The sequence below is a fragment of the Stutzerimonas sp. R40042 genome, from assembly GCF_026642215.1.
GTDB lineage: Bacteria > Pseudomonadota > Gammaproteobacteria > Pseudomonadales > Pseudomonadaceae > Stutzerimonas > Stutzerimonas frequens.
The window spans coordinates 3,770,344-3,825,815 of record NZ_CP113258.1 but is presented as its reverse complement, the minus strand read 5'-3'; the positions used below and the strand labels follow the sequence as shown (position 1 = coordinate 3,825,815).

At 66.2% G+C, this 55,472-nt stretch carries 55 protein-coding genes (2 of these 55 only partly in view); 35 read left to right on the top strand and 20 right to left on the bottom strand.

Annotated features, from left to right (window positions below; all coding sequences use genetic code 11):
• From nirJ to OUY36_RS18055, 4 genes are all read right to left on the bottom strand, one after another.
• A protein-coding gene (gene nirJ, locus OUY36_RS18070; protein ID WP_267935402.1) for a heme d1 biosynthesis radical SAM protein NirJ crosses the window boundary here: on the bottom strand, nt 1-645 show its 5' portion. 537 nt of this gene lie to the left of the window's left edge; 645 of the gene's 1,182 nt are visible here — the first part of the coding sequence; the start codon lies at nt 643-645; its stop codon lies beyond the left edge, outside the window.
• 157 nt (nt 646-802) lie between these two features.
• Complete coding sequence (locus OUY36_RS18065; protein ID WP_013983984.1) at nt 803-1,051, bottom strand: cytochrome C oxidase subunit IV family protein; 249 nt, start codon at nt 1,049-1,051, stop codon at nt 803-805.
• A gap of 10 nt (nt 1,052-1,061) precedes the next feature.
• A complete protein-coding gene (locus OUY36_RS18060) occupies nt 1,062-1,649 on the bottom strand; it encodes a cytochrome c oxidase subunit 3 (RefSeq protein ID WP_013983983.1) in 588 nt (195 codons plus the stop codon).
• Entirely contained in the window at nt 1,633-2,445 is an 813-nt protein-coding gene (locus tag OUY36_RS18055; protein ID WP_041771999.1) for a CbbQ/NirQ/NorQ/GpvN family protein, read from the bottom strand. The genes OUY36_RS18060 and OUY36_RS18055 overlap by 17 nt, the downstream gene beginning before the upstream one ends.
• Nucleotides 2,446-2,761: 316 nt before the next feature.
• Between OUY36_RS18055 and OUY36_RS18050 the strand changes: the two genes are divergently transcribed.
• The 11 genes from OUY36_RS18050 to OUY36_RS18000 all read left to right on the top strand — a co-directional run bounded on the left by OUY36_RS18050 (nt 2,762) and on the right by OUY36_RS18000 (nt 12,352).
• Nucleotides 2,762-4,474 (top strand): nitrite reductase, encoded by a 1,713-nt coding sequence (locus OUY36_RS18050; RefSeq protein WP_200597704.1) that lies wholly within the window; start codon nt 2,762-2,764, stop codon nt 4,472-4,474.
• Between the two features lie 56 nt (nt 4,475-4,530).
• Nucleotides 4,531-4,845, top strand: a complete 315-nt coding sequence (locus OUY36_RS18045; protein WP_110775956.1) for a c-type cytochrome — start codon at nt 4,531-4,533, stop codon at nt 4,843-4,845.
• A gap of 18 nt (nt 4,846-4,863) precedes the next feature.
• Nucleotides 4,864-5,205 (top strand): c-type cytochrome, encoded by a 342-nt coding sequence (locus tag OUY36_RS18040; protein WP_267935398.1) that lies wholly within the window; start codon nt 4,864-4,866, stop codon nt 5,203-5,205.
• Complete coding sequence (locus OUY36_RS18035) at nt 5,202-6,377, top strand: cytochrome D1 domain-containing protein (RefSeq protein ID WP_267935396.1); 1,176 nt, start codon at nt 5,202-5,204, stop codon at nt 6,375-6,377. The genes OUY36_RS18040 and OUY36_RS18035 overlap by 4 nt, the downstream gene beginning before the upstream one ends.
• 1 nt (nt 6,378) lies before the next feature.
• A complete protein-coding gene (locus tag OUY36_RS18030) occupies nt 6,379-6,837 on the top strand; it encodes an Lrp/AsnC family transcriptional regulator (RefSeq protein WP_267935394.1) in 459 nt (152 codons plus the stop codon).
• Entirely contained in the window at nt 6,834-7,346 is a 513-nt protein-coding gene (gene ahbB, locus OUY36_RS18025; protein ID WP_102838616.1) for a siroheme decarboxylase subunit beta, read from the top strand. Before OUY36_RS18030 ends, ahbB (OUY36_RS18025) begins: the two co-directional genes overlap by 4 nt.
• Entirely contained in the window at nt 7,339-7,782 is a 444-nt protein-coding gene (locus tag OUY36_RS18020; protein WP_267935391.1) for an Lrp/AsnC family transcriptional regulator, read from the top strand. Before ahbB (OUY36_RS18025) ends, OUY36_RS18020 begins: the two co-directional genes overlap by 8 nt.
• Nucleotides 7,757-8,263, top strand: a complete 507-nt coding sequence (ahbB, locus tag OUY36_RS18015) for a siroheme decarboxylase subunit beta (RefSeq protein ID WP_267935389.1) — start codon at nt 7,757-7,759, stop codon at nt 8,261-8,263. The genes OUY36_RS18020 and ahbB (OUY36_RS18015) overlap by 26 nt, the downstream gene beginning before the upstream one ends.
• A 254-nt stretch (nt 8,264-8,517) precedes the next feature.
• Entirely contained in the window at nt 8,518-8,958 is a 441-nt protein-coding gene (locus tag OUY36_RS18010) for a c-type cytochrome (protein WP_024161758.1), read from the top strand.
• Between the two features lie 44 nt (nt 8,959-9,002).
• Nucleotides 9,003-10,427 carry a cbb3-type cytochrome c oxidase subunit I gene (locus OUY36_RS18005; RefSeq protein ID WP_003293321.1) on the top strand — a complete coding sequence of 475 codons (1,425 nt, stop codon included), beginning with the start codon at nt 9,003-9,005 and terminating at the stop codon, nt 10,425-10,427.
• Nucleotides 10,428-10,510: 83 nt separating this feature from the next.
• A complete protein-coding gene (locus OUY36_RS18000) occupies nt 10,511-12,352 on the top strand; it encodes a nitric oxide reductase activation protein NorD (RefSeq protein WP_267935386.1) in 1,842 nt (613 codons plus the stop codon).
• A gap of 404 nt (nt 12,353-12,756) precedes the next feature.
• Here the strand turns inward: OUY36_RS18000 and OUY36_RS17995 are convergent, their stop codons facing one another.
• From OUY36_RS17995 to ytfE, 4 genes are all read right to left on the bottom strand, one after another.
• The gene (locus OUY36_RS17995) at nt 12,757-12,948 is read right to left on the bottom strand and encodes a DnrP protein (protein ID WP_267935384.1); all 192 of its coding nucleotides are present in this window, start codon (nt 12,946-12,948) and stop codon (nt 12,757-12,759) included.
• 67 nt (nt 12,949-13,015) lie between these two features.
• Nucleotides 13,016-13,699 (bottom strand): Crp/Fnr family transcriptional regulator, encoded by a 684-nt coding sequence (locus tag OUY36_RS17990; protein ID WP_045633844.1) that lies wholly within the window; start codon nt 13,697-13,699, stop codon nt 13,016-13,018.
• 135 nt (nt 13,700-13,834) lie between these two features.
• Nucleotides 13,835-14,353, bottom strand: a complete 519-nt coding sequence (locus OUY36_RS17985) for a DnrO protein (protein WP_267935382.1) — start codon at nt 14,351-14,353, stop codon at nt 13,835-13,837.
• Complete coding sequence (gene ytfE / locus OUY36_RS17980) at nt 14,350-15,063, bottom strand: iron-sulfur cluster repair protein YtfE (protein WP_014597671.1); 714 nt, start codon at nt 15,061-15,063, stop codon at nt 14,350-14,352. Before ytfE ends, OUY36_RS17985 begins: the two co-directional genes overlap by 4 nt.
• Nucleotides 15,064-15,218: 155 nt before the next feature.
• Between ytfE and norR the strand changes: the two genes are divergently transcribed.
• From norR to ubiT, 5 genes are all read left to right on the top strand, one after another.
• A complete protein-coding gene (norR, locus tag OUY36_RS17975; RefSeq protein ID WP_102838612.1) occupies nt 15,219-16,745 on the top strand; it encodes a nitric oxide reductase transcriptional regulator NorR in 1,527 nt (508 codons plus the stop codon).
• Between the two features lie 74 nt (nt 16,746-16,819).
• The gene (locus OUY36_RS17970; RefSeq protein ID WP_013983970.1) at nt 16,820-17,029 is read left to right on the top strand and encodes a hypothetical protein; all 210 of its coding nucleotides are present in this window, start codon (nt 16,820-16,822) and stop codon (nt 17,027-17,029) included.
• Nucleotides 17,030-17,233: 204 nt separating this feature from the next.
• The gene (gene ubiU / locus OUY36_RS17965; protein WP_063542104.1) at nt 17,234-18,229 is read left to right on the top strand and encodes a ubiquinone anaerobic biosynthesis protein UbiU; all 996 of its coding nucleotides are present in this window, start codon (nt 17,234-17,236) and stop codon (nt 18,227-18,229) included.
• Nucleotides 18,230-18,243: 14 nt separating this feature from the next.
• Nucleotides 18,244-19,134 (top strand): U32 family peptidase, encoded by an 891-nt coding sequence (locus tag OUY36_RS17960; RefSeq protein WP_267935380.1) that lies wholly within the window; start codon nt 18,244-18,246, stop codon nt 19,132-19,134.
• The gene (gene ubiT / locus OUY36_RS17955) at nt 19,128-19,622 is read left to right on the top strand and encodes a ubiquinone anaerobic biosynthesis accessory factor UbiT (protein ID WP_267935379.1); all 495 of its coding nucleotides are present in this window, start codon (nt 19,128-19,130) and stop codon (nt 19,620-19,622) included. Before OUY36_RS17960 ends, ubiT begins: the two co-directional genes overlap by 7 nt.
• An 83-nt stretch (nt 19,623-19,705) precedes the next feature.
• Here the strand turns inward: ubiT and OUY36_RS17950 are convergent, their stop codons facing one another.
• Both OUY36_RS17950 and OUY36_RS17945 read right to left on the bottom strand, forming a co-directional pair.
• A complete protein-coding gene (locus OUY36_RS17950) occupies nt 19,706-20,092 on the bottom strand; it encodes a putative zinc-binding protein (protein WP_063542111.1) in 387 nt (128 codons plus the stop codon).
• A 99-nt stretch (nt 20,093-20,191) separates the two neighbouring features.
• Nucleotides 20,192-20,869 (bottom strand): Crp/Fnr family transcriptional regulator, encoded by a 678-nt coding sequence (locus OUY36_RS17945; protein WP_102838609.1) that lies wholly within the window; start codon nt 20,867-20,869, stop codon nt 20,192-20,194.
• Nucleotides 20,870-21,095: 226 nt separating this feature from the next.
• Here OUY36_RS17945 and OUY36_RS17940 point away from each other — a divergent pair, with 226 nt between their 5' ends.
• The 3 genes from OUY36_RS17940 (at nt 21,096) to OUY36_RS17930 (ending at nt 24,043) form a co-directional block, all read left to right on the top strand.
• Nucleotides 21,096-23,114, top strand: coding sequence for a ribonucleoside triphosphate reductase (locus OUY36_RS17940; protein WP_267935377.1), 2,019 nt, complete (start codon nt 21,096-21,098; stop codon nt 23,112-23,114).
• 81 nt (nt 23,115-23,195) lie between these two features.
• A complete protein-coding gene (gene nrdD, locus OUY36_RS17935) occupies nt 23,196-23,351 on the top strand; it encodes an anaerobic ribonucleoside-triphosphate reductase (protein WP_011914531.1) in 156 nt (51 codons plus the stop codon).
• A complete protein-coding gene (locus OUY36_RS17930) occupies nt 23,348-24,043 on the top strand; it encodes an anaerobic ribonucleoside-triphosphate reductase activating protein (RefSeq protein WP_267935375.1) in 696 nt (231 codons plus the stop codon). The genes nrdD and OUY36_RS17930 overlap by 4 nt, the downstream gene beginning before the upstream one ends.
• Before the next feature lie 122 nt (nt 24,044-24,165).
• Here OUY36_RS17930 and OUY36_RS17925 read toward each other — a convergent pair whose 3' ends face one another.
• Genes OUY36_RS17925 through OUY36_RS17910 form a run of 4 tightly spaced genes read right to left on the bottom strand, consistent with a single transcriptional unit; the run spans nt 24,166 to nt 27,280 of the window.
• Nucleotides 24,166-25,539 (bottom strand): 4Fe-4S binding protein, encoded by a 1,374-nt coding sequence (locus tag OUY36_RS17925; protein WP_267935373.1) that lies wholly within the window; start codon nt 25,537-25,539, stop codon nt 24,166-24,168.
• Nucleotides 25,536-26,393 carry an FTR1 family iron permease gene (locus tag OUY36_RS17920; RefSeq protein ID WP_267935372.1) on the bottom strand — a complete coding sequence of 286 codons (858 nt, stop codon included), beginning with the start codon at nt 26,391-26,393 and terminating at the stop codon, nt 25,536-25,538. The genes OUY36_RS17925 and OUY36_RS17920 overlap by 4 nt, the downstream gene beginning before the upstream one ends.
• A gap of 15 nt (nt 26,394-26,408) precedes the next feature.
• Nucleotides 26,409-26,747 (bottom strand): cupredoxin domain-containing protein, encoded by a 339-nt coding sequence (locus OUY36_RS17915; protein WP_063542121.1) that lies wholly within the window; start codon nt 26,745-26,747, stop codon nt 26,409-26,411.
• Nucleotides 26,747-27,280 (bottom strand): iron transporter, encoded by a 534-nt coding sequence (locus tag OUY36_RS17910; protein WP_011914526.1) that lies wholly within the window; start codon nt 27,278-27,280, stop codon nt 26,747-26,749. Before OUY36_RS17910 ends, OUY36_RS17915 begins: the two co-directional genes overlap by 1 nt.
• 336 nt (nt 27,281-27,616) lie before the next feature.
• Here OUY36_RS17910 and mdtD point away from each other — a divergent pair, with 336 nt between their 5' ends.
• The 4 genes from mdtD (at nt 27,617) to OUY36_RS17890 (ending at nt 32,407) form a co-directional block, all read left to right on the top strand.
• A complete protein-coding gene (gene mdtD / locus OUY36_RS17905; protein WP_267935371.1) occupies nt 27,617-29,044 on the top strand; it encodes a multidrug transporter subunit MdtD in 1,428 nt (475 codons plus the stop codon).
• A 216-nt stretch (nt 29,045-29,260) separates the two neighbouring features.
• A complete protein-coding gene (locus OUY36_RS17900) occupies nt 29,261-29,521 on the top strand; it encodes a hypothetical protein (RefSeq protein ID WP_267935370.1) in 261 nt (86 codons plus the stop codon).
• Between the two features lie 97 nt (nt 29,522-29,618).
• A complete protein-coding gene (edd, locus tag OUY36_RS17895) occupies nt 29,619-31,445 on the top strand; it encodes a phosphogluconate dehydratase (protein WP_267935368.1) in 1,827 nt (608 codons plus the stop codon).
• The gene (locus OUY36_RS17890) at nt 31,442-32,407 is read left to right on the top strand and encodes a glucokinase (RefSeq protein ID WP_267935366.1); all 966 of its coding nucleotides are present in this window, start codon (nt 31,442-31,444) and stop codon (nt 32,405-32,407) included. Before edd ends, OUY36_RS17890 begins: the two co-directional genes overlap by 4 nt.
• A 67-nt stretch (nt 32,408-32,474) precedes the next feature.
• Here OUY36_RS17890 and OUY36_RS17885 read toward each other — a convergent pair whose 3' ends face one another.
• Entirely contained in the window at nt 32,475-33,344 is an 870-nt protein-coding gene (locus OUY36_RS17885; RefSeq protein ID WP_013983959.1) for a MurR/RpiR family transcriptional regulator, read from the bottom strand.
• Between the two features lie 171 nt (nt 33,345-33,515).
• Here OUY36_RS17885 and zwf point away from each other — a divergent pair, with 171 nt between their 5' ends.
• The 6 genes from zwf to sugE all read left to right on the top strand — a co-directional run bounded on the left by zwf (nt 33,516) and on the right by sugE (nt 39,811).
• Nucleotides 33,516-34,985 carry a glucose-6-phosphate dehydrogenase gene (zwf, locus tag OUY36_RS17880; RefSeq protein ID WP_267935364.1) on the top strand — a complete coding sequence of 490 codons (1,470 nt, stop codon included), beginning with the start codon at nt 33,516-33,518 and terminating at the stop codon, nt 34,983-34,985.
• Nucleotides 34,972-35,685, top strand: coding sequence for a 6-phosphogluconolactonase (gene pgl, locus OUY36_RS17875; protein ID WP_108242294.1), 714 nt, complete (start codon nt 34,972-34,974; stop codon nt 35,683-35,685). Before zwf ends, pgl begins: the two co-directional genes overlap by 14 nt.
• A gap of 18 nt (nt 35,686-35,703) precedes the next feature.
• Nucleotides 35,704-36,441, top strand: a complete 738-nt coding sequence (locus OUY36_RS17870) for a bifunctional 4-hydroxy-2-oxoglutarate aldolase/2-dehydro-3-deoxy-phosphogluconate aldolase (RefSeq protein ID WP_208216702.1) — start codon at nt 35,704-35,706, stop codon at nt 36,439-36,441.
• Nucleotides 36,442-36,510: 69 nt separating this feature from the next.
• Entirely contained in the window at nt 36,511-38,139 is a 1,629-nt protein-coding gene (locus tag OUY36_RS17865) for an NADP-dependent glyceraldehyde-3-phosphate dehydrogenase (protein WP_045159631.1), read from the top strand.
• 12 nt (nt 38,140-38,151) lie between these two features.
• The gene (locus OUY36_RS17860; RefSeq protein WP_267935360.1) at nt 38,152-39,015 is read left to right on the top strand and encodes an aldo/keto reductase; all 864 of its coding nucleotides are present in this window, start codon (nt 38,152-38,154) and stop codon (nt 39,013-39,015) included.
• Between the two features lie 475 nt (nt 39,016-39,490).
• Nucleotides 39,491-39,811, top strand: coding sequence for a quaternary ammonium compound efflux SMR transporter SugE (gene sugE / locus OUY36_RS17855; protein ID WP_045633470.1), 321 nt, complete (start codon nt 39,491-39,493; stop codon nt 39,809-39,811).
• Between the two features lie 231 nt (nt 39,812-40,042).
• Here sugE and malE (OUY36_RS17850) read toward each other — a convergent pair whose 3' ends face one another.
• The 3 genes from malE (OUY36_RS17850) to OUY36_RS17840 all read right to left on the bottom strand — a co-directional run bounded on the left by malE (OUY36_RS17850) (nt 40,043) and on the right by OUY36_RS17840 (nt 43,663).
• Entirely contained in the window at nt 40,043-41,260 is a 1,218-nt protein-coding gene (gene malE, locus OUY36_RS17850) for a maltose/maltodextrin ABC transporter substrate-binding protein MalE (protein WP_267935358.1), read from the bottom strand.
• A 70-nt stretch (nt 41,261-41,330) separates the two neighbouring features.
• Nucleotides 41,331-42,254: a MalM family protein gene (locus tag OUY36_RS17845; protein ID WP_125866944.1), complete on the bottom strand. Its 924-nt coding sequence runs from the start codon at nt 42,252-42,254 to the stop codon at nt 41,331-41,333.
• 116 nt (nt 42,255-42,370) lie between these two features.
• Entirely contained in the window at nt 42,371-43,663 is a 1,293-nt protein-coding gene (locus OUY36_RS17840; RefSeq protein ID WP_267935355.1) for a maltoporin, read from the bottom strand.
• 387 nt (nt 43,664-44,050) lie between these two features.
• On the opposite strand from OUY36_RS17840, the gene mta reads away from it, so the two are divergent.
• Both mta and OUY36_RS17830 read left to right on the top strand, forming a co-directional pair.
• A complete protein-coding gene (mta, locus tag OUY36_RS17835) occupies nt 44,051-45,706 on the top strand; it encodes a glucan 1,4-alpha-maltotetraohydrolase (protein WP_267935353.1) in 1,656 nt (551 codons plus the stop codon).
• 153 nt (nt 45,707-45,859) lie between these two features.
• On the top strand, nt 45,860-47,890 hold the full coding sequence (locus OUY36_RS17830; protein WP_267935350.1) for a methyl-accepting chemotaxis protein: 2,031 nt from the start codon (nt 45,860-45,862) through the stop codon (nt 47,888-47,890).
• A gap of 43 nt (nt 47,891-47,933) precedes the next feature.
• Here OUY36_RS17830 and OUY36_RS17825 read toward each other — a convergent pair whose 3' ends face one another.
• A complete protein-coding gene (locus OUY36_RS17825; protein WP_152481718.1) occupies nt 47,934-49,025 on the bottom strand; it encodes a hypothetical protein in 1,092 nt (363 codons plus the stop codon).
• A gap of 56 nt (nt 49,026-49,081) precedes the next feature.
• On the bottom strand, nt 49,082-51,169 hold the full coding sequence (locus tag OUY36_RS17820; protein WP_267935347.1) for an alpha-amylase: 2,088 nt from the start codon (nt 51,167-51,169) through the stop codon (nt 49,082-49,084).
• 251 nt (nt 51,170-51,420) lie between these two features.
• On the opposite strand from OUY36_RS17820, the gene malE (OUY36_RS17815) reads away from it, so the two are divergent.
• The 4 genes from malE (OUY36_RS17815) to malT all read left to right on the top strand — a co-directional run.
• Complete coding sequence (malE, locus tag OUY36_RS17815) at nt 51,421-52,608, top strand: maltose/maltodextrin ABC transporter substrate-binding protein MalE (protein WP_044315707.1); 1,188 nt, start codon at nt 51,421-51,423, stop codon at nt 52,606-52,608.
• Nucleotides 52,609-52,675: 67 nt separating this feature from the next.
• On the top strand, nt 52,676-54,241 hold the full coding sequence (malF, locus tag OUY36_RS17810) for a maltose ABC transporter permease MalF (RefSeq protein ID WP_267935344.1): 1,566 nt from the start codon (nt 52,676-52,678) through the stop codon (nt 54,239-54,241).
• A gap of 10 nt (nt 54,242-54,251) precedes the next feature.
• Complete coding sequence (gene malG / locus OUY36_RS17805) at nt 54,252-55,142, top strand: maltose ABC transporter permease MalG (protein ID WP_003283570.1); 891 nt, start codon at nt 54,252-54,254, stop codon at nt 55,140-55,142.
• A gap of 99 nt (nt 55,143-55,241) precedes the next feature.
• Nucleotides 55,242-55,472, top strand: partial view of an HTH-type transcriptional regulator MalT gene (gene malT, locus OUY36_RS17800; RefSeq protein WP_267935341.1) — the beginning only. The gene runs 2,517 nt beyond the window's last position; 231 of the gene's 2,748 nt are visible here — the first part of the coding sequence; it begins with the start codon at nt 55,242-55,244; its stop codon lies beyond the right edge, outside the window.

The window sequence follows — 55,472 nt, the reverse complement described above, 5'->3', positions numbered from 1 at the left end:
CTTGCGGCTGCGCTTGCCGCGGCCGCTGTAGTTGAGGTGCGAGAGGTAGAACTTCTGCACGTCGTGTTCGCGCATCAGCTCGAGCAGGGCCGGCAGTTGCGGGTAGTTGTTCTGCGTCAGGGTGGTGCGCAGGCCGACGCGGATGTCGCGCTGGCGGCACAGGTCGATGGCATGCATGGACGCGGCGAAGCTGCCCTTGAGCTGGCGCCACTCGTCGTGCACCGCCTCGAGACCGTCGATGCTGATGCCGACGTAGTCGAACTGCGCGGCGGCGATGCGTTCGATGTTGCTCTCGTCGATGAGCGTGCCGTTGGTCGACAGCGCAACGAAGAAGCCCTTGTCGCGAGCGTAATCGGCGAGCTGGAAGATGTCGGCCCGCAGCAGCGGCTCGCCGCCGGAGAGGATCAGCACGCGCACACCGGCTTCGTGCAGGTCATCGATCACCTTCAGCGCCTCGGCGGTGTCCAGCTCGTCGCGGAACTCGCTGTCGGCGGAGGTGGCGTAGCAGTGCTTGCAGGTCAGGTTGCAGCGGCGCAGCAGGTTCCAGATCACCACGGGTGGGCGCGTGCCGCTGACGCTGCGGGCACCGAGCACCTTGGTGGCCGGCCGGGCCAGGGCGCGCAGGTAATGGCTGATTCTCAACATGGTCGGCTCCGCTTCGGCAGCGTGTGACACCGGGCGCGCCGTCTCGCGCGTCCAACTCTTGAGTGGCAGGATCACCGAGCGAGATAGGGCTGACCTTGATCAGAAACAATAAAAGTTGCAGGGCTATTGGTGCCGGGCGGGCAGGCCGTACCGCTGGTCAGAGCAGCGTCAGCAGCACGCCGATGGCCATCAGCAACGGCCAGCCGAGCAGCAGCAGGCGCCAGGCTGGCGGGGCATGGCGCAGTTCCATGAAGCCATCGGTGATCAGCCAGGCCTTGCCGAAGGCGGCCAGCAGAACGCCTGCCGTCAGTGCCAGGGTGGCGCCGGCACTGCCGAGCACGACGGTGGAGACCGAAAGCGCGGCTAGGCCGAGCCAGCAGGCGACCAGCAACTTGGAAGCGGACATGACGACCTCGTCAGTTCAGCACGTAGACCAGCGGGAACAGCAGCACCCAGACCAGATCCACCATGTGCCAGTAGAGCACCCCGGATTCCAGCCCGCTGTGCGCGTCCGTGCGGTAGGCACCGCGCCGGCAACGCTCGGCCAGCCAGCCGAGAATCACCATGCCCAGCAGCACGTGGAGGAAATGAAAGCCGGTGAGAATCCAGTACAGGGTGAAGAAGGTGTTGTGCTCCATCCCCAGGCCGAGCCCGGCCAGGTGGCCATACTCGTTGAGCTTGAGCACCACATAGACGCACGCCGAGGCCAGCGCCGCGAGCAGCAGCAACGCCGCACGACCCTGCCGCGCCTGACGGACCTGTTCCACTGCCAGCGCGGCGAGCAGGCCGGAGGTCAACAGGCTCAGGGTCAGTGCCAGGCCGATGGAGCTGTCCAGTGCCGCGCGGCTTTCGCCGAACAACTGGGGGTTGAACATCTGCGTGACCGCGAACGCCAGGATCAGGATGGCGAACACCGTCAGCTCGGCGAGGATGAAAAACCACATCGCCAGGTCACCTGGCAGGCGCCGGGACGGCTGGGCGACGCGTTCAGCCGAAGTGGACATCGACCACATCCATCAGCGCGGCAACGGTTTGCGGATCATCCGACAGCGGTTCGGCGAGACAGGCCAGGCAGGCCTGCCGCGGCGTCATGCCGGAGCGGATCATGCGTGCGGTGAAGATCAGCAGGCGGGTCGAGGCGACCTCCTCCAGATCGTGCTGCTCCAGCCGACGCAGTGCCTGGCCAAGCTTGACCACCTGGGCGGCGAGCGCGGCATCGACCTGCGCCTCGTTGGCGACGATGCGCTCTTCCTCGGCGGCTGGCGGATAGTCGAAGCGCATCGCCACGAAGCGCTGGCGGGTGCTCGGCTTCATGCCCTTGAGCAGGTTCTGGTAACCGGGGTTGTAGGACACCACCAGCATGAAGCCCGGCGGCGCCTTCAGCGCCTCGCCGGTGCGCTCGATGAACAGCTCGCGGCGATCGTCGGCCAGCGGATGCAGCACCACGGCGGTGTCCTGGCGCGCCTCGACCACTTCGTCCAGGTAGCAGATGCCGCCTTCGCGCACCGCGCGGGTCAGCGGTCCGTCCTGCCACCAGGTGCCCTGGGCGCCGATCAGATGACGGCCGACCAGGTCGGCGGCGGAGAGGTCGTCATGACAGGCCACGGTGTACAGCGGCAGGTTCAGCCGGTGCGCCATGTGCTGCACGAAGCGCGTCTTGCCGCAGCCGGTCGGGCCCTTGATCAGCACCGGCATGCCGTGCTGCCAGGCCTGCTGGAACAGCTGCTCCTCGTTGCCCAGTGGTTGATAGAACGGGGCATCCGGTGTGCCGGCGGCGGTTGGGATCTCGAGCGCATTCACAGGCAATACCTCACGGCAGCGGTTGGTTATCTCGATCGCCACGCTACCGATGCGGGTCCGGCCGCTCAAGCAGCCTGCCGGCAAAGCTTGATTGCGATCAAGCCCGCTGCGGATGCGTGGCGGAGCGAGACCCAGCGCAAGGTTTGCCCGCGACAAGGCGTCACGCTCAGGGGGTGAGGAGGGATCTCTTGATTGTCGTCAAGCGGACCCGCAAAGCCGCTCTCATAGGATGCCCGTGCATCAACAACAACTGGATCTGCCGTACCGCCGTCACCTGAGCAGGAAGCGCATCCCGCGTTTCCAGAGGAGAAACAGCATGAAAAAACCACTACTGGCTGGATTCGTCGCCGGCTTCTCGTTACTCGCTCTGGGCATTGCTCAGGCACAGAACAATCCGGAAGACAAAGCCGAGGCTGCCTATAAGGGGCAAGCGTCGGCAGTCGATCCGGCCAGTGCACAGGTCGTGCATTCACCGGGCGCACCGGACCTCACCTCCGCCGAGTTCGAGCACGCCAAGGAAATCTATTTTCAGCGCTGCGCCGGCTGCCATGGCGTGCTGCGCAAGGGCGCGACCGGTAAGCCGCTGACCCCGGACATCACCCAGGAGCGTGGCCAGGCCTATCTGGAAGCGCTGATCACCTATGGCTCGCCTGCCGGGATGCCGAACTGGGGTACGTCCAACGCGCTGACCAAGGATCAGATCACGCTGATGGCTAAGTACATTCAGCACACGCCGCCGACGCCGCCGGAGTGGGGCATGGCTGAGATGAAGAACTCCTGGAACGTGCTGGTCAAGCCGGAGGACCGGCCGAAGAAGCAGATGAACAAGCTGAACTTGCCGAACCTGTTCTCCGTCACCCTGCGTGACGACGGCAAGATCGCCCTCGTCGACGGCGACAGCAAGAAGATCGTCAAGACCATCGACACCGGTTACGCGGTGCACATCTCGCGCATGTCCGCTTCCGGTCGTTACCTGCTGGTCATCGGGCGCGACGCCAAGATCGACATGATCGATCTGTGGGGCAAGGAGCCGGTCAAGGTCGCCGAAATCAAGGTCGGCATCGAGGCCCGTTCGGTGGAGACCTCGAAGTTCAAGGGTTACGAGGACAAGTACGTGATCGCCGGCGACTACTGGCCGCCGCAGTACACCATCATGGATGGCGAGACTCTGGAACCGCTGCAGATCGTGTCCACCCGCGGCATGACCGTCGGTACCCAGGAATACCACCCCGAGCCGCGCGTCGCAGCGATCATTGCCTCCCACGAGCATCCTGAGTTCATCGTCAACGTCAAGGAAACCGGCAAGGTCCTGCTGGTCAACTACGAAGACATCAACAACCTGACCACCACCATGATCGGCACCGCACCGTTCCTGCATGACGGCGGCTGGGACGTCAGCCACCGCTACTTCATGACGGCGGCGAACAACTCCAACAAGGTCGCGGTGATCGACTCGAAAGAGCGCAAGATGGCCGCCCTGGTCGATGTCGGCAAGATCCCGCACCCGGGCCGTGGCGCCAACTTCGTGCATCCGAAGTTCGGACCGGTATGGGCCACCAGCCACCTGGGCGACGAGACCATCTCGCTGATCGGCACCGATCCGCAGAAGCATCCCGAAAACGCCTGGAAAGTGGTCGATACCCTGAAAGGGCAGGGTGGCGGCTCGCTGTTCATCAAGACCCATCCGAAGTCCAAGCACCTTTACCTGGACACCACCTTTCACCCGGATGCCAAGATCAGCCAGTCGGCTGCGGTGTTCGACATCAACAACCTGGCGGCCGGCTACAAGGTGCTGCCGATCGGCGAGTGGTCCGGCCTGAAGGAAGGTGCCAAGCGCGTGGTGCAGCCTGAGTACAACGAGGCGGGCGATGAGGTCTGGTTCTCGGTCTGGAATGGCCAGGAGGAGGAGTCGGCGATCGTCGTGGTCGATGACAAGACCCTAGAACTCAAAACAGTGATCAAGGACAAAAGGTTGATTACCCCAACCGGTAAATTTAACGTCCACAACACTCAGTACGACGTTTACTGAGTCCACCTGGGGGCGGGCCTCAAGATCCGCCCCCGATTAGCCTTGAGGAAGTACTCATGAAGAAAGTTCTGCTCCCGTTGCTCGCCATCGGCGGCGCGCTGGCTCTGCAGCCGGCGTTAGCGCAAGACGGTGAGGCGCTGTTCAAGAGCAAGCCGTGCGCGGCCTGCCACAGCATCGACGCCAAGCTGGTAGGCCCGGCGTTCAAGGAAGTCGCCGCCAAGTACGCAGGGCAGGACGGCGCAGCCGATCTGCTGGCCGGCCACATCAAGAACGGCAGCCAGGGCGTCTGGGGTCCGATCCCCATGCCGCCAAACCCTGTTACCGAAGAAGAAGCCAAGATCCTCGCCGAGTGGGTTCTTAGTCAGAAGTAAGCTGCACCGGAGGACGCCATGACAGTTGCCCGACACGCCGTAAAACGTCTGGGGCTGACCCTGGCGTCCTTCCTCCTGATTCCCGTCGCGCTGGCCGCTGCTCCTTCGGCAGAACGCCAGGCCGAGCTCGATAACCTGCTCCTGCAGGATTGCGGCTCCTGCCATGGCCTGCGCATGACCGGTGGGCTCGGCCCTTCACTGACGCGCGCGGCATTGGCCGACAAACCCCGTGAAAGCCTGATCGCCACCGTCACCCACGGGCGGCCCGGCACCGCCATGCCCGGCTGGAAGGCGCTGCTCGACGAGCAGGACATCGCCTGGCTGGTCGACCAACTCCTGCAAGGATATCCAAAGCCATGATTCGCCCGATCCTGCTGTTCGCGGCTGCCGCCATGCTCAGTGCCTGTGCGCAACAACCCCTGCGCGGTACCGGTGACCTCGGCGTGGTGGTCGAGCGCGCCACCGGCAGCCTGCAGATCATCGAGAGCAACAACCAGAGCCAGCTGGCGCGCGTCGAAGGGCTGGGCGATCTGTCCCATGCCTCGGTGGTCTTCTCCCGCGATCAGCGTTACGCCTATGTGTTCGGACGCGACGGTGGGCTGACCAAGGTCGACCTGCTGCGCCAGCGCATCGACCGCCGTGTGGTTCAGGGAGGCAACAGCATCGGCGGGGCGATCAGCCAGGATGGCCGACTGATCGCGGTGGGCAACTATGAGCCGGGCGGCGTCAAGGTATTCGATGCCGAGACCCTTGAGCTGGTCGCCGACATTCCGGCCACGCCGCTGGCCGATGGCAGCCGCAATTCGCGGGTGGTCGGCGTGCTCGACGCACCGGGTCGGCGCTTCATCTACAGCCTGTTCGACACCAACGAGACCTGGCTGCTGGATTTCAGCCAGGGCGATACACCGACCGTCACGCGTTTCGAGAACGTCGGCAAGCAGCCCTACGATGCGCTGCTGACCCCTGACGGCCGCTACTACATCGCCGGCCTGTTCGGCGAGGACGGCATGGCCAAGATCGACCTCTGGCACACCGTCCGCGGTGTCGAGCGGATCATCGACGGTTACGGCCGCGGTCAGGAGAAACTGCCGGTCTACAAGATGCCGCATCTGGAGGGCTGGACGGTGGCCGGCGACCAGACCTTCGTTCCCGCCATCGGCCAGCATCGGGTGCTGGTGATGGATTCGAAGAGCTGGAAGCAGACCGACGCCATCGACGTCGCCGGCCAGCCGGTGTTCGTCATGGCGCGGCCGGATGCGCGGCAGATCTGGGTCAACTTCGCGCACCCGGACAACGGCAAGGTGCAGGTCATCGACAGCGAAACCCACGAGATCATCGCCACCCTCGAGCCCGGTCCAGCCGTGCTGCATATGGAATTCACCGCCCGTGGCGACCAGCTCTGGCTGTCGGTGCGCGACGGCAACGAGGTCCAGGTCTGGGACCCCTACAGCCTGAAGCTGATCAAGCGCCTGCCGGCACAGAGCCCGAGCGGCATCTTCTTCAGCAGCCGCGCTCACGAGACGGGGTTGTGACATGCACATCGACGCTCTCAGTCGCCGCCTGATCGACCGCTTTCAGCACGGCATGCCGCTGTGTGCCGAACCCTACCGCGCCATGGCCGAGGAACTCGGCTGCAGCGAGGACGAGGTGCTGGCCTGCCTCGAACAGCTGCAGGCCTCCGGCGGGCTTTCGCGCGTCGGCCCGGTGTTCGAACACAGCCGAGCCGGCGCCAGCACCCTGGTGGCACTGGCCGTGCCCGAAGCGCGGCTGGAGCAGGTGGCGGCACGCATCAGTGCCTTCCCCGAGGTCAATCACAACTATCTGCGCGAGCATCGCTACAACCTCTGGTTCGTGCTGACCGGACCGGACCGTGCGCACATCGACCGAGTGCTCGCCGAGATCGAAGCCGACACCGGGCTGGTGCCCCTGGACCTGCCGATGCTCAACGCGTTTCGCATCGACCTGGGCTTTCCCTTGGGAGAACCGTCATGAACGACTGCCTCAACGATTTGCAGGCGATGCAGCTGCGCCGCCTGCTCGAGGCCGGCCTGCCACTGGCGGCGAGGCCCTACCAGCGCCTTGCCGAGCAGATCGGCTGCAGCGAGCGCCAGGTGCTCGAACAGGTCGAACAGTGGCAGGAGGCCGGGCTGTTCCGCCGCGTCGGGCTGGTGCTCAAACACCGGGCACTGGGTTTTCGCGCCAATGCCATGCTGGTGATGGATATTCCCGACGAGCAGGTCGACGCGATCGGCCGCCGCCTGGGCCAGGCCGCCGGGGTCAATCTCTGTTACCAGCGGCCACGACGCCTGCCACAGTGGCCCTACAACCTGTTCTGCATGGTTCACGGTCGCGAGCGTGAACAGGTCTGCGGACTGATCGAGCGGCTGCTGGCCGAGCACGGTCTGAGCGATGTGCCGCACCAGTTGCTGTTCAGCACGCGGGCCTTCAAGCAGTGTGGCGGACGTTTCGCGCCGCCATTGCCGGACGTCGCCAATGGATGACTTCGATCGACTGCTGATCAATCGCCTGCAACACGGCTTGCCGCTGGTCCGCCAGCCTTGGGAAGCGCTGGCCACGGAGTTGGGCAGCAACTCCGAGGCGCTGCGGCTGCGGGTCCAGGCCCTGCTCGCGGATGGCACGCTGACCCGCTTCGGCCCGATGTTCGATGTCGAGCGCCTCGGCGGCGCCTTCACCCTGGCCGCGCTGGCGGTACCGGAGGCGCGCTTCGACGAGGTTGCCGCGCAGCTCGAGGCGATGCCCGAGGTCGCCCACAACTACCGCCGTGAGCACCAGTGGAACATGTGGTTCGTGCTCGGTTGCGAGACGCCCGCGGGCATCGCCGAAGCCATCGCCCGCATCGAGGCGCAGACCGGCCTGACGGTGCTCAACCTGCCGAAGGAGAAAACCTATCATGTCGGTTTGCACTTCCCCGTCTGACGAAGCGCTGGTGCGTCGGTTGGTCGACCTCACCGAGGCCGGTCTGCCGCTGGTGGCAGACCCCTGGGCCTGGCTCGCCGCCGAGCTGGGGCTCGAGGTGGACGACACCCTGGCGCTGCTGCAGCGCCTGCAGGCCGAGGGGGCGATTCGCCGGATCGCTGCGGTGCCCAACCACTACCGCCTGGGTTACCGGCACAACGGCATGACCGTATGGGATGTCGACGATGCCGAGATCGACCGCCTGGGTGCGCTGATCGGCGCGCAGCCCTTCGTCAGCCACTGCTACCAGCGGCCGCGCCGCGAGGGCTGGCCTTACAACCTGTTCGCCATGGTGCACGGGCGCGATGCCAGTGACATCGAAGCCTACCGCAACCAGATCCGCGCCTTGCTCGGCAGCGCCTGCCGGGCGAACGAGATGCTGGTGTCCAGTCGCATCCTGAAGAAGACCGGCCTGCGCCTGGCCGCCCAGCGGCGCGCCTGAGCCTGCGCCGGTACTGCCGTTCGCCCTCGCCGGCGGCCCCGGCTACCGGGTTCGCACGCCCGTAGCGCAGCGGCCCGATGCCCGGCCGGTGCGCGTGAAAACCGCTGGAGCCCTTGCCTCGCAAGGGTTTGCGGCCTGCCTTCGATCCCCCTTGAAAGCCTGACTGTTGCGTTCGGGTTTTTCTTGATTGCCATCAAGCAGGTTTCGATAGCCCCCTTCTTAAACTGGCCACGCCAAGCCATGAGGAGGCGACCATGTCCGAGACCTTCACCAAAGGAATGGCCAGGAATATCTACTTCGGAGGAAGCGTGTTCTTCTTCCTTGTGTTCCTCGGCCTTACCTACCACACAGAGCAGACTTTCCCCGAACGTTCGAACGCATCGGAAATGACCGAAGCGGTCGTGCGCGGCAAGGCAGTCTGGGAAAACAACAACTGCATCGGCTGCCACAGCCTGCTGGGTGAAGGTGCCTACTTCGCACCGGAGCTAGGCAACGTGTTCGTCCGTCGAGGCGGTGACGAGGCCTTCAAGCCGTTCCTGCACGCCTGGATGAAAGCCCAGCCACTCGGCGCCCCCGGTCGCCGCGCGATGCCGCAATTCAATCTGACCGAGCAGCAAGTTGACGATATGGCGGAGTTCCTCAAGTGGACTTCGAAGATCGACACCAACAACTGGCCGCCAAACAAGGAAGGTTGAGTGATGAACGTCTTTGTTTCCGAATTCACTGGAGGGGCCACGAGATGAGCATTCTCAACCCGCATCTCAAATTCCAATCGCAGGCCGTCGCCAAACCCTACTTCGTGTTTGCGCTGATGCTGTTCGTCGGTCAGATCCTCTTCGGTCTGATCATGGGGCTGCAGTACGTGGTCGGTGACTTCCTGTTCCCGCTGCTGCCGTTCAACGTGGCGCGGATGGTTCACACCAACCTGCTGATCGTCTGGCTGCTGTTCGGCTTCATGGGCGCGGCCTACTACCTCATTCCCGAGGAAGCGGACCGCGAACTGCACAGTCCGAAACTGGCCATCATCCTGTTCTGGGTGTTCGCCGCGGCCGGCGTGCTGACCATTCTCGGTTACCTGTTCGTGCCCTATGCGGGCCTGGCGGAAATGACCAAGAACGAGCTGCTGCCGACCATGGGCCGTGAGTTCCTCGAGCAGCCGACGATCACCAAGATCGGCATCGTGGTGGTCGCCCTGGGCTTCCTCTACAACATCGGCATGACCATGCTCAAGGGTCGCAAGACCGTGGTCAGCACGGTGATGATGACCGGTCTGATCGGCCTCGCGGTGTTCTTCCTGTTCTCCTTCTACAACCCCGAGAACCTGGCGCGCGACAAGTACTACTGGTGGTTCGTCGTGCACCTGTGGGTGGAAGGCGTGTGGGAACTGATTATGGGTTCGATGCTGGCCTTCGTCCTGATCAAGATCACCGGCGTTGACCGCGAAGTGGTCGAGAAGTGGCTCTACGTGATCATCGCCATGGCCCTGATCACCGGCATCATCGGCACCGGCCACCACTTCTTCTGGATCGGCGCACCGACCGTGTGGCTGTGGCTGGGCTCGATCTTCTCCGCCCTGGAACCGCTGCCGTTCTTCGCCATGGTGCTGTTCGCCCTGAACATGGTGAACCGTCGCCGCCGCGAGCATCCGAACAAGGCCGCCTCGCTGTGGGCCATCGGCACCACCGTGACTGCCTTCCTCGGCGCAGGTGTATGGGGATTCCTGCACACCCTGGCTCCGGTGAACTACTACACCCACGGCTCGCAGATCACGGCCGCGCACGGTCACCTGGCCTTCTACGGCGCCTACGCGATGATCGTCATGACCATGATCAGCTACGCCATGCCGCGTCTGCGTGGCCTGGGTGAAGCGCCAGATGCACGGGCGCAGCGCATCGAGGTCTGGGGCTTCTGGCTGATGACCCTGTCGATGGTCGCCATCACCCTGTTCCTCACCGCCGCCGGCGTGGTGCAGGTCTGGCTGCAGCGGATCCCTGCCGATGGTGCCGCCATGTCCTTCATGGCGACCGCCGACCAGCTGGCCATCTTCTTCTGGCTGCGTCTGGTGGCCGGGGTGATCTTCCTGATCGGTCTGGTCTGCTACCTGTACAGCTTCCGCCAGCGCGGTCGGGTACCGGTCGCAGCAGCGGCTGCCGCCGCGGCCTGAGACGGTTCGCAATGAGCATCGACGGCCCGGCTGGTATTAGCGGGCCGTTTTGCGTTTCAACTGCCAGCACGGAGTAACCCGCCATGGCCTTTACCATCGAAGTGGAAGAGTGGGTCGGCAGTGTCTGGCACCGCTTCATCACCCGTCGCGCCAGCCCGGATTTCCCGGAAGCACGGGTCGATCTCGAGAGCATGCAGCGTCCGCTGTCGCTGCTGTTCCGCGCCATGGGTGGCGCCAGCGGGGTCGGCGTCGAAGCGGCCAGCGCGCGTGATCTGCTGCTCCGGCGCAACCTGCTGCAACAGGTCGCCGGGACCTGCAAGCAACTGCCGGTGGCCTGGTGCGACGCCAGCAATCTGCGGCTGCCGCAGAGCCTGGCGGTCTACCCGGAAGTCTCGCTGAATCAGGACCTGTATCGCTGGCTGGCGCTGCTCGCCGCGCAGGCTGGGCAGATGCGCCACTGGGCGCGCGACAACCAGCGCTGGACGCAGGCCATCCTCGAGCAGTTTCCGGCCATGCGCGCGCGTTACCGGCGCCTGGTCGAGGCTCATCTGCAGTTGCGCCCGGACCCGAGCCAGCTGCCCAAGGCCGAGGCCGCGCTGGAAAGCGCGCTGTGCCAGGCACTGCGTGAACCGGGCAGCGTCAGCCAGTTCCCGCGCAGCGAGCGCGCGCCCTGGCCGCTGCCGCTGTGGCTGTATCCGGCGGACAACCTTGGCGAACCCCAGGCCGCCCAGCGCGCCGAGGAAGGCGACGGCAATCTGGAAACCCCGCCCGGCGGCGAGTCGCGCCAGCGCAAGCGCGCCCGGCGGGTCGAGGAAAGCTCGAGCAAGGGCGGCCTGCTGCTGTTCCGTCTGGAAAACCTGTTCAGTTGGTCCGAACACATCGAACTGGACCGCTGCGGCGACGACACCGAGGACCTGGACGCGGCCCGTGTCGCCGAGGATCTCGACGAGCTGGCCCTGTCGCGTCAGCGCATGCGTCAGGGCGGCGGGCTCAAGCTGGACCTGGATCTGCCAGCCGCGGACTTCGACGATGTGCCGCTGGGCGAGGGCATCAAGCTGCCCGAGTGGGATTATCGCAAGCAGCGTCTGCAGAAGGATTTCGTCAACCTGCAGCTGATGCTGCCGCGCGGCTCGGAAGCCAAGCCGTTGCCGCTGCACCTGTCGCCGTTGGCGCGGCGCCTGCGCCGGCAGTTCGAGCACCTGCGCAACGACCGCCAGTGGCTGCGCCAGCAACCGCAGGGTTCGGAGCTGGACATGCAGGCCTGGCTCGACTTCCACGTCGAGCGGCAGAACGGTCAGTGCGCCGAGCGCGGCCTGTTCATGGAGCAGCGGCAGAACCGCCGCGACCTGGCCTGCCTGCTGCTGGCCGACCTGTCGATGTCCACCGATGCGCATCTGGACAACGAGCACCGGGTGATCGATGTGGTCACCGACAGCCTGTTGCTGTTCGGCGAGGCGCTGTCGGCGGTGGGCGACCCGTTCGCGCTGTACGGCTTCTCCTCGCTGCGACGCCAGCAGGTGCGCATGCAGGAGCTGAAGAGCTTCCGCCAGCCCTACGGCGACGAGACCCGCGGCCGCATCCAGGCGCTCAAGCCCGGCTATTACACCCGCATGGGCGCGGCCATCCGCCAGGCCACCGAACTGCTCGGTGCCTGCAAGCAGCGGCGCAAGCTGTTGCTGCTGGTGACCGACGGCAAGCCGAACGATCTGGATCTGTACGAAGGCCGCTACGGTGTCGAGGACACCCGCCAGGCGGTGATGGAGGCGCGCAAGCAGGGCCTGCTGCCGTTCTGCATCACCATCGACCGCGAGGCCGGCGATTACCTGCCGTACATGTTCGGCGCCAACGGCTACACCCTGATCAAGGAGCCGCAGCAGCTGCCGTTCCGCCTGCCGCAGCTGTACAAGCAGCTGACCCAGTCGTAGGCGGGAAATGCAGACGAGGGCGGTTCGCTACAACCGCCGCGGTGCTGCACTGCTCGATCGTAGGGTGGATGCCGCTTTTCACATCCACCGTGCTCAGCGTGCGGCGGATGGCCATCCCGTGGATCGCTGAAGTGCGATCCAGCCCACGGGGATTCGTTGGGCGAGAGGTCAGCGTGGCATGTCGGGTACGGGGGCGCTTTCACATCCACCGTGCTCAGCGCGCGGCGGATGGCCATCCAGTGGATCGCTGAAGCGAGATCCACCCCACGACAGGGGATTGTTTGGGCGAGGTCAGCGCGGCATGTACGGCGGATGCCGCTTTTCACATCCACCATGCACAACGCTCGTGGATCGCCAGCCCATGGACGGTGAAGCGAAATTCACCCCAGGCTGCTGGCAGGCAATCAGAACAGATAACGCGGCAGCCAGAGGATCATCACCGCGCAGAAGACGCTGAGGGCGATGCAGAACCAGAGGAAGCGCCGCTGGCGGCGTTCCGGGGCGCTGTCGGCGTGTTCCGGCAGGGGCATGCCGCAGTTGCTGCATTCGGCTTCCCCCGGCGGATTGTCTTGCTGGCAGTACAGGCACTTGGGCATATGGTGCTCCTCCTCGCCAGCAAAGCCTGACACGCTGCCCGCGCCGCCGACTTTGATGGCGATCAACTCACTCGAACTGCTCGAGCCGCTGGCGATCGAGGATGGCAATCTGCCGACCTTCCTGGGTGATGATGCCCTCGTCGATCAGTCGGCGGATGATTCGCGAAAAGGTCTCCGGCTGGATCGACAGGTGCCCGGCCACCAGCTGCTTGGCCATCGGCAGTTCGAAGCTGTTGCTGTCGTCCTTGACCCGTGCCAGTTGCGTCAGCAGATAGCGCACCACGCGGTGAGTGGCGTTCTTCAGCGACAGGGTCTCGATCTCGTTGATGCGCTGGTGCAGGCGCACACAGAGCTTGCCGAGCAGGGCGAAGGTCAGCCGCTGGTTGGCCTCCAGCAGACGCATGTAGGCCGCGTTGGAGAAGCGGTAGACCTGCGACGGGCAGACCGCCTGGGCCGAGGCCACGTAGTTGGGGGTGTCCATCAGCATCATGGCTTCGGCGAAGGTCTGGCGGTTGCCGATGACCTCGAAGACCTTCTCCTGGCCGTCCGGCGTCAGGCGGTAGACCTTCACTGCGCCGGAGATGACGAAATAGAAGTTGTGCGCCGGCTCGCCCTGGTGGAACAGGTTGTCGCCCTTGTCCAGGTTGAGCAGCTGGCTGGAGTTGAGCAGTTCTTCCATCTGCTCTTCGTTGAGCGGTTCGAACAGGTGATGGCTGCGGAGAATCTGGTGGTGTACGCGGTGAAGCACCATGCAAGGCGTCCTGTTTCAGTGGAACGATTACTACAACGTCGGCCTCAGCCTAGCGCATGTGGTGTCGGTGACGCATGTCGGACGTTGACCAACGTCAAGGTTCGGTGTGCGAGTGAAGGCCGCCGCCCGGTGCGATCAATACAGGCGGGCGACGAAACCGTCACGCCAGAGCGGCGCGGCGAACAGTTGCGGGTAGCGCTCCAGTGCGTCGACCAGGTGCTGCAGGCCCTGCTCGCGCTGGTCGGCTTCGGACAGCGCCTCGGCGCCGCGGAGCAGGTCGATCAGCAAACCGTGCAGCGCGGCATCGGCGGCTTCCGGCAGTTTGCAGTTGGCAATGAGGTAGCTGGTCGCTGCCTCGATGTTGCGCTGCAGCTCGGCGGCCGCCTGGTCACCGATCGATTCGCCCGGGGCATCCGGCAGGCTGCGCTGGACCGCTTGGTGAATGCGCGTCATACCCTCGCGCAGGGCCTCGTCAGTGCTCCAGCGGACACCCGGCCGGGGCTCGATCACTGCTGCTTGGTCATGCTGGCCATGATCGTGGGCCATTGCCGCCTGGGCGGTGCCGGCCACCATGCTGAGGGCGAAGCCGCTGGCCATGGCGACCATGGAGGCCATGGCCACACCCCAGGCGAGCGGTTGCAGGTACTGTTTCATGGCTGTGTCACCCCGATGCGTTGAGCCTCGTCCGCGCTGGCGGCGAGCGGCGCTTCGGCGTTGCGGAACAGCACGTTGTTTTCGAGGTGGATGTGCTGCATCAGATCGTCACGCAGCTCCTCCAGCCCACGATAAAGCGCTCGCCAGGTGTTGCAGGCGTTGGCCGGTGGGGTGATGTCGTTGGTCAGCAGCGCCAGTCGTTGCAACGCGTTGCCGTGTTCCTGATGCTCGTAGCGCATCACCGAAATCGGCCCCTGGGCCTGTGGAAAGCCCATGCCGCGCTGCAGCATCGGGAAGAGGATCTGTTCTTCCTTGAGCATGTGGCTTTCCAGTTCCTGCTGCATGTTCCACAGGTGCTCGGCCAGGCCGTTGGGGCAGCCCGGCTTGCTGCCGTGGACCTGCTCGACGCGGCTGGCCAGGCGGATCAGCTCCGGTAGCTGATCGCGGTGGCGCTCGTGGAAGCGCGCGAGAATGTATTCGATCAGCTGCCCGGCGGGCATGCTGCGCCAGTCCCTGTCTTCGGCGTCGGGTTCCAGGGCGAGCAACGCATCGGCGATATGTTGCGGATCGGCTTCGATGCGCCGCGCAGCCTCGCGCAGCGACAGATCACCGCCGCAGCAGAAATCCAGGCGGTACTGGCGGAACACGCGGGTGGCGCCCGGCACTGAACAGGCGAGATTGCCGAGGGTCTGGTCGAGTAGGTCGGTCATGGCAGCGATCCTGATGCGTCCTGATAAACATGCACGGGCCATCGCAACAGGCGTGCCAGATGCCGGGCCGGCGCCAGCGGGCGTTTTGGCGCGGCCGCTGGTGAAATCTACCCGGAGTGGTTATGGTGTTCAAAACCCGGAGGGTAATTGGAACCATGATGGCTGACGCACTGCTTGCCGACCTGACCACCGAGCTGCCCAACGCCGTGCGCTTGCAGCGCCTCGTGCATACCTTGCAGCAGCATTTCAATTGCGGCGCGGTGGTGCTGTTGCGCCTGGACGAGGACAGCCTGCGTCCGCTGGCCGCGGTCGGGCTGGTGCAGGAAGCGCTCGGCCGGCGCTTCGTCGTCGCCCAGCATCCGCGGTTGGCCGCGATCCTCTCGCAACGCGAGCCGACCTGGTTCGAGCCGGACAGCCGCCTGCCCGATCCTTACGACGGGTTGCTCGACGCGCACGTCGGCGAGCCCTTGCCGGTGCACGACTGCATGGGCGTCAGCCTTTACGTCGAAGGCAAGCTCTGGGGCGCGCTGACCCTCGATGCCCTGCACGCCGGCACCTTCGGCGACGACGCCCGCTGCGACCTGCAGCGCTATACGCTGATCATCGAGGCCGCCGTGCGGGTCACCCGACTGGAGCACGAGAACCGCGGCCTGCGTCTGGCCCGCAGTGATGTGCTGGAGTCGTCGCAGGATCACGGCGAAGGCGAAATTCTCGGTCAGAGCGACGCGATTCGCGAGCTGTTGCGCGAGTTGCAGGTAGTGGCCGATTCCGAGCTGCCGGTGCTGCTGCTGGGCGAAACCGGGGTCGGCAAGGAGCTGTTCGCGCGCTGGCTGCATCGCCATTCGCGGCGGCGCAACAAGCCGCTGGTGCATGTGAATTGCGCGGCGCTGCCGGAATCACTGGCTGAAAGCGAGTTGTTCGGCCACGTCAAAGGCGCCTTCTCGGGCGCCACTACCGATCGTCCGGGTCGTTTCGATGCAGCCAACGGCGGCACGCTGCTGCTCGACGAGGTCGGCGAGCTGCCGCTGACGGTGCAGGCCAAGCTGCTGCGTACCCTGCAGAACGGCGAGATCCAGCGCCTCGGTGCAGACAAGCCGCGGCAGGTGGACGTGCGCATCATCGCCGCGACCAACCGCAACCTGCGCGACAGCGTGCGTGACGGGCATTTTCGCGCCGATCTCTATCACCGGCTGTCGGTCTATCCGGCGCCAATCCCGCCCTTACGCGAGCGTGGCAACGACGTGCTGATCCTCGCCGGGCACTTCCTCGAACTCAACCGCGCGCGCCTGGGGCTACGCAGCATGCGTCTGTCGCCAGCGGCCGAGCGGGCGCTGCTGGCTTATTCCTGGCCGGGCAACGTGCGCGAACTGGAACATGTGGTCAGTCGCGCCGCCCTGCGCCTGCTCAGCCGCGGCGCCTCGCGCAGCGAAATCCTCACCCTGGAGCCCGATTTGCTGGATCTGGACAGCCACGCCGCGGGCACGGAAGCGCCGGCGTTGGCCGAGCAGCCGGTGGCGGTCGACGAGATACTGTCGCTGCGCCAGACGGTGGATGCAGCGCAGCGGAGGGCCATCGTCTACGCCCTGGAAGCCTCCGCCGAAAACTGGGCGCAGGCGGCGCGACTGCTGGATGTCGACCCGAGCAACCTGCACAAACTGGCGCGGCGGCTGAAGCTCAAGTAGCGCCTGTCGGGCAGCCAGAGTCGTCGCCGGCGCGCCATGGTCTAACCTCACAGCACAACCTCGAGGAGATGCCAATGGCCCTGGACCAGAACGAATTCGAAGCGCTGCTGAACGAGGCGCAAGCCTTTGCCGAGCGCGCCGCCAGCGAGAACAATCCGTTGCATTACCGCGACGCGTTCGCTGCCAGTCTCAAGGCCATGCGCCTGCTCGGCGAGGAATCCGGCGCCTGGCGGCAGATGGTGGCGCGGGCGACCGAGGAATTCGAGGGTGACGAGGGCATCTGACAGCGACTGCCTGCGCTTGGCACCCACCGCGATGCAGGTCGATCCGCTGCATTTCGTCGCATTGGCCACGTCCGAGCAATCTTGACCCCTATCAATGCTGGCCACTGGTCAGCTGCCTAGACTGCCGGCTGTTTTCCGTTCAGCCGAACGACCGCCGCGCCGCCTGTGCGTGGCGCGCATGTACCCGAATGTCTAGGAGTTGTCATGCACCTGGTCTGCCCGGCAGGAAGCCTGCCCGCGCTCAAGGCCGCCGTCCAGCAGGGCGCCGATGCCATTTATGTCGGTTTTCGCGACGACACCAACGCCCGCCATTTCGCCGGCCTCAATCTCGATGAAAAGCAGCTCGACAAGGGCCTGCAGCTGATCCGTGAAAAGGGCCGGCAGCTATACATTGCCGTCAACACCTATGCCCAGCCGGACGGCTGGAATCGCTGGCAGCGCGCCGTCGACCAGGCCGCCGACATGGGCGTCGATGCGCTGATCGCCGCCGACCCCGGCGTGCTCGGCTATGCCAGCAAGCGCCATCCCAAGCTCAAGCTGCACCTGTCGGTGCAGGGCTCGGCGACCAATGCCGCGGCGCTGGGCTTCTATCAGCAGCGCTACGGCATTAGCCGTGCGGTGTTGCCGCGGGTGCTTTCGCTCAAGCAGGTCAAGCAGGTCGCGGCGAGCAGCCCGGTGCCGATCGAGGTATTCGCCTTCGGCAGCCTGTGCATCATGGCCGAGGGGCGTTGCCACCTGTCTTCTTATCTCACCGGCGAATCGCCGAACCTCTGTGGCGTCTGCTCGCCGGCCAAGGCGGTGCGCTGGAGCGAGGAGCCGGAAGGGCTGACCTCGCGCCTGAACAACGTGCTCATCGACCGCTACGCCGAAGGCGAATCGGCCGGTTACCCGACGCTGTGCAAGGGCCGCTTCATGGTCAACGGTCAGCGCTTCCACGCGCTGGAGGAGCCGACCAGCCTGAACACCCTGGACCTGATCCCGGAACTCTCCGCCATCGGCGTCACCGCGATGAAGATTGAGGGTCGTCAGCGCAGCCCGGCCTATGTCGAGCAGGTCACCCGGGTCTGGCGCGCCGCGCTGGACAGCTACCTCAAGGCGCCGCAGCGCTATGCGGTCGAACCCGGCTGGCGGCAGGTGCTGGATGGCCTTTCCGAAGGCTCGCAGACCACCCTGGGTGCCTACCACCGCGCCTGGCAATGAACGAGGAGCCACGCATGAAACTCTCTCTCGGCCCGGTGCTGTTCTACTGGGATCGCCAGCAAACGCTGGATTTCTACGCAAACATGGCGGAGCAGCCGCTGGACGTGATCTATCTCGGCGAAACGGTCTGCTCCAAGCGCCGCGCCATGATGCTCGACGACTGGCTGGGGCTGGCCCGCGACCTGGCCGAGGCCTCCTCGGCGCAATTGGTCCTGTCCGGCCTGACACTGGTCGAGGCGGCTTCAGAACTGTCCAGCCTGCGTCGCCTGTGCGACAACGGCGAGCTGCTGGTCGAAGCCAACGACATGGGCGCTGTGCAGCTGATGTCCGAGCGCAAGCTGCCCTTCGTCGGCGGTCCGGCACTCAACCTCTACAACGGCCATGCCCTGGCCGAGCTGGTGGCCAGCGGCATGAGCCGTTGGGTGCCGCCGGTGGAAGCCTCCGGCAAGCTGATCAAGAGCGCCCGCGCGCAACTGCAGGAACTGGGCGTGGCGCTGCCGGAAATCGAAATCTTCGCCTACGGGCACTTGCCGCTGGCCTATTCGGCGCGCTGCTTCACCGCGCGTGCCGAGAACCGGCCCAAGGACGACTGCCAGTTCTGCTGCCAGAACTACCCCGAGGGCATCCCGCTGCTCAGCCAGGAAGGCGAGGCGCTGTTCACCATCAACGGTATACAGACCATGTCTGCTTCGGTCAGCAACCTGCTTGCCGACTACCAGGGGCTGGTCGACAGCGGCGCCGACCTGCTGCGCCTGAGCCCGCGTGCCGCCGGCATGGAAGAGGTGATTGGCGCCTTCGATACGGTGCGCAAGGGTGGGCTGCCGCCGCTGGCGGTGGATGGTTGCAATGGTTATTGGCATGGCCAGCCGGGCATGCTGCGTGCCGAGGAGGCCGGTTTATGCTGAAGCCGCGTGCCCATCTGGTGAGTCTCGGTGGCCGCCTGCTGCCGCTGGCGGCGAAGACGCCATTCCCGCTCCAGCGCCTGGCGCTGGAGCGCAGTCTCAATCAGGTATTCGCCGAAGCCCTGGATGATGGTGCGTTCGACGTGCTCGATGGCCACTGGATGAAGCTCGAGGTCGCCGACCTCGGACTCGCCTGGTGCCTGACCTGCGAGCGCGGCAAGCTGCGCATCGCCGCACAGGCGCCGGTAGAGGTGACCATCCGCGGCAACTGGCGCGAGTTCCTCTTGCTGGCCAGCCGTCAGGAAGACCCGGACACCCTGTTCTTCCGCCGCCGGTTGGTCATCGAGGGGGACACCGAACTGGGCCTGGCGATCAAGAACCTGATCGACAGCCTCGACCCGGACACCCTGCCGAGCTGGCTGTGGAAGCTGCTGCAGGGCGCGGGAGAGGAGGTGGCCGCGGCCAATCGGGCGCAGGCGGCAAACGCCTGAGCGAGGGAGCGCTGAGCGCGCCGGTGACTATCCCGGTGCGCTATTGGCGTCGCTCCGCGTAGCAGGCCAACCCCTGCGGAATCTCACCCCGCGCGCAGCTGCATGCGGTCGCTGGCGATGATGTCCTTCATGTCTTCCAACAGCGCCGTGATCTCTTCCTCGCTGCAGTCTTCCCGGTAGCGCTTGCGCAGGCCGTAGCTGCTAAGGGTGATGTGCACGTCGGGCGTCACGCCGTGCTGCGCCAGGCAGGCACGCGCGCAATGCATCGGACAGCCGTCGATGGCCAGGATCGGCCGGCCGGAATTGGCCTTTTTCACCAGCGCCGCGACACGACCACCGACGCCGGCTATGCAGGACATCTCCGCGAGTCCGGCGCGATCGAGTCGCACCGCCAGGGTGTTGGCCAGCTGGGCGACGTTCGAGCATCCCGAGCAGGAGTAGACCAGCGGCAGGGGCGTGGTGACAGTCATGGCATGTTCCCGGCAGCGTCTTGACGCTGGCCATTTTCCAAGCCGAATGCCTGGCTGGCTTTGACAGCAATCAAGAACGCTGAGGCGCTCTGTCGCAGGTCATTCGTCATAGGCCGCCAGCTTGCGGTGGTCGAGGATCTCGATGCGTCGGCGCTGGACGGAGATGGTCCCGGCGTCGATCAGGCGATGCAGAATGCGCGAAAAGGTTTCGGGCTGGATGCCCAGCTTCGAAGCTATCAACCGCTTCGGCACATCGAGCATCACCACGCCGCTGTCGTCCTGCTGCGACTGGGCGAGAAAGCGCACCACCCGATGACTGGCGTTGGCCAGGGTGAGGGTGTCGATCTCGGTCATGCGCTGGTGCAGGCGGATGCTCAGGGTGGCGAGGATGTCGAGGCAGATATCCGGCTGCTGCTCGAGAATGCGCCGGTAGTGCGGCCCGTTCAGGCTTGCCACCAGGCTGGCCTTGAGCGCCGTGGCGCTGACCGGATAGCTGGGCGTGCCCTTGAACAGCAGCGCTTCGGCGAAGGACTCACCGGCGCGCATCACTTCCACCAGCTTCTCCTGGCCGTCGCAGACCACTCGATGCAGCTTGATCTGGCCGCTGAAGAGGAAATAGAAGCGGTCAGCCTTGTCGCCCTGATGAAACAGCGAGGCACCGGTCGGCAGGCGCTTCAGGTTGGCCGAGGCGCAGACTTCCTGCAGCGCGGCATCCGGCAGCCGGCTGAACAGATGATGGCGGCGCAATTCGGCGATCAGCGAATGTTCGGTGAGCATGTGTCCTCCCCCGGACGAACCGGGTTTACCAGGCTGCATCCTAGGAGGCGGCACGCGGAGAGTTCCTTGACGCTGGACAAGTCTGCCGGCCATGGCGATGCGACCGCTCGGCAATCGCTTGAGCTGGCTTGACGATGGTCAATTCGGTAACAGGGTTCCGCCTCTAAAGTCGCACCATATTGTGTTTTAAGTCAGAAACAACACTACATATGGTATGGAGGCGTGGATGCCCAGGCAGGCAGAAGTGACAAAACTGGTTTCATTGCGCAAGCGCGACGGCCGCCTGGCGGCGTTCGACATGGCGAAGATCGACCGTGCGATCGCCGCCGCCGGCGCGGCCACGGGGGAGTTCGGTGCGTCGGACGCTCATGCCCTGGCCGAGGCGGTCTGCCTGCAGCTGGCCCATCGCACGGCGGTGGAGGTGGAGCAGGTACAGGATGGTGTCGAGCGCACGCTGATGGCTGCCGGTCACTTCGACACAGCGCGCGCCTACATCGTCTACCGCGAGCGCCACGCGCGCCTGCGCCGCGATCGCAAGGCGGTGGTGGATGTCGCGGCCTCGATGAACGAATACCTCTCGCGCGAAGACTGGCGCGTACGGGCCAACGCCAACCAGGGCTATTCACTGGGTGGGCTGATCCTCAACGTGTCGGGCAAGGTCACCGCCAACTACTGGCTGGACGAGGTCTACAGCCCGGAGATCGGCACGGCGCACCGCGAAGGCGATCTGCATATCCACGACCTGGACATGCTCGCCGGCTACTGCGCCGGCTGGTCGCTGCGCACGCTGCTTACCGAGGGCTTCAACGGCATTCCCGGGCGAGTCGAGGCGGGCCCGCCGAAGCACCTGTCCAGCGCCCTGGGGCAGATGGTCAACTTCCTCGGGACGCTGCAGAACGAGTGGGCCGGCGCCCAGGCGTTCAGCAGCTTCGATACCTACCTCGCGCCCTTCGTGCGCAAGGACCGGCTCGGTTACGACGAGGTGCGACAGGCGATCCAGGAGTTCATCTACAACCTCAACGTGCCGTCGCGCTGGGGCACGCAAACGCCGTTCACCAACCTGACGTTCGACTGGGTCTGCCCGGAGGACCTGCGCGAGCAGATCCCCTACATCGGCGGCGAGGAAATGCCCTTCGCCTACGGCGAGCTGCAGGCGGAAATGGAGTTGATCAACCGCGCCTATATAGAAGTGATGCAGGCCGGCGACGGCCTCGGCCGCGTGTTCACCTTCCCGATTCCGACCTACAACATCACCCACGACTTCCCCTGGGACAGCGACAACGCCGAGCGCCTGTTCGAGATGACCGCGCGCTACGGGCTGCCGTACTTCCAGAACTTCCTCAACTCGGACATGCAGCCCAATCAGGTGCGTTCCATGTGCTGCCGCCTGCAGCTGGACGTGCGCGAGCTGCTCAAGCGTGGCGGCGGATTGTTCGGCTCGGCCGAGCAGACCGGTTCGCTGGGCGTGGTGACGATCAACTGCGCGCGGCTGGGTTACCTCTACCGCGGCGACAAGTTGGCCCTGCTCCAGCGGCTGGATCGCCTGCTGGAGATGGCGCGGCAGAGCCTAGAGGTCAAGCGCAAGGTCATCCAGCAGCATATGGATGCCGGGCTCTACCCGTACACCAAGCGTTACCTCGGCACCCTGCGCAATCACTTCTCCACCATCGGCGTGAACGGCCTGCACGAGATGCTGCGCAACTTCACCGATGACGCCGAGGGGCTGCACAGCGAAGCCGGTCGCGCGTTGGCGATCGAGGTGCTCGACCACGTGCGGGCGCGGCTGGTGCAGTTTCAGGAAGACACCGGGCATCTCTACAACCTCGAGGCAACGCCGGCCGAGGGCACCACCTATCGCTTCGCCAAGGAAGACCGCAAGCGTTTCCCGGACATCCTCCAGGCGGGCACGGCCGAGGCGCCGTACTACACCAACTCGTCGCAGCTGCCGGTGGGTTTCACCGACGACCCGTTCGAGGCCCTGGCGCTGCAGGACGAACTGCAGTGCAAGTACACCGGCGGCACGGTGCTGCACCTCTATATGGCCGAGCAGATTTCCTCCGCCGAGGCCTGCAAGAAGCTGGTGCGCAACGCCCTGTCGCGCTTCCGCCTGCCTTACCTGACGGTGACGCCGACCTTCTCGATCTGTCCGGTGCACGGCTATCTCGCCGGCGAGCACGAGTTCTGCCCGAAATGCGACGAGGCGCTGCTGCACAAGCAGCAGGCCGAAGCGGCCCTGGCGGTCTGATCTGCGATCCCATGTCACGCCGCGCCATGAGGTGCGGCGCCGCATACTCACCCCCCCCCCCCCCCGCAAAGGAGCATCAGCATGACCCAAGCCAACCAACTGCCCCAGGACCAGCGCCAGCGTTGCGAAGTCTGGACCCGCGTGATGGGCTATCACCGCCCGGTCGCCGCATTCAATCCGGGCAAGCAGTCCGAGCATCGCGAGCGCCTACACTTCACTGAAGCGGCGGCGCGGTGACCGCAGCACTTCGCGTCGGGGGGCTGGTCCCCCTGACCACGCTGGATTTTCCCGACCATCTGGCCTGCGTGCTGTTTTGCCAGGGCTGCGGCTGGCGCTGTCGCTACTGCCACAACCCGCAGCTGATTCCCGCCTGTGGCAACGAAGAAAGGCCGTGGTCGGAGATTCTGGCGTTCCTCGAGCAACGCGTCGGCCTGCTCGAGGCGGTGGTGTTCAGCGGCGGCGAGCCAACCCTGCAGACCGCGCTGCCCGAGGCCATCGCCCAGGTGCGGGCGCTGGGCTACAAGGTCGGCCTGCACAGCGCCGGCATCAAGCCGAAGCTGTTCGCCGGTATCCTGCCGCTGGTGGACTGGGTCGGTTTCGACGTCAAGGCGCTGCCCGAGCAGAGCACGGCGATCACCGGCGTGTCCGGCAGCGGCAAGGCCAACTGGAGGAGCCTCGAGCACCTGCTGGAAAGCGGTGTCGAGCACGAATGCCGGACCACCGTGCACTGGCAGCTGTTCGATGCCGACAGCCTGTGGGACATGGCCCAGCGCCTGCGCCGGCTGGGTGTCGAACGCTTCGCCGTGCAATGCGTGCGCACCGCGCGAATGCTCGACGACGGCCTCGCCGATAGCCGCGCACCCTACGACCAGCAGCGGCTGTGGGAACGCCTGGATCGACTGTTTCCGTCCTTCGTGTTGCGCGGTTAGTCGCAGGCGTACCCTGCACCCCCTGGTCGTGCATGCGGTGCGGGGAAGGGGAGCGCAGGCCTCTACCGTGATGGCCCTCCACGCTCTGTAGGGTGGGCTTCAGCCCACCTAGAACAGGCGACTCACCAACCCCAGAACTGCAACCACCAGCCATAGCCCACCAGCGCGCAGCCGGCGTTGACGCAGGCAAACGCCAGCAACCGGCGCAGGCCGTTGCCGCCGTGGCGACTGATCACGTTCCAGGCCAGATACAGGCTCCATGCGATGGCGCCGATCAGCAGCGCGGCGCGAGCCGGTTGTGCCCAGGCCAGCAGGAAACCCTCGTAGCGCAGCAGCTTGACCGTGGTCGCCGAGAGGCCGAGAAACAGCCCGGCGCCGCCCAGCGGCACCAGCGCCAGCGCCAGGTGCTGGAACACATTGTCGCCGCGGCGCATGACGCGCACGGCTGTACGTAGCAATAGCCAGAGTGCGCCGCCAATCAACAGCGAGGCGCCGAAGATATAGGTGAGGATCGCCGCGCCATCGAGCCAGGTGAAGGCATCGTTGGCCTGCGGATAGTGGGTCAGCAGCCACCAGGGCGCGTTGGCTTCCAGCGGCCAGAAGATATCGCGATCCACCAGCCATTCCGCCGCGGCCTGCTTGAGGGCGATGAACCAGGGGCTGACCGTCCACTGGAACGCGCCCATGGCCAGGCCGATCATGCCGAACAGCAGCAGGGTGCTGTCCCAGTGCTCGCCTTGCCGCTGGCCGCCGACGATGAGGATTTCCGCGTTCGGCGAGCGGGTGCTCAGCTGTACTGCGCCGCGCTGTCCGCTGCAGCGGCCGCAGGCATGGCAGTCAGCGTTGCCCTGCATGCGGCGAATGTCGATCAACGGCGCACAGTTGGGTGTTGGCAGGTGCGGTTCGCGGTTTTCCAGCCAGCGCTGCTCATCGACCTTGTAGTGCACCGGCGCCAGCCGGGCGAGCAGGGCGAACACGCCGCTGACCGGGCACAGATGGCGGCACCAGACGCGCTTGCCGCGGCCGTAGAGAAAGCCCACCAGCATCGCCGCGACGGTGGAGCCGCCGAGAATCAGCAGCGCCGCCTGAGCGTAGTCGTAGACGCTGATCAGCTGGCCATAGACGGTGGTGAGGATGAAGGCAATGGTCGGCCAGCCGCTCCAGCGCACCCAGCGCGGCGTGCGCTTGTTCAGCCCACGCCAGCTGATCCACTCGCTGAGTGAGCCCTCGGGGCAGAGTACGCCGCACCACAGACGGCCGAAGAAGATCATCGATAGCAGCACGAAGGGCCACCACAGGCCCCAGAAGATGAACTGCGCCAGTACCGTCAGGTTGTCGAGCATGCCGGCCTGGGCCGGCGGCAGATCGAGAAAGGCGGGAATCACCAGCAGCGTCAGGTAGAACCCCACCACCAGCCACTGCAGCGTGCGAATGGCCTTGGCATGCTGGCGCAGCAGGTCACCGAGTCGCGCCAGCCATGGCGCCTGGCTGATCATGCCGGCCTCGCAGCGAGCTGCACCTGCGCCCGCGGTTTGAGCCAGGCCCATGCGGCGAGCCAGTACAAGGCGAGTGTCACCACCGCGGCCAGTGACGGCATGGCGCGGTACCCGGTGAGGCCGGCCAGGGTGCCACCGAGGGCGCTGCCGTCATCCAGCAGGGCGGAGGTGTCCCAGAGCGGATCGCCGAACACGGTGTAGAGCACTTCCGGCACGTCCATGCCCATCAGCTGGCCGCTGAAACGGTCCAGTGCGGCCATCAGCAGGGCGCCACCGAGCAGCAGCAACATCACCTCGCTGACCTGGAAGAAACGCCGCCAGCTGAAGTAGCGGCTGCCGGCCTGCAATGCGGCATAACTGAGCAGGGCGAGGACGAAGCCCAGGACCCCGCCGATGACGAAGCCGGTGAGGTCCTGGCCCTGCTGCTGGTTGCCGATGCCGTAGAGGAACACCACCGTCTCGCTGCCTTCACGCCCGACGGCGAGCATGGCCAGCACCAGCAGGCCGAAGCCGCTGCCCTGGCTGAGCTTGTCCGCCGCGCTGTTCTGCAGGCTGTTCTTCAGCGTGCGACCGTGCTGATGCATCCAGCCGACCATGTGCAGGATCAGCAGACTGGCTACCAGCAGCATCGCGCACTGGAACCATTCGCCGCCGCTGCCGGCCAGCCAGTCGCCGGCGCGCAGCACGCCCCAGCCCAGCGCGACGGCCAGGCCGAGCCCGGCAGCAACGCCGGCCCAGAGCATGCGCAGCGCATTGCCCGCGCCCGGTTGCTGGCGTAGCCAGGCATGCAGGATGCCGATGACCAGCAGGGCCTCGACGCTTTCGCGCCAGACGATGAACATGGATTGGCCCATGGATGTGCTCCTTAACTACTTGGCGACGATCTCGCCCTCGGGAAGATCCATATGGAATTCGTCGAAGAACGGATAGCGGCCCGGCTTCAACGGGTGGATCACGACGAAGGAGGTCACGCCCGGTGACAGCACCTTCTCGACGCGCAGCGGCGTGCTCTCGAACTCGGTCGGCCCGCTGCCGGCGTTGTGCACGATGATCTTGAAACGCTGACGAGCCGGCACCTCCAGGGTCGCCGGCTCGAAGTGGCCGTCACGTATGGTCAGCTCGTAGGTCGGCAGCGCGGCCTGCACCGGGCCCGCGAGCCCGGCCAGCAGGGGCAGCGCGCCGAGCAGTGAGCGCCCGGCGCGGTCCATCAGTAGCCCCCTTTCTTGCCGATGCCGGCGTAGGTGAACTCGTAGTTCAGCTCGCAGCCTTCGAACCAGGGCGCGACGCCGGTTTCCTTGTCGGTGTGGCGGCCGAACATGGCGTGCCCCGAGCCTGGCGGCAGGATCTTGTAGGTCAGCTGGTACTTGCCGGGGCCGAGCAGCTTGACGTTGTCTCCATAATGCGGCCCGTCGTTGGCGACCATCGGGTGGAAGTCGCCTTCGACCACTTCGTCGGAACCCTTCTTGCGCAGCGTATAGTGGATGCTCAGGTAGGGCACGAAGCTGCCTTCCTGCCAGCCGTTGCGGTTGTCTTCGGTGGCGCTGATGTCGGCCTCGAGATGCACGTCGGACTCGGCGGCGGCGCGCATCATGCCCGGCGGGTCCATTTCGACCGGCTGCAGGTACACCGCGCCGACCTCCATGCCACCGCACTGCTGCGGTTCGCCGATGGGATATTCCTTCGCCTGGGCGAGCGGGGTGAGCAGCAGGGACGTGATGGCGAGCGTGGCGGGGATGCGCATTGGGGAGCCTCCGGAAAGCTGTAAAGGACGGGGCGAAGATTGCACTTGCGCTTCCGAATGATAATGATTCGCGTCAATTTCCCAAGAAATATTTTGTTACCGGTGCCCGTATGCAAAGCCGTATGCCGCTGCAGACCGCTGTTGGCGGGCGTCGGTGGCTGACTGCGACCGGTCGTCACAGCGCCGTCGTGGCACTGACTCCGATCGTGCCGAAGCCTCGCTGCAGCACGTCGCCGTTCCGGTGGACCGAACGGCTGCGCTGACGAAGCCGCGGCGGCGCGAACCGTCGCCGGGGGAATCCTCTAAGATGGTGCACCTTTCGTTTCCGGGGACTTCATGCAACCGCCCGTAGCTCTCGATGCCCGCACCGCGCGAATCCTGCCGTGGCTGGTGGCCATCGCCTTCTTCATGCAGACGCTGGACGGCACCATTCTCAATACCGCGCTGCCGGCCATGGCGCGCGACCTGGCCGAGAACCCGCTGCGCATGCAGGGTGTGGTGATCGCCTACATGCTTACGGTCGCCTTGTTGATTCCGGCATCGGGCTGGATTGCCGATCGCTTCGGCAGTCGGCGGATCTTTGTCGCAGCCATCGTGCTGTTCTCCGTGGGTTCGCTGCTCTGCGCGCTGTCCACCAGCTTCAACCAGCTCGTCGCATCCCGCGTGCTACAGGCGCTGGGCGGGGCGCTGATGTTGCCGGTGGGGCGGCTGGTTGTGCTGCGGGCCTTTCCGCGCAGCGACTTCGTACGGATCATGGCCTTTATCGCGCTGCCTGGGCTGGTCGGGCCCTTGCTCGGTCCGACCCTGGGCGGCTGGCTGGTGGAGTACGCCTCCTGGCACTGGATCTTCCTGATCAATCTTCCGGTGGGTGTGATCGGTTGTATTGCCGCGTTGCGCTTCATGCCGGACCTCAAGGGGCCGGAGCGGGTGCGTTTCGATACCCTGGGTTTCGTGCTGTTCGGTGTCGCTATGGTGCTGATCACCATTGCCCTGGAAGGGCTCGGCGAGATGCACATGCCGCATGCGCGGGTGACGTTGCTGCTGTTCGGCGGTGCCGCCTGCATGGCCGCCTACTGGCTGCGCGCCGGTCGCATCGATGCGCCACTGTTCAGCCCCAAGCTGTTCCATACCCGCAGCTTCGCGGTCGGCATCTTCGGCAACCTGTTCGCGCGCCTGGGCGGCGGCGCTCTGCCATTCCTGGTACCGCTGCTGCTACAGGTGGCGTTGGGCTATTCGCCGGCGCAGGCGGGCATGAGCATGATCCCGCTGGCGCTCGGCGCGATGGCGGTGAAATCCCTGGCCAAGCCGATCATCGACCGCCTCGGCTATCGCCGCCTGCTGATCGGCAACACATTGCTGCTCGGCTGCCTGATCGCCAGCCTGGCAACCATCGGCACGCAGACGCCGACCTGGCTGCTGCTGGTGCATCTCGGGCTGATCGGCATGGTCAACTCCATGCAGTTCACCGCAATGAACACCGTCACCCTGATCGGCCTCAGCCATGCCGATGCCAGCAGCGGCAACAGCTTGCTGTCGGTGGTGGTGCAGCTGTCGATGAGCCTTGGCGTCGCCACCGCCGGCGCGCTGCTCGGCGGCTTCACCGTGGAGGGTGCGGCGGGCAGCGAGGTGCTGCACGCCTTCCAGCTGACCTTCCTCTGCGTGGGCGCCATGGCCATGCTCGCTGCCGCGTTGTTTCTGCAGCTGGACCATCGCGACCCCGGCCACGACGATGACTCGCGGCGCGCGGTTGACGTGGGCGAATAGGTCCGCCCGTTTGCGCTGATATGTAAGGTTTCAGGTCATGTCGTTCAGCTTTCTCATCACGCGTCCAGCGCGGGCTTGATCGCGATGGCCATTGCGCCACCGCGAACCCGCTGCATTTGTTTACCTGTTCAAGTAAACATTATCGACCTGTCTTGTAAGGCTACATATCGTTGCAGCTCTGGAATGGCATTCTGCCGTTATGGAAGGAGCGGAGGAATGAACGGGATGAGCCTGGCCTGGCTGCTGATCGGAGGATCGCTGTGCAGCGTGATGGTACTGCTGGTTCTGCTATGGCTGCTGTGGCTGGAACGCAGGAGCCAACGCTGCGAGTTGACGGTGTTGCGTGAACTGCTCGGCGGCCTAGGGCAGGTGATCGTGCGGCTGGAGAAGGACAAGGCCGAGCTGACCTCGGGGTTGCGCGCGGAAAAAGCCCATGTCGCCCAGTTGCGTCGGCAAATCGAGCTGCTGTGGCGCTGAAATTTGTTGTTTGTACAAACATATTGCTTCGAAAGCTCGATGTGTGCGGCTATTATGCGCTCCTATTTGTTATAAAAACTACAATCTTGGAGGTTTCATGCATCCCCGGGTCGTCGAAGTCACCGAGCGCCTGATCGAGCGCAGCCGTCCGACGCGCGAGGCCTATCTCGCCATGATTCGTGCCGCCGCGAGCGCCGGGCCGGCCCGCAACGCGGCGCAGTGCGCCAACTTCGCCCATGGTGTCGCCGGTTGCGGCGCGAAGGACAAGCAGCGCCTGCGCCTGCCTGATGCGGCCAACGTGGCCATCGTCACCGCCTACAACGACATGCTCTCGGCGCATCAGCCCTACGAGGATTATCCCGAGCGCCTGCGCCAGGCACTGCGCGAGATCGGCTCGGTGGGGCAGGTGGCGGGCGGTGTGCCGGCGATGTGTGACGGCGTGACCCAGGGCGAGCCGGGCATGGAGCTGGCCATCGCCAGCCGCGAGGTAATCGCCATGAGCACCGCGGTGGCGCTGTCGCACAACCTGTTCGACGCCGCGCTGCTGCTCGGCATCTGCGACAAGATCGTTCCTGGCCTGCTGATCGGTGCGCTGCGCTTCGGTCATCTGCCGGCGCTGTTCGTGCCGGCAGGGCCGATGCCCTCCGGCCTGGCCAACAAGGACAAGGCCGCGGTGCGCCAGCGTTACGCCGAAGGCAAGGCTGGCCGCGACGAGCTGCTCGCCGCCGAGATGCAGGCCTATCACAGTCCCGGCACCTGCACGTTCTACGGCACCGCCAACACCAATCAGATGCTGATGGAAGTGATGGGGCTGCACCTGCCGGGCTCGTCCTTCGTCAATCCGGGGGCGCCGCTGCGCGATGCGCTGACCATCGAGGCGGCGCGCCAGGTCACGCGGCTCACGCCTCAGGGGGGCTGCCATACGCCCCTCGGCGAGCTGGTCGACGAGCGCGTGCTGGTCAACGCCGTGGTTGCGCTGCATGCCACCGGCGGCTCGACCAACCACACCCTGCACATGCCGGCCATCGCCCAGGCGGCGGGCATTCAGCTTACCTGGCAGGACATGGCCGACCTCTCCGAGGTGGTGCCGACGCTGGCCCGCGTCTATCCCAACGGCTCGGCGGACATCAATCACTTCCATGCCGCTGGCGGTGTCGCGTTGCTGGTGCGCGAGCTGCTCGACGCCGGCCTGCTGCACGCCGATGTGCATACCGTGATGGGGCGAGGCCTCACTCGCTATACCCAGGAGCCCTTCCTCGAAGATGGCCGGCTGACCTGGCGTGAAGGGGCTGCGCAAAGCCTTGACGACAGCATCCTGCGCCCCGTGGCGCGGCCGTTCTCTGCCGAGGGCGGGTTGCGGCTGATGAGCGGCAACCTCGGGCGCGGGGTGATGAAGGTCTCCGCCGTCGCGCCGGAGCATCGCGTGGTCGAGGCGCCGGCGCGGATCTTCTCCGATCAGCTGGAGCTGGTGGAGGCGTTCAAGGCAGGCGAGCTGGAGCGTGATTTCGTCGCCGTGGTGCGTTTCCAGGGGCCGCGCGCCAATGGCATGCCCGAGCTGCACAAGCTGACGCCCTATCTCGGCGTGCTGCAGGATCGCGGCTTCAAGGTCGCGCTGGTCACCGACGGGCGCATGTCCGGTGCGTCGGGCAAGGTGCCGGCGGCGATCCATGTCTGCCCGGAGGCAATCGACGGTGGACCGCTGGCGCGGCTGCGCGACGGCGATCTGCTGCGCGTGGATGGGCAGACAGGCGTGCTCGAGGTGCTGGTCGATGCCGTCGAGCTGGCTGACCGCTCGCCTGTTGCTGCGCCGGCGGCCGGCGTGCAGGGCTGCGGGCGCGAGCTGTTCGGCTTTATGCGGGCGGCGTTCAGCTCCGCCGAGCAGGGCGCCAGCGTGTTCACTGCCGGGCTGGAGGTGCTGCGATGAGGCTGGCGCTGGTCGGTGACATCGGTGGCACCAACGCGCGCTTCGCGCTGTGGCGCGACTCGCGGCTGGAGTCGGTGCGGGTACTGGCGACGGCGGATTTCGCCACGCCCGAGCTGGCGGTCGAGTACTACCTGGCGTCGCTCGGTCTTGCGCCGGGCCGCGTCGGTGCCGCCTGCCTGGCCTGTGCCGGGCCGGTCAAGGGCGAGCAGTTCACCTTCACCAACAATCACTGGCGGTTGACGCGAAGCGACTTCTGCGGCGCTCTGCAGCTGGATGAGCTGCTGCTGATCAACGACTTCGCCGCGATGGCGCTAGGCATGACGCGAGTAGGTGAAGCGGGGCGGCGCGCGATCTGTGCGGGCGAGGCAGAGCCGGATGCGCCGGCGCCGGCGCTGGTGATCGGGCCGGGCACCGGGCTTGGCGTCGCCGCGTTGATGCCCTTGGGCAGTGGCAACTGGCGTGCATTGCCGGGGGAGGGCGGGCATGTCGACCTGCCCGTGGCGGATGCGCACGAGGTGGCGCTGTGGCAGATGCTGTTTGCGCAGCTTGGCCATGTGCGTGCCGAGGATGTGCTCAGCGGCGGTGGCCTGTTGCTGCTCTACCGTGCGGTCTGCGCCCTGGCCGGTTTGACGCCGCGACTGGCGTCGCCGGCCGAGGTCACCGCGGCGGCGCTCGCGGGCGATCATGTGGCGGTGGCGACCTTGGAGCAGTTCTGCGTGTGGCTCGGGCGGGTTGCCGGCAATAACGTGCTCACGCTCGGTGCTCGCGGTGGGGTGTATATCGTCGGTGGTGTGGTGCCGCGTTTCGCTGATTTCTTCGCGGCCAGTGGTTTCGCCCGCGGCTTTACCAGCAAGGGCTGCATGAGCGGCTATCTCGGCGATGTGCCGGTGTGGCTGGTTACCGCGGACTATCCGGGGCTGGAGGGTGCCGGTGTGGCGTTGGAGCAGGCGCTGGTGCGCTGATCTGGTGGTTCGGGTGTGTGATGGCGGGATGTTGTTATAGCAACATCCTGCGTTCGTGCTGGTTTCGTCAGCTCGGCTCTTCATCCGCCGGGTAGCGGCTGGCGTTCAGGCTTTCCTTCACCTTGCGCAGGTGCGGCTGGAAATCCACGCCGCGGCGCAGGGTCATGCCGGTGGCGAGCACGTCGAGCACGGTGAGCTGGATGATGCGCGAGGTCATCGGCATGTAGATGTCGGTGTCCTCGGGCAGCGGGATGTTCAGGCTCAGCGTGCTGGCCTGCGCCAGCGGCGAGCCGGCGGCGGTCAGGCCGAGTACCGAGGCGCCGTTCTGGCGGGCAATCCGCGCCACTTCCACCAGTTCGCGGGTGCGTCCGGTGTAGGAAATGATCACGAACAGCTCGCCGGTGTGCGCCACCGAGGCCAGCATGCGCTGCATCAGTACGTCCGAATGCGCGGTCACCGCCAGGTTGAAGCGGAAGAACTTGTGCTGCGCATCCAGCGCCACCGAGGCCGAGGCGCCAAGGCCGAAGAAGTGGATCTGGCGGGCCTGGATCATCAGGTCCACGGCGCGGCTGACCAGCTGCGGGTCGAGGCTCTGGCAGGCGCTGTCCAGCGAGGCGATGGCCGAGCCGAAGATCTTGCGCGTGTACTCCGCCGGGCCGTCGTCGGGTTCCACCGCCTGGCTGACGTAGGCGGCGCCGCTGGCCAGGCTCTGCGCCAGCTGCATCTTCAGTTCCGGATAGCCGCTGACGCCGAACGAGCGGCAGAAGCGATTCACTGTCGGCTCGCTGACCTGTGCGGTCTGCGCCAACGCGGCGATGCTGAAACGGGTGGCCTGCTGAGGGTTGCGCAGGATGACTTCGGCCACCTTGCGCTCGGCCTTGTTGAGGTCTTCGATGCGACGCTGGATCTGCTCGAGCAGGTTGTGTACGCGGTCCATGTCGGTCCTGATGCGGCTTGCCAAAGGGGTGGCCTATGCTACTGAGGGCGGTGCGGAGCGGCCACAGGTATCTAGATTTACGGTAAATGTTGTTTTTATTACTACATTAAACTTGAATAGCAGGGCATCGCCGTGTATTCATAGTGCAGTTTTAGTAGAAGAACAAACATCATGACGCCACTATCTGTCGAACCCTGCACCCTGGCGCTGTTCGGCGCCCTCGGTGATCTGGCCCTGCGCAAGCTGTTTCCCGCGCTCTATCAGCTCGATCGCGCCGGCCTGCTGCCAACCGAAACGCGCCTGCTTGCACTGGCTCGCGAGAGCGGCGAGGCGGCGAGTCACCTGGCGATGATCGAAGAACATCTGCGCCGCCACGTCAGCGAACGCGACCTCGACGAAGCCGTTCTACAGCGCTTCCTGGCCCGCCTGGACTACCTGAGTATGGATTTCCGACGCGCCGGGGATTTCGCTGCGCTGGCGGACAAGGCCGGGCAGGCCGAACGCATCGTCGCCTTCTTTGCCACGCCGGCGTCCGTCTATGGCGCGATCTGCGCCGGGCTGGCCGAGGCGGGGCTGGCCGAGCGCACCCGCGTGGTGCTGGAAAAGCCCATCGGCCATGACCTGGAGTCTTCCCGTGAGGTGAATGACGCGGTGGCGCGCTTCTTCCCGGAAGACCGGACCTATCGCATCGATCATTACCTGGGCAAGGACACGGTGCAGAACCTCATCGCCCTGCGCTTTGCCAACAGCCTGTTCGAGACGCAGTGGAACCAGAACCACATTTCCCATGTGGAGATCACCGTCGCCGAAACCGTCGGCATCGAGGGCCGCTGGGGCTACTTCGATCAGGCCGGCCAGCTGCGCGACATGATCCAGAACCACCTGCTGCAGCTGCTCTGCCTGATCGCCATGGACCCGCCCAGCGACCTGTCGGCCGACAGTATCCGCGACGAGAAGGTCAAGGTGCTCAAAGCGCTGGCGCCGATTGCGCCGGAGCACCTCGGTCAGCAGCTGGTGCGCGGGCAGTACGTGGCCGGCAGCATCCTCGGCCGTCACGTACCAGGCTATCTGGAGGAAGAAAACTCCAACACCCAGAGCGACACCGAGACCTTCGTTGCCCTGCGCGCGGAGATCTGCAACTGGCGCTGGGCTGGCGTGCCGTTCTACCTGCGTACCGGCAAGCGCATGCCGCAGAAGCTGTCGCAGATCGTCATCCACTTCAAGGCGCCGCCGCATTACATCTTCGCCCCGGAGCAGCGCCAGCTGATCGGCAACAAGCTGATCATCCGCCTGCAGCCGCAGGAGGGCATCTCGCTGCTGGTGATGACCAAGGACCAGGGCCTGGACAAGGGCATGCAGCTGCGCAGCGGCCCGCTGCAGCTGAACTTCTCGGAAACCTACAAGAGCCCGCGCATCCCCGACGCCTACGAGCGTCTGCTGCTGGAGGTGATGAAGGGCAACCAGAACCTCTTCGTGCGCAAGGACGAAATCGAATACGCCTGGAAGTGGTGCGACCAGCTGATCGACGGCTGGCAACGCGTCGGCGCGCCTCCCAAACCCTACGCAGCAGGCAGCTGGGGACCGGCTGCCTCGATTGCCCTGATCAGCCGTGACGGCAGGAGTTGGTATGACGATCTCTAATCTCGATCTGCCTGTGCAGACCCTCGGTTTCAGCCTCGGCAACGCCGACCAGCTGGCCGGCGAACTGGCGCTGACGGTGAGCAACGCCCTGCGCGGTGCGATCGCCGAGCGCGGTGCGGCGACGCTGGTGGTGTCCGGCGGTCGCAGCCCGATCGCCTTCTTCGAGCGCCTCGCACAGCAGGAGCTGGACTGGGCCAAGGTCACCATCAGCCTCGCCGACGAGCGCTGGGTGCCGGTCAGCCATCCCGACAGCAACGAAGGCCTGTTGCGCCGCCATCTGCTGCAGGGGCCGGCCGCTGCGGCGCGCCTGGTCGGCCTGTACCAGAGCGCGGCAAGCCTGGAGCAGGCCGCCGAACGCGCCGACGCCGTATTGGCCGAACTGCCGCCGATCGACGTGCTGGTGCTGGGCATGGGCGAGGACGGCCACACCGCCTCGCTGTTTCCCGACAGCCCGAACCTGGAAGCGGCGCTCGACCCGCGTGGTGCGCGGCGCTGCCTGCCGATGCAGGCGCCGAGCGTACCGCGCCAGCGCCTGAGCATGTCCCTGGCGCTGCTGGCCAGCGCGCGGCTGACCCTGCTCGCCCTGCACGGTCCGGGCAAGCTGGCCACGCTCAACCAGGCCCTGGCCGGCGAATCCTATGAAGCGATGCCGATCCGCGCCTTCCTCGCCCGTCCCCTCGAAATCTACTGGTGCCCCTGAGGCCGCAAGGAATCTTCCATGACATCTACCCAAACCCGCGCCGTCAGCATGACCGACAAGATCGCCCTGATCGACCAGTGGTGCAGTGCCGCGCGCATCCTGCCGGTGATCACCATCGAGCGCGAGGCGGACATCCTGCCGCTGGCCGACGCCTTGGCCGCCGGTGGCCTGAATGTGCTGGAAATCACCCTGCGCTCGGCTCTGGGTCTGAGTGCCATCCGCCTGCTGCGCGAGCAGCGCCCCGAACTGATCGTCGGTGCCGGTACCGTGCTGGATGCCGCCATGCTGGCCCAGGCCGAGGCGGCCGGTGCGCAATTCATCGTCTCTCCGGGCAGCACTGGCGAGCTGCTGGATGCGGCGCTGCACAGCCCGTTGCCGCTGCTGCCGGGCGTGGCCAGCGCCTCGGAAATCATGCTCGGTTACGCCCTGGGTTACCGCCGCTTCAAGCTGTTCCCGGCCGAAGTCTGTGGCGGCGTCGCCGCACTCAAGGCGCTGGGCGGGCCGTTCGGCAATATCCGTTTCTGCCCGACCGGTGGCGTCAACGCGCGCAACGCCAGGGACTACCTGGCGCAGTCCAATGTGATGTGCGTTGGTGGCACCTGGATGGTCGACGCCAAGGCCGTGCGTGCCGGCGACTGGGCCGCCATCGAAAGCGCCACGCGCCAGGCCCTGCAGGCGCTGGACAGCGCAGCGCCAGCCGAACTGCCGCGCGACTTCGACCTGCGCGCCGAGCGTGCCGAACAGCGCGAGCTGTAATCCGTCCGACCCATCGCGGTGGGCGTGGGGCCTGCCGTGATCGCCCCGATTCGCTACCTTGGAGGTTCCATGACTACTGCGCGCCCGCTTGCCGACCTGTTTCCCCGTCTCGATGAGATTCCCGCTGCCTATCAGCCGGATGCTCCGGTCGAGCAGCGCGACTATCTGGTCGATGGCGAGTTGATGCACTGGGACGGCCCGCTGGCGGAAGTTCGCAGCCCGGTATTCCTGCGCGAGGCTGATGGCAGCGAGCGTCAGGTGGTGCTGGGCAGCACGCCGCTGCTCGATGCCGACGCCGCGCTGCGTGCGCTGGACGCCGCCGTTGCCGCCTATGACTACGGCCGCGGAGCCTGGCCGACCATGCGCGTGGCTGAGCGTATCGCCCATGTCGAAGCCTTCCTGGCGCGTATGCGCGAGCAGCGCGAGGCGGTGGTCAAATTGCTGATGTGGGAGATCGGCAAGAACCTCAAGGATTCAGAGAAGGAATTCGACCGCACCTGCGACTACATCGTCGACACCATCCATGCGCTGAAGGAACTGGACCGCAGCTCCAGCCGCTTCGAGCTGGAGCAGGGCACCCTCGGGCAGATCCGCCGCGTGCCCATGGGCGTGGCGCTGTGCATGGGGCCGTACAACTATCCGCTGAACGAAACCTTCACCACGCTGATCCCGGCGCTGATCATGGGCAACACCGTGGTGTTCAAACCGGCCAAGTTCGGCGTACTGCTGATCCGCCCGCTGCTCGAAGCCTTCCGCGACAGCTTCCCGGCGGGGGTCATCAACGTCATCTACGGCCGCGGTCGCGAGACGGTCAGCGCGCTGATGGCCAGCGGCAAGGTCGACGTGTTCGCCTTTATCGGCACGCACAAGGGCGCGGCCGACCTGAAGAAACTGCACCCGCGTCCGCACCGCCTGCGCGCCGCGCTGGGGCTGGATGCAAAGAACCCGGGCATCGTCCTGCCGCAGGTCGATCTCGACAACGCCGTGGAGGAGGCGGTGACCGGCGCGCTGTCGTTCAACGGCCAGCGCTGCACCGCGCTGAAGATCCTTTTCGTGCATGAGGCGGTGCTCGATGGCTTCCTCGAACGCTTCGCTGCGCGGGTCAACGCGCTCAAGGCGGGCATGCCCTGGGAGCCGGGCGTGGCGCTGACGCCGCTACCCGAGCCGGGCAAGACCGATTATCTGCATGCGGTGCTGGAAGACGCCGTGGCCAAGGGCGCGCGGGTGATCAATGCCGGCGGCGGCGAGTCGCACCAGACCTTTTTCCAGCCGGCGGTGCTGAGCCCGGTGGATTCGTCCATGCGTGTCTATCACGAAGAGCAGTTCGGCCCGCTGGTGCCGGTAGTGCCGTACCGCGACCTGCAGGAGGTGATCGACTACGTCACCGCCTCCGACTACGGCCAGCAGCTGTCGATTTTCGGCAACGACCCGGCGCAGGTAGGCCGGCTGGTGGATGCCTTCGTCAACCAGGTCGGGCGCATCAACATCAACGCCCAGTGCCAGCGTGGACCGGACAGCTATCCGTTCAATGGTCGCAAGAATTCCGCCGAGGGCACGCTGTCGGTACATGACGCCCTGCGCGTGTTCTCCATCCGTACCCTGGTGGCGACGCGCTTCAACGAGGCCAACAAGGAGCTGGTCGACCGGATCATTCGTGACCGCCAGTCGAGCTTCCTGACCACCGACTACATCTTCTGACGGAGCGCCACGATGGCCGCACCCGTGCTCGCCCAGCCGCTGTTGCTGGGCATGATGCGCCTGCTGGAATACCCCGAGCTGGGTGAGCCCCAGGCGTTGCTGGGCTTTATCGAGCGCTGTGTCGAGCACGGGCTGAACGGCTTCGACCATGCCGACATCTACGCCGGCGGGCAATGCGAGGCGCACTTCGGCGCGGCCCTGCGCCAGGCACCCGGGTTGCGCCAGCGCCTGCAGATCATCGGCAAGGCCGATATCGTGCCGGCGGGGCAGGACTGCTCGCGTTGGCGGGTCAAGCACTACGACTCCAGTGCCCGCTACCTGCGCCAGGCGGTTGAAGGCAGCCTGGCGCGACTGGGCGTGGAACGACTCGATGGTTTTCTGCTGCATCGCCCGGACCCGCTGCTGCAGGTCGACGAGGTGGCCGAGACGCTGAACGCACTGGTCGCCAGCGGCAAGGTCGGCTGGGTCGGGCTGTCCAACGCCGGCATCCTGCATTGCCAGGCACTGGCCCAGTGCGTGCCGCTGCGCTGCAACCAGATCGAGCTGTCACTGCAGGCCCAGCACTGGGTATGGGATGGCAGCCTGCATGCGTTGCAGGCTGCCGGCCTGCAGGTGCTGGCCTGGTCGCCCATGGGGGGAGGACGCTTCGGTGAGCGCTTGTGCAGCGCACTCAATGAGGTCGCCGCCGACCGGGGCGCCACGGCCAACCAGGTGGCACTGGCATGGCTGCGGCAGCTGCCCGGCCGGCCGTTACCGATCCTCGGCAGCCTGCGCTGGGAGCGGATCGAGGAGGCGCTGCTGGGCGCCGAGCTGGAGCTGGACCGTCCCACCTGGTTCTACCTGAGCGAAGCGGCTCGCGGGTATGAGGTGGCCTGAGGCAGGGCATCTGTCCGTTATCCAAGGTGGAAAATGCTTCGCAGTTTTCCACCCTACGGGGACTCGTAGGGTGGATGACGCTTCATCCATCCACCGCGTGGCCTTCCCGATGAGATCACGGTCCTTTCAAGGTGGAAAATGCTTCGCAGTTTTCCACCCTACGGGGACTCGTAGGGTGGATGACGCTTCATCCATCCACCGCGTGGCCTTCCCGATGGGATCACGGCCCTTTCAAGGTGGAAAATGCTTTGCAGTTTTCCACCCTACGGGGCTCGTAGGGGGATGACGCTTCACCCATCCACCGCTGGCATCTGCGATGGTTCGGCATATCCCCGGTTAGGAACGCCATCGATCAACGGACGCTGCGAGTGGTCCAAAACGGTGCGCGGCTGTGCTAGGGTCGCATCCGCCGCGGGACGACCCGGGGCGTGTCGAATCATGCGGGGACGGCCCTGCCGTTGCTGGAGTCATCGTCATGCATTCGGCCTGGATCATGCTGATCATCGCCGGCCTGCTCGAAGTGGGCTGGGCCATTGGCCTCAAGGCTTCCGAAGGTTTCACCCGCCCGCTGCCGAGCGTGCTCACCCTGGTGGCCATGGCCGCCAGCTTCTTCCTCCTCGCCCGCGCCATGCAGGTTCTGCCGGTGGGTACCGCCTATGCGATATGGGTCGGTATCGGTGCACTGGGCACCGTGGCGCTGGGCATCGTCATCTTTGGCGAAAGCGCCTCGCCGGCACGGTTGCTGAGCGTCGTGCTGCTGCTGGCCGGGCTGGTGGGGTTGAAGCTGACCGCCTGAGGCGGTGCGCTTTGGTCCGCTGTGCCCAGGAGCCGGTTCGGCCACCGGGCCCCGCATCCGGTGGACTGAAGCGCCACCCGACGCTTACAGCAGCGATCGTGGGGTGGGTGACGCTCCACCCATCCACCGCAGTGTCCAGGCGTGCAAGTCGCCTCGTTCGCGTCTTTTTGCATCGGGTGGGCTGAAGCCCAGCCGATGCGCTTGGCCCTCTCCTCAGCACTGTGACTGCGGTTATCGCTGCTCGGCCAGATTGGGGCTCAGCGGATAATGCCGGCGGCGCCAGGATTGCATCTGCGAGCCCTTGGCCAAGCGCTCGGCGATGTAGTCGAGGGTATCCGCGATGGGCTTGCGGCCGCTCAGCATGGGTTCCATGCGGGGCGTGATCAGCGCCCAGAGACGCTTCATTTCCGGAATGTCCGGCATGATTTCGCCCGCCTGTGCCGAAGCATAGGTGTGGGCGATCAACGGATCGTGCCGCAGGCGTTCCATCAAGGCCAGGTTGGCCACTGCGCCGAGGGGTTTCTCTGCATTGATCCGTGCCAGGCCGTCGGCGTTGGTCAGGTAATCCTCGATGAAGCGATGGGCTGCGGCCTTGTTCGGGCTGTTGCTGTTGATCGCGGCGGCGAGCACGCCAACGAAAGGCTTGCCTTGGCGCGCCGGGTCGGCGGTGGGAATGTCGCCGACCGCGAAGCGGATACCGGCCTGGCGTACCTCGTTCCAGGCCCAGGGCCCATTGATGATCATGGCCGTGCGCCCGTCCTTGAAGCCTTCCATCATGCTCTGATAGGTCGCGGCGGGATCGAGTAGCCCGTCGTCGAGCAGGCGCTTGATCGACTCCATGCCTTCGATGGCGCCCGGCGTATTGAGGCCGATGTCCGTGAGGTCATAGATGCCGTTGTTCTTCCTCAGGCTATAGCCGCCGCTGCCGGCAATGATCGGCCAGGAGAAATAGAGGTTGCGGTAGTCCCATTCGATGGCGCGCTTGCCCTCGGCACGCAGGCGGCGATCCAGCGTCGCCACTTCCGCCAGGCTGCGTGGCGGCACGGGTACCAGGTCCAGGTTATAGATCAGGCTGACCGCCTCGGTGGCCAGCGGATAACCGTAGTAGCGCGCGCCGATGGTCACCGCCTCCCAGGCGAACGCCGGCGCACGCGCCAGGGCTTGCGCGCTGGGTTCCACCGGTTCGAGCAGCCCGTTGTTGATCCAGGAACCGAAGCGATCGTGGGCGAAGATGACGATGTCAGGGCCCCGGCTGGTCGTGGCGAGGCGGTCGAACTGGACCGCCAGGTCGTCAGGGGTGTTGACGGTTACCGGCATGCCGGTGGCCCTGGTGAAATCCTTGCCGATTTCGCCCAGGGCCTTGTAGCCCTTGTCCTGGTTGATCCAGATCGTCAGGGCATCACGCTCGAGCGCCAGTACCGGCGTGCTGAGCAGAAGCAGAAGGGTCAAGGCAGATCTTGTTATTTTCATGGCTGCATCCTGCGTATGAAATCGGGGCGTTCACGGCGCCCCGTACGGGTCATTTGATCTGGATACGCTCCAGCAAATGGCGTTTGGCCGTGGTATCGCCCACCCGCGCCGCCTCGTCGGCCAGGCGCAGCGCGCGTTCCAGGTCCTTCTCGGCCAGCGCGGCATCGATCGCCTGGCGGTAGTAGGCCGAGGTTTCCGGCAGCACTGCCGGGGCCGGCGCGACGGGCAGTTCGTTGCCCATCTCCTGGCCGATGCTGTAGCCCGGCACGTAGCCCTTGGCGGTCGAGCCGGCGGCACTGTCGGGGATCATCACCAGCTTGATCACACCCACCGGGGAGTGCTGCGCCACCGGATCGGGAATGCTCGGCGGCTCGTTGCCCAGCGCCTTGGCGTAGGCCTTGGCCGGGTGCTGCAGAACGGTCTGGCCGGCCATCTGCGCCTCGCTGGTGTAGAGGATCAGATAGCGCTCGTTGCCCGGGTGCTCCGGCTGCGAGCGGTCGATGCGCAGGCGCGCGTCCAGGCTGTCACCCTTGAGCCCGGTCGGCGGAACGTAGACGAAATCGTCGGCATCCAGCAGGCGGGTCGGGCGCATGCGGCTGTCCAGCAGCATGGCGTTGGGCGCGAGCACGCTGCTGCCGGCCTGGCTGTACAGGCGCAGCTCGAACGACGGGCCGCCGGCCGGCAGCTTGAAGGCGCGCAAGAAGCTCTTGCCGGTTTCGAAGGCATAGGCCGGGGCCTGGCTGTCGATCACGACATTGCCGCTGAAGCCCGCCTCCAGCGGCTGGTACGGCAGCTGGTCGAGACCGCTGCAGCAGGACGGCGCGGCGGCCAGCGCGGCACGGGCCTGTTCGACCGAGCCTTGCAGCGGCGCCGGGCTGGCGGCAAGGGCGTCGACCCGACGCAGCGGTTCGCTACTGCAGCCGGCCAGCGCCAGGGCGATCAGCCCGGCGGCGAGAAGGGATAGAGGATGCATGGCGGTTCTCCGGATAAAAAATGCCCCGACCTGCCAGAGTCGGGGCAAAAGGCACCGTCTGGACGGTGGGAGCGGAAAGGCTGCCGTTGCGTGCAACGGCGTTCAGCCGGCGCGGTTTACCACCAGGCCTCGGCCTGGATACCGAAGGTGAGGCCGTCGTCGTCACCGGCGTCGATGGATTCGCTGGCCGCCTGGTAGCGGCCGCCGTCCCACTGGGCGTAGGTGGCGAACACGCGGATCTGCGGGCGCGCCCAGAAGCTGTTGCCGGCCGACCACTGCTGGGCCAGGGTGAGCTTCTTCAGGTCGCGGGTGCGTTCGCCGTCGGCCTGTGGATCGACGCGGTCGTAGCCGAACTCCAGCGCGGTGCTCATCACGTCGCTCCACTTGTACACCGGGCGCACGCCGAAGCTGGCCCAGGTCTGCCCGGAGTCGTTGTCGAAGTCGCGGTCCTCGTAGATCTGCACGTACATCATCTCGATGTTGTCGCTCAGACCCACCACGCCCTGGTTGACCAGGCGGAACATCTTGCCGTCGCTGTTGCCGGTGCTGTTGCGCCCGCTGCTACCGATGATGCCGTCGGTGCCGTACTGCAGGGCGAGCTTGTTGTAACCGCCGAACCAGTTGCTCTGGGTGTGCTCGAGGGTGACCAGATGGCCTTTCTGGTCCTCGTAGCCGGGATCGCGTTCCTGTTCATCGGTGAGGTTGGCCTTGCCGTAGTCGTAGCCCAGCTCCAGCTTGCCGTTCGGGTTGACGTCGATCTCGGCCAGGCGGAAATCGAGGGTGTCGTTGGCCAGGTTGGTGCCGGTGCCCGAGCCCTGGTAGACCCAGTCGCCGTCGGTGTTGCGGATCCACGCCACGCTGGCCTTGGCAAAGCCCAGATCGATGTCCTCGATCCCGGCGCCGGGGCCGGAGACGTCCCAGTAGTAGTAGTCGTTGATGTGCACGTCGTGGCGCTTGTAGTAGCGCTTGCCGGCCCAGATCGCCGCGCCCGGCAGGCTTGGAATCAGGTTCTTGCCGATCACGTGGAACTGGCGGATGGAGGTGGTGCCGGCCTCGTCGAAGGGGTTGTTCTCGCCGCCATTGGTGTCGGTGCCGGTGGCTTCCCAGTCGTTACCCTGGTCGGAGCGGTAGGCGATCATGCTGTCGACGTAGAAGCTGCGGTTGCCTTCGCTCCACACCTCCTGGCCGAGGCCGATCTCGGCGTAGGTTTCGCATTCGTTGCCCAGACGATATTTCGCCGGTGCGCCAGCAGCCTGGAAGCAGGCCTGGTCGCCGCCGCCGGCTGTGGCGCCGACGCCCGAACGCAGATAGCCGTGGAAATCGACCGCCAGGGCCGGGCCGCCGACCAGCAGGGCGGCGAGCAGGCAGGCGGGTTTGAGGACGAACAGGGGGTGCGCGGTGTGCTTCATGACGAGGTCCTTGTTTTTCTTGTTAATGCCGAACGATCACGCCGGCGCTGCCTGCTGCGGCAACGCCGATCGGTGGCGCAAAGCGTCGGGGATGGGGCCCGGAGCGCCATCCTCCCGGCCAGAGATTTCGCTGGCGCAGCTCGAGGGCGTAATCGGTATGAGTGCGGCGTAATCCCAGGGGCGGGGTCGCTACGGGTGGGGCGCAGATGATTGCCACGGGCCTTCCGCCTGGCCACTACGCCGCCTCGAACGCGCGCAGGGAGGTTGGTCGCGAGCGGGCCCAGGGGCAGCCTGCCCAGGTCGGTCGAAGGTGCGGCCGGCGTTCATCCTCATTCGGCAGTCCGTTGCCGGATACCCGCGAACAAGCACAAGAACCGGAGTATTGCGATGAGCCAGACCCTACGTGCCGCCGTATTGGCGGCGGTCCTGCTGCCGTTCCCCGCCCTCGCTGACCAGGCCGGCAAGAGCCCGGCCGGCGTGCGCTACCACGGCGGCGACGAAATCATCCTCCAGGGCTTCCACTGGAACGTCGTCCGCGAAGCGCCCAACGACTGGTACAACATCCTTCGCCAGCAGGCCTCGACGATCGCCGCCGACGGCTTCTCGGCAATCTGGATGCCGGTGCCCTGGCGTGACTTCTCCAGCTGGACCGACGGCGGCAAGTCCGGCGGCGGCGAAGGCTACTTCTGGCACGACTTCAACAAGAACGGCCGCTACGGCAGCGACGCCCAGCTGCGCCAGGCCGCCGGCGCACTCGGTGGCGCCGGGGTGAAGGTGCTCTACGATGTGGTGCCCAATCACATGAACCGCGGCTACCCGGACAAGGAGATCAACCTGCCGGCCGGCCAGGGCTTCTGGCGCAACGACTGCGCCGACCCGGGCAACTACCCCAACGACTGCGACGACGGTGACCGCTTTATCGGCGGCGAGTCGGACCTGAACACCGGCCATCCGCAGATTTACGGCATGTTTCGCGACGAGTTCGCCAACCTGCGCAGCGGCTACGGCGCCGGCGGCTTCCGCTTCGACTTCGTTCGCGGCTATGCGCCCGAGCGGGTCGACAGCTGGATGAGCGACAGCGCCGACAGCAGCTTCTGCGTTGGCGAGCTGTGGAAAGGCCCTTCTGAATATCCGAGCTGGGACTGGCGCAACACGGCGAGCTGGCAGCAGATCATCAAGGACTGGTCCGACCGGGCCAAGTGCCCGGTGTTCGACTTCGCTCTCAAGGAGCGCATGCAGAACGGCTCGGTCGCCGACTGGAAGCATGGCCTCAATGGCAACCCCGACCCGCGCTGGCGCGAGGTGGCGGTGACCTTCGTCGACAACCATGACACCGGCTATTCGCCCGGGCAGAACGGCGGCCAGCACCACTGGGCGCTGCAGGACGGGCTGATCCGCCAGGCCTACGCCTACATCCTCACCAGCCCGGGCACGCCGGTGGTGTACTGGTCGCACATGTACGACTGGGGCTACGGCGACTTCATTCGCCAGCTGATCCAGGTGCGGCGCACCGCCGGCGTGCGCGCCGATTCGGCGATCAGCTTCCATAGCGGCTACAGCGGCCTGGTCGCTACCGTCAGCGGCAGCCAGCAGACCCTGGTGGTGGCGCTCAACTCCGATCTGGCCAACCCCGGCCAGGTTGCCAGCGGCAGCTTCAGCGAGGCGGTCAACGCCAGCAACGGCCAGGTGCGCGTCTGGCGCAGCGGTAGCGGCGATGGCGGCGGCAATGACGGCGGCGAGGGTGGCTTGGTCAATGTGAACTTTCGCTGCGACAACGGCGTGACGCAGATGGGCGACAGCGTCTACGCGGTGGGCAACGTCAGCCAGCTCGGCAACTGGAGCCCGGCCTCCGCGGTACGGCTGACCGACACCAGCAGCTATCCGACCTGGAAGGGCAGCATCGCCCTGCCTGACGGTCAGAACGTGGAATGGAAGTGCCTGATCCGCAACGAGGCGGACGCGACGCTGGTGCGTCAGTGGCAATCGGGCGGCAACAACCAGGTCCAGGCCGCCGCCGGCGCGAGCACCAGCGGCTCGTTCTGACGACATGCCCGCCCGGCCTCGGCTACGCCTACGCCGGGCGGCTCCTCCCGACCCAGGGTGGGCAGGGAGGAGGCCGGCGACGGGCCGGGCCGCCGATGCTGGCACGACAACCATAAAAGCCTTCGCGCTGCGCTGTCGTATCAGGAGCTGTTCATGTTGGCCCAGACCCGCTCGACCCCTTTCCGGCTTGGCTTCCTGGCCCGGCTGTACCTGCTGATCGCCGCGCTGGTGGCCTTGCTGATGCTGGTAGCCGGCACCAGCCTGGTTGCCATCGGCCGCCTGCAAGGCAATGCCGAGCAAATCTCGTCGACCGCGTCGCGTCTGCTGGTCAGCGAGAGCTTCTTCGGTACGTTGCAGAGCCTGACGCAGAACCTGTCCGACGCCCTGGCCGAGGACCGGCCTGACCAGCTCGACGGCTATGTCGGCCGGCATCGCACGCTGCAGGACCAGGCCCTCGAGCTGTTCGCCCAGCTGGAGCGGGTGACGCCGGCACATGCCGAGACCAAGCAACGCCTGGCGGCGCTGTTGCCGGAGCTCGACCGCCGCAGCCTGGCGCTGATCGATGCGCAGCGCGACCTGCTCGCGCGCGTGGGGCGCAACGCCGTCGCGCTGCGCGACTTGCAGCTGCAGTTCTCGCGGCTCAAGCAGGACCTGCTGCAGGCGCAGTTCGTGACTGGCGACGAGCTGGTCGCCTATTCCATCAAGCAGTTCATCATCCCGCTCGAGCAGGTCGAGGCGCTGCTGTTCGATGCCATCGGCGTGTCTTCGATCAAGGCACTCGATGAAGCCGGTGCGCAGATCGCGCAGCGGCTGCCGGCCCTGCAGAAGAAGCTGGACAACGTTCTCCTCGATCTGGAACCGCACCAGGACAGCCGTACCGACTACGCGCACAGCTTCCAGGCGCCGTTCGCCGCCATCGAGCAGCAACTGGCTGTGCCCGGCAATGGCGCGGTGGCGCAGTACTACGCCTGGCTGTCCGACCAGCAGGCCAACCGCGAGCAGAAACTGCAGCTCGGTCGCCTGCAGCGCCAGGCACGCGCGGACATCGGCACGCTCATCGCCAGCGCCCAGCAGGCCAGCGACAGGCAACTGGGCCTGGCCGCGCAGACCTATCGTCAGGGTGTGGCCGGCCTCTTGGCGATGGCCGGGCTGTCGATCGCGGTGGCGCTGGCCATGGGCCTGTGGCTGGGGCGCACCATGCGCATGGCCCTGGCCGCCGTCAGCGGCAGCCTGCGGCACCTGGCCGACGGTGATCTGCGCGGCGGCTGCGAGTACCAGCGCGCGGACGAGTTCGGACGTGTCGGTGAATGGGTCAACCGGGTCGGCGGTAGTCTGCGCGACGCACTGGCCCAGCTCGGGCGCAACGCCGACGAACAGGACCAGATCGCCCGCCGCAATGCCCAGGCCTGCAGCCAGGCGCGTGCCGGGCTGGAGAAGCAACGCAGCAGCATCGGGGCGCTCGCCGTCAGCCTGGCCGAGCTGGAGACCAGTTTTGGCGAGGTGGCGCAGCATGCCGGCGAGACGGCCACGCGGGTCGGCAGTGTCGAGGCATTGACCCTGCAGGGCAGCCAGCGGATGGCCGCGACCCGCATCGGCACGCAAGCCCTGGCTGAGCAGCTGGAAACCAGCGTGGCCGAGATCGCCAACGTGGAGGCGGTGAGCGAGCAGATCGGGCAGATTCTCGATGTGATCCGTGCGATTGCCGAGCAGACCAACCTGCTGGCGCTCAATGCAGCGATCGAAGCGGCGCGCGCCGGTGATCAGGGACGTGGCTTCGCGGTGGTCGCCGACGAGGTGCGCGGCCTGGCCCGGCGCACGGCGCAGTCGACCGGCGAGATCCAGCAGCGCATCGAACGCCTGGCCCAGGGCATCGGCGCGGCGGTGCGTTCGGTGGAGGCCAGTCGCGCGCAGATGCAGGGCACCCTCGATCAGGTCGGGCAGGCCGACCGGTTGATGCAGGAAATCCGCAGCCAGGTCGAGCACATCGCCGCCATGTCGCGGGAAATCGATTCGGCCACGGGCCAGCAACGGCTCGCCGCCGAAGAGGTGTCGCGCGGCATGCATGCGATCGATGCCGCGGCCGAGCTGCACATGGACAGCGTCGTGGCGATCAGCGACAGCAGCGAACGCCAGGCGCGCATGTCCGCCGAGCAGCAGGCGCTCTGCGCGCGCTACCGCACCTGAATGCGACCGGGCGGCGGCGACGGTCCGGCTGTCCCCGTCTGGCCTAGGCCCGCGGCACCTGCCAGCCGATGGCCTGCGCTTCGGCGCGGCGCAGCTCGTCGAGCAGGGCGGCGCGTTGCGGGGCCCGCTCATGGGCCAGGGCGTCGGCGGCGAGCAGGTCGGCGTGGCGTGCGCCAACCGTTTCCCTGAGCCAGGCCAGGCGCTGCAGGGTTTGCGGCGTGCAGGTCTGGCCGTCGAGATCGTCGGCCAGGTCGAGACGATGCGAGCGCCACGCTTCGCGCAGGTAGAGCGCCTCGGCCGAGCCGGCAAGGGCCGTGCGCCAGCTGTCGATCAGCCGGTCCAGCCGTTCGAGTACGGCCGGGCTGGCGCCGCGGCCGGCCAGTTCGGCCCGCCAGCGCCGGTAGCGGTCCAGGGCGATCGCTTTCTCCAGGCGGAACGCCGCCAGCGCACGGGCGCTGCCGAGTGCCTCCTGTCCGAGCAGCCAGGCGAAGAACTGCCGCGTTTCGAAACGCTCGACCGGATGGAAGCCCGGGCAGGCGAGGCCATCGCTGTTGAACTCGCGCAGCGGATCGAAGCGGTACAGGTAGCCGAAGTCGAACAGCCGGATGCGGCCGTCGTCGAGCACGTTGCCTGGGCACAGGTCCCACTCGAACAGGCCGGCCGAGGCGAGCGTGATGATGCAGTCGAACAGGTCTGCCAGGCGCGTTTCATCCCAGTCGCCGACGACCTCGCCGTCGATCCAGGGCGACAGCAGCACGCCGTGACGAAAACTCGCATAGCAGGTGTCGACGATCCCGGCGAGCGGCTCGGCCAGCTCGGGCCGGGCCTTCAGCGCACGCAGGTCGGCACGCCGCTGGACCTCGTTGAGAAACGAGGTCTGGCCATCGGCGTTCTGCACCAGGCAGCGCTCGCGGGCGCGCTTGAGCGTCCAGCTACGGCCTGCCGCTTCGATCCGGTAGACGTGAGCGGTGAGCCCGCCGGACAGCGTGCGACTGACATAGGGTTCGCTGCCGTCGGTGGCGACCAGCGTGGCCAGCGGCAACGGGCAGTCCTGCGGCTGGCCGACTTGCAGTTCCGCTCCGCTGGCGACAAAGGCCAGCTGCGCCTGCTGGCGCGGGTTCAGGGTTGCGTTCATTGCGGGCTCCAGGCAGGGGGCGGCTGCGTCCCGGGCTGCGGCCCGGGACGGGCGATTCAGGGGGTGAGCGATGCACCGGCCTGCACGACGACGATGCGGTCGTCGCCCAGCGTGCGGGCGAAGGCATAGGGCTGGCCGGACGACAGCAGTCGATGCGTACCCGCGCCGATCGCCGGGTGGCGCGCGCGGAACTGGCCGATTCGCTGCCAGTAATCGATCAGACCGGCGATCTCCGGGCGCTCGTGTTCGTCCCAGTTCATCGGGCTGCGCGTGCCCTGGAAGGGGTCCGAACCTGTGGGCCCGAAGGCGCGGGCGCTTTCGTCGCCGTAGTAAACCTGCACCGCGCCGGGCGCCAGCAGCAGGGCGGTGGCGAGCCCGCGCTGACGCGCCAGGTCGCCCTTGGCCAGCTGGTTGAACAGCGCGGTGTCATGCGACGAGGCATAGCTCAGCAGGTTGTGCTCGGGCGTTTCGGCCAGGCGCCGGGCATAGTCGGCGTAACTGGGCTCGGCGGCAGCCAGGCAGTCGCTGGCGGCCAGCGCCTGATCCTGAAAGGCGAAGTTGATCAGCGCGTCGAAACCCTGGTCCAGATAGTCGCTGGCCTCGGGGCCGTGACCGAACACTTCGCCGACCATCCAGAACGGCTCGCCGGCCATGGGGTCGTCCGGGTTGGCGCGGGCCCAGTCGGCGCGGGCGCGCTCGGCCGCCACGCGCAGTTCGGCCCAGGTCGAGGGTTCGACATGCTTGACGGTGTCGGCACGGAAGCCGTCGACGCCGAACTCGCGCACCCAGCCGGTCAGCCATTCGATCAGGTAGTCGCGCACCCGGTAGCCTTCGCGTGGCTCGGCGCGGGTCTGCGCCTTGCGCGCGAGAAACTCCGGCAGCGCGACGACCGCCTCGGACTCGGTGCGGAAATCCGGCAGGAAGGCCAGCGAGCCCTTGAGCGGATCGACCGTGCTGCTGGGTGGCGTGTCGTAGTCGGCGATGCCCGCCCGTACCCAGTCGCGACCCCACCAGGCGGCCCAGCTCGGGTGCTCGTAGTCCACCAGGTTGTGATAGGCGTGCAGATTCTCGTGGGCTTCCGGCTGCCAGGTTGTCCACTGCTCGGGCAGGTACTCGGCCATGCCGTCGCGCAGAGCACCGAAGCCGAGCTGCTGCATGTCCTGCAGGGTCGAGTAGCCGGGATGGTTGAGCACCACATCGAACAGCACGCGGATGCCGCGGGCATGGGCCGCGCTGATGAGCGCGCGCAGGTCGTCTTCGCTGCCCATGCTGGCGTCGAGCTGGGTGAAGTCCAGCGCGTAGTAGCCGTGGTAACCGTAGTGGCGGAAGTCGCCGCGATCGCCGCCGCCGACCCAGCCGTGGATCTGCTCGTAGGGCGCGCTGATCCACAGCGCATCGACGCCGAGGCTGGCGATATGGTCGAGGCGTTCGGTCAGTCCCTTGAGGTCGCCGCCGTGGAAGGTGCCGATCTCCTCGGCGCCATCCGGTGCGCGGCCATAGCTGCGGTCGTTGCCTGGATCACCGTTGGCGAAGCGGTCGGTGAGCACGAAGTAGACGATCGCGTTGCGCCAGTCGCGTGCGACCGGCTGCTCGGGCGCTTCGGCGCGTTCGAGCAGCAGCAGACCGTCACTGCCGGCGGCGGGCTGCAGCCTGACCCGGCCGTCGCGGACCACCGCCGTGGCGCCGGACAGCGCGTCGCGCAGGGTTTCGCCCTCGCCGAAGACCTCGCCAACCGCCAGTTCCACCGCGCCACCCTCCCACGGCTTGCAGACCGCGGTGGCTGCCTCCGGCTCGGCGGCCTTGATCGGCAGCAGGCGCAGGGCCGGCGCGGCGCCGGTCTCGACGATCAGCCGATAGCGTCCGGCTTCAGGCACTTCGTAGCGGTAAATGCTGTCTGTGCCAAGCGGCTGACGGCGAAAGGGCGCAAGCGCCACGGCCTCGCCGCTGGCCTGAGGCATGCGCAACTGCAGCTGGCCGGGCGCGAGACTGAGCTCGATGTCGTAGCGGTCGCTGGCCAGGGCATTCCAGTTCAGCGGCAGCGGCTGGCCATCCAGCCGGGCAGCCAGCTCGGGATCGGCCAGTACGGGCAGCGCTAGGGTGAGTCCGAGCAGCAGCGACAGGGCGGGTAGGCGGTGGGCACGCATCGAAGTGGCTCCATTATGCTTTTTCGCCACATTTGACTGCGCGTTGGCTGCCAGGTATAGGCGTAAGCGCTAGGCTGATGGCGTATTTTGTGCGCTTGCGGGCCACTGCCTACGCCCCACATCTACGCCCTCCGCCTCCTGAAAGGGGAGGATGTAGATGGCACGGGACGCGCCGAGGATGGAACGACTGTCAGAGCCTCAGGCCGGCAGCAGGTGGAACAACTAATAAGAAGCCACGAGGAAAGCGAAGCATGAACAAGAAATTCTGGTGTATCGCCACTGTCGGCCTGGCGGCCACCTTCAGCCTGCCGCTGCCGGCGCTGGCAGCGATCGAAGAAGGCAAGCTGGTCGTCTGGATCAACGGCGACAAGGGCTACAAGGGCCTGGCAGAGGTTGGCAAGCGGTTCACCGCCGAGACCGGTATTCCGGTGGAAGTGGCCCACCCGGACAGTGCCACCGACAAGTTCCAGCAGGCGGCGGCCACCGGCAACGGCCCGGACATCTTCATCTGGGCCCATGACCGCATCGGCGAATGGGCCAAGAGCGGCCTGCTCACCCCCGTTACCCCCAGCGCCGAGACCAAGTCCGGCATCGCCGACTTCTCTTGGCAGGCGGTGACCTACGACAACAAGCTGTGGGGCTATCCGATCTCGGTGGAAACCATCGGCCTGATCTACAACAAGGCCCTGGTCGACACCCCGCCGAAGAGCTTCGACGACGTCCTGGCGCTGAACGAGAAGCTCGCCCCGCAGGGCAAGCGCGCCATTCTCTGGGACTACAACAACACCTACTTCACCTGGCCGCTGCTGTCGGCCAAGGGCGGCTATGTGTTCGAGCAGACCGACGGCGGTTACGACGTCAAGTCCACCGGGGTCAACAATGCCGGCGCCAAGGCCGGTGCCAAGGTGCTGCGCGAGCTGATCGACAAGGACGTGATGCCCAAGGGCGCCGACTACAGCGTGGCCGAGGCGGCTTTCAACAAGGGTGACTCAGCGATGATGATCAGCGGTCCCTGGGCCTGGTCGAACATCGAGAAGAGCGGCATCGATTTCGGCGTGGCACCGATTCCCGCCATCGACGGCGAACCGGGCAAGCCTTTCGTCGGCGTCGCCGCCGCGCTGCTCAACGCCGCCAGCCCGAACAAGGACCTGGCCGTGGAGTTTCTCGAGAACTACCTGCTCGAGGTCGACGGCCTGAAGACTGTGAACGCCGACGTGCCGCTGGGTGCGGTGGCCAACACCGCCTACATGGAAGAGCTGTCCAGCAATCCGCACATCAAGGCGACCTTCGAGAACGCACAGATGGGCGAGCCGATGCCCAACGTGCCGGAGATGGGCGCGTTCTGGTCATCCATGGCCGCCGCGCTGACCAACATCACCTCCGGCCGACAGGACGTCGACGCCGCCCTGGACGATGCCGCCAAGCGCATCACCCGTTGAACCCGTCGCCGGCCGCCGCCTCGGGCGCGCCGGCGGACTATGCTCCGTTCTCAAAGGTTCCGCTCCCGTGAATGCCCGTGCCGAGTTGCCCAGCCCAGCCATGACCCGTACGACCTCCCGGGGCCTGCCCCGCTCCCTGACCAACGGCCTGCGCTGGCTGGCGTGGCTGACCTTCAATGCCTTTGCGCTGTACCTGGTGGTCGCGCTCTACGTGCAGGGGCAGATGGCCTTCGCCCTGCTCGGGCTGGTGGTGACCGGAATCGCCAGCTACCTGTTCATCAACCGGCGGATGTACGCGCAGCGCTACATCTTTCCATCGGTGGCGGGAATGCTGGTGTTCGTCATCTTCCCGCTGCTGTACACGGTGGGCATCGGCTTTACCAACTACAGCGGCAGCAACCTGCTGAGCCTGGCCCAGGTGGAGCAGTACCACCTGAGCCAGACCTACTTGGCCGGCGAGCGTTTTCGCTTCACCCTGCACCCGAGCCCCGATGGCGAGCGGCTGCGGGTGGACAAGGGCGAGCAGGGCGTGTTCGTCAGCTCGCCGCTGACCGGCGAACCGGATGCGGAAGCACCGCTGACGCTGCAGCCGGCCGAGGACGTCGATGGGCTGGGCGAGGCGCTGCCGCTGCGCGAGGTGATTCAGCGGCGCAAGGCGCTGGAACAATGGGTCATGCAGGGGCCGGACGGCAGCCTGCTGCGGCTGTACGGATTGCGTGAAGTCGCCGCCGTCGAACCCGTCTATCGTCAGGATGGCCCCGGCGTGCTGGTCGATACCCGCAGCGGTGCACGCCTGACCGCCGACATGGAGCGCGGCTTCTATGTCGACGAGACGGGCAAGGCGGTGCCGCCGGGCTTCACCGTGTTCGCCGGCTTCGCCAACTTCACCCGGGTACTGAGCGAGCCGAGCATCCGTGAACCCTTCGTGCAGATCTTCGCCTGGACGTTCGCCTTCGCCGGGCTCACCGTGGTCTTCACCCTCGCCGTGGGGCTGGTGCTGGCCAGCCTGCTGCAATGGGAGCTGGTGCGCGGCAAGGCCTTTTACCGGCTGATGCTGATCCTGCCGTACGCGGTGCCGGGGTTCATTTCCATCCTGGTGTTCCGCGGCCTGTTCAACCAGAACTTCGGCGAGATCAACCTGCTGCTCGAGGGGCTGTTCGGCATCCGTCCGGACTGGTTCAGCGACCCGACCCTGGCACGCACGATGATCCTCATCGTCAACACCTGGCTCGGCTACCCCTACATGCTGCTGCTGTGCATGGGCCTGCTGCAGGCCATCCCGCGGGACCAGTACGAGGCCTCGGCGATCGATGGCGCCAGTCCGCTGGACAACCTGCTGCGCATTACCCTGCCGCAGCTGATCAAGCCGCTGATGCCGCTGTTGATCGCCTGCTTCGCCTTCAACTTCAACAACTTCGTGCTGATCACCCTGCTGACCCGTGGCGGCCCGGACATCATCGGCGCGACCACGCCGGCCGGCACCACGGATCTCTTGGTCAGCTACACCTACCGCATTGCCTTCCAGGATTCCGGGCAGGACTTCGCCCTGGCCGCGGCCATCGCCACGATGATCTTCATCCTCGTCGGTGCCATGGCGCTGCTGAATCTCAAACTCTCGAAAGTGAAGGTATAAGGAGACGGTCATGGCCATGGTGCAACCGAAATCTGCGCGTTACCGGCTCTGGGCGACCCACGCGGCGCTGCTGGCCTTCGTCGCGGCAATCCTCTTCCCGCTGCTGATGGTGGTGTCGATCTCCTTTCGCGAAGGCAACTTCGCCACCGGCAGCCTGTTTCCCGAGAACCCGACGCTGGAACACTGGTCGCTGGCCCTCGGCATTCCCTACACCCACGAGGACGGCAGCGTGACCAACCCGCCGTTCCCGGTGCTGCTATGGCTGTGGAACTCGGTGAAGATCGCCCTGGTCAGTTCGGCGCTGATCCTGCTCCTCTCGACCACCAGTGCCTACGCCTTCGCGCGCATGCGCTTCGGCGGCAAGGCGCCGATCCTCAAAGGCATGCTGATCTTCCAGATGTTCCCGCCGGTGCTCTCGCTGGTGGCCATCTACGCGCTGTTCGACCAGCTCGGCCAGCACGTCAGCTGGCTCGGGGTGAACAGCCACGGCGCGGTGATCGTTGCCTCGCTGGGCGGTATGGCGCTGCACATCTGGACCATCAAGGGCTACTTCGAGAGCATCGACGCCTCGCTGGAGGAGGCTGCTATCGTCGATGGGGCGACCACCTGGCAGGCGTTCTTCCATATTCTGCTGCCGATGAGCGTGCCGATCCTGGCGGTGGTGTTCATCCTCGCCTTCATCACCAGCGTCACCGAATACCCCATCGCCTCGGTGCTGCTGATGGACGTCGACAAGCTCACCCTCTCAGTCGGCGCGCAGCAGTACCTCTATCCGCAGAACTACCTGTGGGGAGACTTCGCCGCCGCCGCGGTACTCTCCGGGCTGCCCATCACCGCCGTGTTCCTCTACTGCCAGAAGTGGATCGTCGGTGGCCTCACCGCCGGCGGGGTGAAGGGCTGACCACCTGAGTTGAACGAGGCGCGGAACCGGGGAGCGGGAGCGGTGCGAACCGGTGCGCCAGGCCACGACAAGAACAAGAACAAGAACAGGGAACCGTCCATGAATGCCGCGATGCCACCTCTACTGCCATTGATCCCCACCAAGCTGGCGATCCCCATGCTGCCGCCGGGCCTGCTCGAACGGCCGCGCCTGGACGAGTGGCAGCAGCGCCTGCCGCAGGTGCGCCTGGCGGTGCTGCACGCCGCCAGCGGTTTCGGCAAGACCACCCTGGCGGCGCAGTGGGCGCGGGCCTTCGATGGGCGTATCGCCTGGTTCCAGCTGCATGCCAGC

Coding starts and splice junctions, on each gene's coding strand:
- OUY36_RS18065 (WP_013983984.1), bottom strand. CDS start 1,051: ATGTCCGCTTCCAAGTTGCTGGTCGCCTGCTGGCTCGGCCTAGCCGCG.
- OUY36_RS18060 (WP_013983983.1), bottom strand. CDS start 1,649: ATGTCCACTTCGGCTGAACGCGTCGCCCAGCCGTCCCGGCGCCTGCCA.
- OUY36_RS18050 (WP_200597704.1), top strand. CDS start 2,762: ATGAAAAAACCACTACTGGCTGGATTCGTCGCCGGCTTCTCGTTACTC.
- OUY36_RS18045 (WP_110775956.1), top strand. CDS start 4,531: ATGAAGAAAGTTCTGCTCCCGTTGCTCGCCATCGGCGGCGCGCTGGCT.
- OUY36_RS18040 (WP_267935398.1), top strand. CDS start 4,864: ATGACAGTTGCCCGACACGCCGTAAAACGTCTGGGGCTGACCCTGGCG.
- OUY36_RS18035 (WP_267935396.1), top strand. CDS start 5,202: ATGATTCGCCCGATCCTGCTGTTCGCGGCTGCCGCCATGCTCAGTGCC.
- OUY36_RS18030 (WP_267935394.1), top strand. CDS start 6,379: ATGCACATCGACGCTCTCAGTCGCCGCCTGATCGACCGCTTTCAGCAC.
- ahbB (WP_102838616.1), top strand. CDS start 6,834: ATGAACGACTGCCTCAACGATTTGCAGGCGATGCAGCTGCGCCGCCTG.
- OUY36_RS18020 (WP_267935391.1), top strand. CDS start 7,339: ATGGATGACTTCGATCGACTGCTGATCAATCGCCTGCAACACGGCTTG.
- ahbB (WP_267935389.1), top strand. CDS start 7,757: ATGTCGGTTTGCACTTCCCCGTCTGACGAAGCGCTGGTGCGTCGGTTG.
- OUY36_RS18010 (WP_024161758.1), top strand. CDS start 8,518: ATGTCCGAGACCTTCACCAAAGGAATGGCCAGGAATATCTACTTCGGA.
- OUY36_RS18005 (WP_003293321.1), top strand. CDS start 9,003: ATGAGCATTCTCAACCCGCATCTCAAATTCCAATCGCAGGCCGTCGCC.
- OUY36_RS18000 (WP_267935386.1), top strand. CDS start 10,511: ATGGCCTTTACCATCGAAGTGGAAGAGTGGGTCGGCAGTGTCTGGCAC.
- OUY36_RS17995 (WP_267935384.1), bottom strand. CDS start 12,948: ATGCCCAAGTGCCTGTACTGCCAGCAAGACAATCCGCCGGGGGAAGCC.
- OUY36_RS17990 (WP_045633844.1), bottom strand. CDS start 13,699: ATGGTGCTTCACCGCGTACACCACCAGATTCTCCGCAGCCATCACCTG.
- OUY36_RS17985 (WP_267935382.1), bottom strand. CDS start 14,353: ATGAAACAGTACCTGCAACCGCTCGCCTGGGGTGTGGCCATGGCCTCC.
- ytfE (WP_014597671.1), bottom strand. CDS start 15,063: ATGACCGACCTACTCGACCAGACCCTCGGCAATCTCGCCTGTTCAGTG.
- norR (WP_102838612.1), top strand. CDS start 15,219: ATGATGGCTGACGCACTGCTTGCCGACCTGACCACCGAGCTGCCCAAC.
- OUY36_RS17970 (WP_013983970.1), top strand. CDS start 16,820: ATGGCCCTGGACCAGAACGAATTCGAAGCGCTGCTGAACGAGGCGCAA.
- ubiU (WP_063542104.1), top strand. CDS start 17,234: ATGCACCTGGTCTGCCCGGCAGGAAGCCTGCCCGCGCTCAAGGCCGCC.
- OUY36_RS17960 (WP_267935380.1), top strand. CDS start 18,244: ATGAAACTCTCTCTCGGCCCGGTGCTGTTCTACTGGGATCGCCAGCAA.
- ubiT (WP_267935379.1), top strand. CDS start 19,128: ATGCTGAAGCCGCGTGCCCATCTGGTGAGTCTCGGTGGCCGCCTGCTG.
- OUY36_RS17950 (WP_063542111.1), bottom strand. CDS start 20,092: ATGACTGTCACCACGCCCCTGCCGCTGGTCTACTCCTGCTCGGGATGC.
- OUY36_RS17945 (WP_102838609.1), bottom strand. CDS start 20,869: ATGCTCACCGAACATTCGCTGATCGCCGAATTGCGCCGCCATCATCTG.
- OUY36_RS17940 (WP_267935377.1), top strand. CDS start 21,096: ATGCCCAGGCAGGCAGAAGTGACAAAACTGGTTTCATTGCGCAAGCGC.
- nrdD (WP_011914531.1), top strand. CDS start 23,196: ATGACCCAAGCCAACCAACTGCCCCAGGACCAGCGCCAGCGTTGCGAA.
- OUY36_RS17925 (WP_267935373.1), bottom strand. CDS start 25,539: ATGATCAGCCAGGCGCCATGGCTGGCGCGACTCGGTGACCTGCTGCGC.
- OUY36_RS17920 (WP_267935372.1), bottom strand. CDS start 26,393: ATGGGCCAATCCATGTTCATCGTCTGGCGCGAAAGCGTCGAGGCCCTG.
- OUY36_RS17915 (WP_063542121.1), bottom strand. CDS start 26,747: ATGGACCGCGCCGGGCGCTCACTGCTCGGCGCGCTGCCCCTGCTGGCC.
- OUY36_RS17910 (WP_011914526.1), bottom strand. CDS start 27,280: ATGCGCATCCCCGCCACGCTCGCCATCACGTCCCTGCTGCTCACCCCG.
- mdtD (WP_267935371.1), top strand. CDS start 27,617: ATGCAACCGCCCGTAGCTCTCGATGCCCGCACCGCGCGAATCCTGCCG.
- OUY36_RS17900 (WP_267935370.1), top strand. CDS start 29,261: ATGAACGGGATGAGCCTGGCCTGGCTGCTGATCGGAGGATCGCTGTGC.
- edd (WP_267935368.1), top strand. CDS start 29,619: ATGCATCCCCGGGTCGTCGAAGTCACCGAGCGCCTGATCGAGCGCAGC.
- OUY36_RS17890 (WP_267935366.1), top strand. CDS start 31,442: ATGAGGCTGGCGCTGGTCGGTGACATCGGTGGCACCAACGCGCGCTTC.
- OUY36_RS17885 (WP_013983959.1), bottom strand. CDS start 33,344: ATGGACCGCGTACACAACCTGCTCGAGCAGATCCAGCGTCGCATCGAA.
- zwf (WP_267935364.1), top strand. CDS start 33,516: ATGACGCCACTATCTGTCGAACCCTGCACCCTGGCGCTGTTCGGCGCC.
- pgl (WP_108242294.1), top strand. CDS start 34,972: ATGACGATCTCTAATCTCGATCTGCCTGTGCAGACCCTCGGTTTCAGC.
- OUY36_RS17870 (WP_208216702.1), top strand. CDS start 35,704: ATGACATCTACCCAAACCCGCGCCGTCAGCATGACCGACAAGATCGCC.
- OUY36_RS17865 (WP_045159631.1), top strand. CDS start 36,511: ATGACTACTGCGCGCCCGCTTGCCGACCTGTTTCCCCGTCTCGATGAG.
- OUY36_RS17860 (WP_267935360.1), top strand. CDS start 38,152: ATGGCCGCACCCGTGCTCGCCCAGCCGCTGTTGCTGGGCATGATGCGC.
- sugE (WP_045633470.1), top strand. CDS start 39,491: ATGCATTCGGCCTGGATCATGCTGATCATCGCCGGCCTGCTCGAAGTG.
- OUY36_RS17845 (WP_125866944.1), bottom strand. CDS start 42,254: ATGCATCCTCTATCCCTTCTCGCCGCCGGGCTGATCGCCCTGGCGCTG.
- OUY36_RS17840 (WP_267935355.1), bottom strand. CDS start 43,663: ATGAAGCACACCGCGCACCCCCTGTTCGTCCTCAAACCCGCCTGCCTG.
- mta (WP_267935353.1), top strand. CDS start 44,051: ATGAGCCAGACCCTACGTGCCGCCGTATTGGCGGCGGTCCTGCTGCCG.
- OUY36_RS17830 (WP_267935350.1), top strand. CDS start 45,860: ATGTTGGCCCAGACCCGCTCGACCCCTTTCCGGCTTGGCTTCCTGGCC.
- OUY36_RS17825 (WP_152481718.1), bottom strand. CDS start 49,025: ATGAACGCAACCCTGAACCCGCGCCAGCAGGCGCAGCTGGCCTTTGTC.
- OUY36_RS17820 (WP_267935347.1), bottom strand. CDS start 51,169: ATGCGTGCCCACCGCCTACCCGCCCTGTCGCTGCTGCTCGGACTCACC.
- malE (WP_044315707.1), top strand. CDS start 51,421: ATGAACAAGAAATTCTGGTGTATCGCCACTGTCGGCCTGGCGGCCACC.
- malG (WP_003283570.1), top strand. CDS start 54,252: ATGGCCATGGTGCAACCGAAATCTGCGCGTTACCGGCTCTGGGCGACC.